Genomic DNA, 55,960 nt, shown 5'->3' with positions numbered 1-55,960 from the left:
ACGACACGCGGCTCGATGCGCCGATCAGGTGGTGGATCTGCTTGAGGTCGACCTCGGCCTCCTCGTCGACGGTGACGAGGAAGAAATTGTCCTTCTTGTCCTTGAGGAACAGGTTCTTGGTGTGCCCGCCGGCGATCTCACCGCGCAGCGCCTGCGAATCGGCGACGGTGAACAGCGGCGGATGGGTGCGCGTCCTGACCGCGATCCCCAGTCCGTCGAGGAAAGCCATCAGTTCGGCCTGGGTCTTGGGGTTGGCTGGAGCTGTCATGGAATCTCGCCCGGATTGCTGTGCGCTACGGTTTATGGGCAATGCCAGGAGCCGACACAAGACTGCTCGTGCCGTGAGGCAAGCCTCCCCATGGGTCAACACCCGGTTTTCCGCGCCCGCGAAAAAAGATGAAAAAAGAGCGCTGATACCCTGTTGCATTCACCGCGCTCTTCGGCCATATAGGCGCCGTTGCGGCGGCGAGCCGCGGCGAGCGGGTGTAGCTCAGGGGTAGAGCACAACCTTGCCAAGGTTGGGGTCGAGCGTTCGAATCGCTTCACCCGCTCCAATTACTCCACGAAAAAGGCCGCGGTTCTCCGCGGCCTTCGTCGTTTCTGGGGATGCGAAAACGCGAGCAGAAATTCGGCTTCTCGCGTCAGGGTCACCAGCGGGTTACGAGTTGGCCGAAGTGGCGGGCATGAAGTCGGCGCGCTCACTTTGGCATGAATTGAGACGCTACGCCGGATATAGCTTGTAAGTCGTTATCGCTGATGGGCTCAGTCCGAGATAGGTCCGAGCAAAAATGTACCTGGGTCACTTCTGCTGGCACGCCTTCCCGGATCGCGGGCACGGTCGCCAGGTTATAGAAGCGCAGCGATGCCCGGGCCAAACGATCATCGAAGCGCGCCTCCATTGCAGTTGGCAGGCTCACAGCTATCGTCTCCTGAACCTTAAGAATAAGGTCGTCGTGACCTGAGAGTGCAGCTTCGATTGCCGCAACGAGTTCGCGCAGAGATTGGCCACCGCCGCTCCCCTCAATGAAAAGTGAGGCCAACAACCCCACCGTTCCAGGAGGAGGCTGGCATTGCTCGACAGACAGATGACGCGTGCGCAGCCGGTCGCTCGAAGCCGTCGAGACGTACATTGCCGATAGAGAAGTCGAAGCGGTCGATGTCGGTGCTGCGCCACGCGGCGGTCGATGTGCGCACGTCGCGGCTTGCGGCGATCAGGAACAGTTCGCCCAGTAAGCCGTTGATCGAACGGGAGGCGGGCCTTGATGGGCGTCGGAAGAGTTCGACGAGGCGACGGACCACCTGCACGATATCGTGCAGCGAGGGGTTTGGGCCGACGATGCGAAGGATCGTCCCACAGATATGCAGGAAGTAAGCCTGCGTTTCCGCGTCTTGCGAGGTGCAGGTGATGACTGACAGCAACTCTTCACGCCGTTCGCCGTCCGCAAGGAGAATACGGTGCAGGCTGCCAAAGCGGACCTCAAGGAGCGCAAGCCGCACCGGCGCATGAAAAGCCCCTGACTGGATGGCATCAGCACGATCTTCTCGATCAGCGACCGCAATGCCGCAGCGGCTTGCGGCCGGTCGTCCGGATGGTTGAGCGCTTCGATCAGCCGGCCGACCTTCCGGGCGCAAACTGACGATATGCTTGGCAGAAGGTCCGGCTTGTCCCGGGGGGAGGACGCAAGCTGGTTGGTGAGCATGGCCTTGCGCGCGTCGAGCGCATCCACCTCGGCCCTCATGCTATCGTGAAATATGCCGGCCTTGATGGCCGCGATGATGCCGCGGATCTGCTTGCCGACCTTTGCCAGGTCCGCCTTCCAGCCCTCGGCGCTGGCGCGGTTGAGCCGGTTGGTCGAGCGCTTCTTCTCCAAGCTGAAGCACTTCCTCCGCGTTGCGACCCGCTACGACAAGCTGGCTGAGAACTTCCTGGACATGGTCCAACTCGCCGTCTTTGGCTGCGCGCTTATGAGTTCTACGACCTAGACTAGTCGGCGACAGGAAGTCGATCTACCAACAGCGAAGCCCAGTGACTATTCGCATCGTCTGCTTTGACGGCGCGTCATGAGAGTCAGGCAGCGCACGGGCAGTCGGGCCAGCTCCTCCGCACCGTGTTGGGTCGCGGCGTCGTAGAACAGACTATCCCCAGGCGTCATTCGATAAACATCGGTGCCGTGACGGTACGCCATCTCACCTTCCAGCAGGTAAAGGAAGACCAAGCCCTGGTGGCCGACTGTCGGAAAGACGTCGTTCTCGCGGGTGAGTGAGATCATGCAAGGTTCTACAAGAAGTCCATTCGAAGCGGCGGCATGGCCAAGGGACTTGTGGTGCTGTCCGGCAGACCCGCTAGCCTGAACACGATCAATGCCCGCCTTGCTGAAAACGGCGGTCCGTTCGACTTCGAAGGGACGCACCAGCCACGTTATGGGTATAGCCAGGCCGCGCGATATTGCTTGCAGCGTCGACAGCGAGGGCGAGATGTCCCCGTTTTCGATCTTCGAGAGCATTCCGATCGACAGGTTGGTGGCCACCGCAAGATCACCCACCTTCATGCCGTACCTGGTCCGAAAGGCGCGAACCTCCCGGCCGATTGCGCCATGCAATAATGGGTCTCTGGCTTTTTTCACGATCATCGGAATCTTGGGTCTATAGGCCGGACGCTTGTTTGAGGCCTTAAGCGTTCGCGGGGTTCGGGTGACCCATCCCGGATCACCCGACGCTCCATCAGTATCCGCCGCGCCTTGCCGGCATCACCATCGTCCTGGTCAGGACGTAGTGAACGATTGCTGCCACCAAGCAGGCGGGCACCGAGGCGCTCACCCAGACGAATGGACCATGCGCGGCCAGTGACTGCGGGTTGAACAGGGCGTAGTAGATGCTGCCGCCGGCGGCCAAGGCCACAAACGAAGCGGGATTGATGCCGCGCCAGAAGGCGTAGTCGGAATTGGCGCTGTCGTTGAACACGTCGCACTGCTTGATGCGGCCTCGCCGCAGGACCAGATAGTCCATCGCCGTCACGCCGGAGAGCGGTGCAAATCCGAGCGCGGTCCAGGCGAGAAACTTGAAGAAGTTGTCGTAGATCTGGCCCGGGAAGAAGGCGATGACGATCACCGGAACAAACAGGGCGCCGGTCAGCAACCCCCAAGGCATGGCTTCGAAGTAGCGGCCGCCGGCCTGTCGCATCGCCAGGCACATGCCGTAGAAGATGCTGACGATGGCGGTGATGTTGGCCAGTCCGACGAACAGCAGCGCGGTCACACCGACGAAGGCTCCGCCCAGCGGGATCATCCAGGCTGTCGGGTCATGCGACCCCAGGCTCAGGGCGGCAAACAAGCCGACCAGTTCGCCGAGCACGGCCGCGGCGAAGATGCCGATCAGATTGGGCCAAAGCGCAGCGCGGGGCGTGCGCGTGAAGCGAGAGATGTTTCCCAGTACCGGCCACCAGCCAAAGCCTGCCGCCAGATTGAATTCGACCGCAATCATGAAGTTGAGCCGGTGATCGTCAAATGGCGCAAGGGGAGCCGCGTTGGCGATGTCGCTCCAGCTCTTGTGGCTGAATATGAGGAACAGGATGCTGAAGCACAGGATGAGCTTGCCCGGCCCGACAAGCCGGTTGAGCCATTTGACGGCTGTTGGCCCCTTCCAGAGCAACAGCCAGGAGATTGCAATCGCCAGAATGGCGAAGAATGTCACGCCTAGATCGTTTTCGCCGATGTTCGTGCCAACGACCTGGTTCATGACGCCGCTGATCGCGCGACCGAACATGATCGACAGGACCGACGACCAGCCGACGCCGTAGATGGCGAGGAAGAAGCCGACAAGGATCAGGATGCCCACAGGCCCAAATACGCTGCGCATCAAGGTGAACTGCTCGATGCCGAACTTCCCGGTCGAGATGCAGACGCTGACGGCCATGATCGACACGCCGATCACGTTGCCGATGATGATCGCGTAGATCCCGTCCCGGGCGCCGACGACCAGGGCCGTGCTGCCGCCGAGCAGGAAAGCCCATGTGGCGATGGCGAGGCCGATATTGATCCATGAATTGTCGAGGAAGCCGAGCTCGCGTTCTTCCTTGAGCACGGGAAGCGTGCCGAAGGCGGCGCTCGCGCCCGTGAACTTTGGTGTGGCGGCCATCAGTTGCCTCCGACCCACATAGCAATCGCGCCAAGCAGGATAGCGGCAGTGACCGCGAACCATATCCCGAGCTCCCGGCCCGAAATATCCGTGCGGGCCGGGTCCATGTAGCTCGGGTCCGCGATGATGTTCAGTCGCCGGTTCAACTCCCGGCGCATTTCATTGTCTGGGCTTTCTGAAGCGATAGTCATTTCATCCTCCTCCAAAGATTAAATGAGCACCTGTCCCGGCTCTTGAACGTCCTTCAAAACCCCGGGTCTGGCATCGTCCTGTTGTCCTGGCAGTCCGGAATTGCGGCGGCTGCCCCTCCTGGCAAAAGGTTCGCCCGACGCATTGGTTCTGTTGAGGACCGGGAAGCTTGCAGGCGGGGTTCTCCTGTCTGATCGACCCCAGATTCCATCGGATTGTCGGATGTGCGGCGCGCGCTTTGTCTTCTTGCAGAGGGTCGCTGTCCATCATGCCATAACGTTGCGGCAGTTTGATTTCGCTGTCAAATTGTTTTCCTGACACGAATGTAAAAATATTAGCTTTGGCGCACATGTTTTGGTGGGTCGGGTGCGCATCCGGCCGCGCTGAGATGAGTGGAGAGCTCGTAAAATTATTATGCGTTTACAGCTAATTAACACGCACTTGCGCGCTTTTCCGGAAAGCCGTCAAAAATGTCTGGCGGGCAAGCCGTGTGTGGCTCAATCCCCGGGCGATCAGAAAAATCCTTGAAATAGCGTATTGACACGAATGTCAAAGCTACGTAGCGTCAAGATCGAAAGCGCAGCCTCGATGCAAGCGCCTCGCCGTCCGAAGCGGCAAAATCCCGTCTTGCTTCGGGCGCTGAACGCACGCAGCCGCTGCGAGCCTCTCCGGCAATGCTCAGGAAGTCATCAATGGAATCCGCTGCTCTCATTCATCTCGAAGATCGCGTGAAATCGGTCAAACGGGCCAAGACACGCTTCTATCGCAACCCGGGGGTCCGGGCGGAGTCGCTGCTGGAGGCGGCGCTGGAATGCTTCGCCGAGGAAGATTACGAGAGCGTCACGATCCCGCTCATCGCAAAGAAGCTGGGCGTTGCCCACTCGCTCATCTACTATTACTTCAAGAACAAAGACTCCCTGTACCAGTCTTCCGTTCTTCATGCGCTTGACCGGCTGATGACCAACTATGGAGAGGTCGTCGCCCGGCACGAGAGCCCGGCCGAGCTGCTGAGCGCCTATCTCGACCTCAATGTCGAGATGTCGGAGACGCTGCGTAGCCTCGTGCGTATCATGTTCGTCAATGCCGGCGGTGCTAAGGATTCCGGTCCCAAGTTCATCGACAGCTTCGTCGAGGATTTCTACGAGTCCGAGAAGAAAGTCCTCGCCGACTGCATCCGCACCGGCGTCGAGGTCGGCATATTTTCCTGCCCGGATCCCGACGAGATGGCTGCGTTCATTTCGCGCAACATCGACGGCATCTACTTCGGCAGCTTCATGCCGCACGGCGCTCCGATCCCTGCTGCGATGCGCTACCTCAAGCAGGTGGTTTGGGGGCTGCTGCATTATGCCGCCAACTCGTCCACCAGCAAGACGTCCACGACCAAGAGCGGGAGATAGCCATGTGCCAGGTATGCGGCTGCGGACCTGAGAACATTCGCATCGATGGCGATGCCGGGCTGGGGGGCGGCGATCATGGGCATCCCCATCACCATGGCGACGGGCACCACCATCACCATCATGGTGATGGTCATCGTCACGACCACGTTCACCACGCAGGCGAGGACGCGCTGCGCCACGGCGATCTGCATTTTGGCAAGGAGGCTGCCAAGACCCATGTTCCGGGAATGAGCCAGAAGCGCCTGGTGCAGATCGAGCAGGAGATCCTGGCGAAGAACGGCATGTTCGCTGATGGTGTGCGCGACGAACTCGGTTCGCAAGGCGTGCTTGCGCTCAATTTGATTGCAAGTCCGGGGGCGGGGAAGACCACCTTGCTGGTCGAAACGCTGCAGCGGCTGAAGGGAGCCTTCCCGACCTGGGTGATCGAGGGCGATCAGGAAACGGCGAACGACGCAGACCGCATTCGCGCAACGGACACCCAGGCCGTGCAGATCAATACGGGCAAGGGGTGTCACCTCGATGCCGACATGATCCAGCGCGCACTCGCTTCGCTGTCGCTGGAGCAGGGCGGCGTCCTGTTCATCGAGAATGTCGGCAACCTGGCCTGTCCCGCCGGCTTCGACCTTGGCGAGGCCCACAAGGTGGTGATCTTGTCGGTGACCGAAGGCGACGACAAGCCTGTCAAGTATCCCGAGGCGTTCGCCGCGGCGACCCTGCTGGTGATCTCGAAGTCGGACCTTGCGCCCTATTGCGATTTCGACATCGAGGCCTGTGTTGACCGCGCCCGCGAGATCAATCCGACAATCGAGAGCCTTGTCGTCTCGGCCCGCGACGGCACCGGGATGACCGAGTGGCTGGGCTGGATCGTTCGCGCCCGCCAGACGCAGTTGCAGGACCTCGCGCACAGCCTGCAGGCACGGATGGACATCATCCGCAACGCACTGCACGCCTGAGGTTGCGCCATGCACGAGCTCACGATTGCCTCGAGCCTGATCGAACTCGCCAGCGATCACGCGTCCAGGAACGGCCGCGGCCGGGTCACGGGAATGCATGTGCGCCTCGGCGTCATGTGCGGCATCGCCCGCTCGCTCTACTTCTGCTTCGGTCCGGCGACGCGCGGCACGCGGTGCGAGGGCGCCAAGCTGCACATCGAGGAAGTGCCGCTGACGATATTCTGCGAGCACTGCGCCGAGGCGCGGTCGCCGCGCTCGCTTTCCAATCTTCGTTGCCCCGATTGCGGGAGGCCTTCACGCAAGGTGCTGTCGGGGCGCGAGATGGAGCTCACCCACATCGAGCTCGAGGACGAAGCGCCGCACCCGGTGGCCCAGGCTCGGCAAACACTTCAGTAGTTTTCTGTTGGGAGGAACAGCATGCTTGATCGAAAAGCAGAGACAGCCAAGTGGCAGTTCACGCCGCATCAACATCGTGGCCCGGCCGAACAGTTCGGCGAGTATGACCATATCTATTCGCCGAAGCTGCACAATGGCTCGTTCAAGTCCAGAGGGCTCGCCACCTTCATGGGCGCGCCCTACTGCCCCCCGGACCGCCACAAGATCCGCGAGATGGGCGCCAAGATCTGCTTCTTGGCGGTGCCGTGGGACCAAGGCCAGATCGTGCGCGCCGGCGCCTCGCAGGGCGCCTCGGGCCTGCGTGAGGCGACGACCCAATATTTCCCCTACATGTTCGAATATGACGTCGACCTGCTGAGCTTCTTCCGGGTCGTCGACTGCGGCGACGTTCCGACGGTTCCGGGCAACAACGTCAAGTCGCAGGAGTACACCACCGACTACGTCACCGAGTGCCTCGAAGGCGGCGCCAAGGTGATCCTGTTCGGTGGTGACCATTCCCTGCCGATCCCCGGCGCCAAGGCGCTGTCGCGTTTCACCGGCAGCGGCAAGATGGGCTACCTGCATGTCGACAGCCATCTCGACGCCGGCCCCGACTGGGCGGGCAACCTGATCACCAACTGCTCGGGCGCGCCGCGGGCGCTCGACCTGCCCAACTGCAACGCCAGGAACATGGCGCACATGGGATCGCGCAACGGCCTCAATCCGAAGGATTGGTGGGATTTCTACGTCGACAACGACATCCGCGTTGTGACCATGCCCGAAATGATCGAGCGCGGGCTGGAGGTGTGCGCCAACGAGATCTTCGAACGGGTGAAAAAGGACGCCGACACGCTGTACTTCACATGGGACACGGACTCGATCGACATGAGCTGCATGCCCGGCTCGACCTCGCCGGAATGCTACGGCCTGAAGGGCCGCGAAGCGATCCAGTTCGCGCGCATCGCCGGCCGGCACGGCTGCGACATTCTCGATGTCGTCGAGCTCTGTCCGTACTTCGACTCGAGCCAGATCAGCGCCAAGATGACGGTCAACATGATCTACCACTATCTCGGTTCACGCGCCCAGACGCTGCGCCAGCAGGGCAAGCAACCGTAAGAATTCTCAGGGAGGAGACAAAGTCATGAACCCAGCAAAATCCTATGCCCATCTGTTCTCGCCGCTTGGCGGCGACGCCGGAGACAACTACCGGGCACCCGGCCTGATCACGTTCCTGCGTTCGGCTCACGTGCCGCTGAATGCCGAAGCGCTGAAGGCCTGCGGCGCGAAATACGCCTTCGTCGGCGTGCCGTTCGACGAGGGCAACATCGGCAAGCCCGGATCGGAGGACGGTCCGCGCGAGTTCCGCCTCGTCTCGCAGGAATATTTCTCCTACTGGTTCGAATACAATGTCGACCTGCATGGCAAGGCGGTCGACTGCGGCGACGTCTCGATGCCGAAGGTGAGCCCCGAGGTGGCGCACGAGCGCATTTATCGCGCCGTTCGCGAAGTGCTGAAATCAGGCCTCACGCCGATCATCTGCGGCGGCGACCGCTCGATCTCGATCGCCGCGGCGCGCGCGCTGTCCGACCATATCGGCGCGCAAAAAAAGATGGGCTACATGCATTTCGGCGCACAGCTCGACATGGCCGACAGCTGGGCCGGCGAGCGCAATCTCGCGCCGTGCGCCATGGCCCGGATCACGGAACTGCCCAATCTCGACATCAAGAACGTCGCGCATCTGGGCGCGCGCAATGCCATGAACCCGAAGGACCATATCGACCTCTCGAAGGAGAGGGGGCTGCAATACGACACAATGTTCGACCTGATCGACGGCGGCATCTTCCCGCTGGTCGAACGTTCCATCCACCGTGTCTGGAGCGGCACCGACGCGCAGTATCTCAGCTTCAATTTCAACGTCATGGATTCGTCGGCGGCGCCCGGCGTCACGTCCACCGAACCCGGCGGCATTGAATCGCGCGAAATGATGCGCATCGCCGACATGATCGCAAAACGCGGCAGCGTCAGCGTGATCGATCTTACCGAGCTCTGCCCGATCTTCGACATCAGCGGCACGGCGGCACGGCTCGCGGCGTGCGTGATCATGCGGCTGATGGCGTCACTGGCAGCGCAAGGCGGCGACGTGATCGACGCCAATCTGCGCCGCACCGACCTGGTAGCCGCCGAATAACGAATATCCACGTGGACAAGGTCGGGTCACACCGGCCCATGGAGTCGATGGTGAACACGATAATCACTCGAAAGATCACGCGGTTCGCAACAGCCGTCGCTGTGGCCTATGCCGCATCGACGATGCCGAGCTACGCGCATTTCCTGCACGGCGCCGGCGGCCTCGGGGCAGGGCTCTCGCACCCGCTCTCCGGTCTCGATCATATCCTGGCCATGGCCGGGGTGGGCATCTGGGCCGGGCAAAATGCCGACAAGGAGCCGGTGTTCCGCTGGCTGCCGCTAGGTTTCGTCATCGGCATGATCGCCGGTGCGGTCATCGGTATGACCGGGTTTCCGCTTCCCTTCGTCGAAATGGGTATCGCCGGATCGGTGGCTGTGCTGGGCGCGATCGTGGCGCTGGGCAACCGGGTGCCCTTTGGCGCGGCCTTTGCGATGACGGTCGCATTCGGCGGCCTCCACGGTTTTGCCCATGGCCAGGAACTTCCGATCGCCAGCAATGCCTTGCTCTACGGATTGGGATTTGTCGTTTCGACCGCCGTCCTGCACGCGATCGGCTTCTCGCTGGCAACCTTCGTGGCGCGCCTGTCCTGGCGCACAGCGCTCAGGGTAGGTGGCGGCGGCATCGCCGTAGCAGGTGTTGCGCTGGCTTCGAGCCTCGCCGGCTGAGCACGGATCCTGGCGGAGGGCCGCGCCGCCCTCCGCCACGCCTGCGCCCCCGAGGCGCCCAGAGCATCGAGGATCCAGGCAGGAGCCGGGCCACTTTTCCAGACACCTCATGCTCCTTCTCAAAGGGGGGAGCGAAAGACGTCACTGGTTGCCTCTGCCGCGCCAGCACGAAAGCTGTTTGCCAAGACATGACTGGAGGAAAAAATGACATTGAGCTGGCGTTTCTCAGCCCTTGCTGACCGTCATCGCGCTTTGGGCTCCAATCTCGAGGACTGGAGTGGGATGGGGACAGCCTGGACCTACGACGCGGACCCGTACGACCAGCATGTCGCGATCCGCACCAAGGCCGGGCTGATGGACGTGTCGGGGTTGCGCAAGACGCACCTGATCGGGCCGCATGCGATTGCGATCCTCGAATACATCACCACCCGCAGCGTCGCCAAGATCCAGCCGGGCCGTTCGGTCTATGCAGCCATCCTCAACGAGCGCGGCCACCTGACTGATGATTGCGTGCTCTACCGCAATGGCCCCAATTCCTGGATGCTGGTCTCCGGCACCGGCACCGCGCATGAGGAAATCGTCAAGCAGGCTGCGGGGCGCAACTGCGTCGTGCTGTTCGACGACGACCTGCACGACCTGTCGCTGCAAGGGCCGGTGGCGGTCGATTTCCTGGCTAGGCACGTGCCCGGAATTCGCGACGTCAACTATTTCCACCACATTCACACCACGCTTTTCGGCGCGCCCGTGACGATTTCCCGTACCGGCTACACCGGCGAGCGCGGCTACGAAATCTTCGTGCGCGGCCAGGATACGCGGCTGGTCTGGGATACGATCCTTTCCGAAGGAAAGGAAATGGGTATCATCCCATGCTGCTTCAGCACGCTCGACCTGCTGCGTGTCGAGAGCTGCCTGCTGTTCTATCCCTACGACAATTCCCAGATGTATCCGATCGCAGGGGAGCCGGTTGGCGACAGCCTGTGGGAACTCGGCCTCGATTTCACCGTGTCGCCCGGGAAAACCGGCTTCAGGGGCGCCGAGGAACACTACCGGCAGAAGGGACAGGAGCGGTTCAAGATCTTCGGCATGCTGATCGAAGGCGACCAGATGGCCTATCTCGGCGACGAGGTCTGGGCCGATGGCAAGCAGGTCGGTGTCATAACTTGTCCGTCCTACTCCAGGCTGACCAAACGTTCGATGGCCATCGCCCGTCTCGACGTGCCCTGTGCAAGGCAAGGGGTGAAGCTGGAGGTTCGCGGCAAGTCGCTTAGGACCAACGCCATTGCTCACACGTTGACCTTCGATGACCCGGAAAAGAAGAAGCGTACCGCAAAGGGCTAAAATCCGAAGCACCGCCTGTTCGGCAGCGGCGGCGCCCGAGCGGCAGGGGAGAAACCGCCAAGGTCGTAGTGGCGCCCCGAGTCCGGCGCTCATGGGTGACGATCATCGCTCGCACACTCCGACCAGGTCTGCCTCCGAGAGAAGGTGCTTGCGTGCTTCTCGCTCTACGTCCTTGCATGAGGCACTACCGTGCAGCGGCAGGCGATCTACCGACAGAGCGAGCAGCCGGAAATTGATAATGGTGGGGGCCGTGGCGATGGGGTGGACAAGGACCGCCATAGCCAGTCCTGCCGAAATCATTGATCGCCTGCTTGAAGCCTTCCTTGCCGGCCTGGCTGGCAGCACCTTCGGCCAGCCCCGCGCGATCGGCCGCCATGTCGTAGGCTGCCCAAAGATGCCAAAATCCGGCCGGGGCATCCGGATCATCGCAGAAAATGGCGAAACTGCGTGCCTCTTTCGGAGCATTCGTCCAGTCGAACGGCGGCGAAAGGTCCTCACCCTCGCAGGTGAAGCGCCGAGGGATCTTCGCGCTGTCTGCAAAACTGCTTGAACTTAGCCGCATTGCTTCCTCCATCGTACTTGCGGTCGCCGCAAAGGCCGGACAAGCCAGTGCTGCGTTCAGCCCGTCCCGGTTCGCGCCAGGTGCCGAGCAGCGGCGACGGGCTATCCCTGCCAATTAGGGCGCATCTGGCGCCGAAAAACGACGGCAACCAATTGTACGAAAATTGCTGTCGCAGGAGCATGGGCCGCGTTAGCGCAGGATATTCGCCAGGCTTTCTGCCTTGTTGCTGGCGCGGGCCAGATCCAGGCCGGACAGCAGGTCGACCAGGTGGCTGTTCATCAGGGCTGCAGCCTGGTTGGCCTCTCCCGCCTCAATGGCATCGACCAAGGCCTGGTGTGCGTGGCATTCGCAGGTCGTGTCTCTACGCTTCCAGTAAAGGGCGATGATGAGGGAGGAATGCGAAACCAGATCGCGAACCAGCTCGGTCAAGACAGAGTGATCGGCGATTTCGGCCACACCGACATGGAAACGCGCGGACAGCAGGATCGCTTCGCTGTCGCGGCCTTCATCGCGGGCTTCGTGCTCCTTTTCGAGATGGCGGCGCAGCAGCATCACGTCCCCTGGCCCAGCCGCCTCCGCCGCGAGTGCGGCGACCTTAGGCTCGATCAGCGCGCGCGCCTCGAATACCTCGCGCGCCTCCTTCGGCGAGGGCTGAGCGACGAAAGCCCCTCGATTGGGCTCGAGCCGCACCAGCCGGTCATGCGCAAGTGCCTGGAGTGCTGCCCGAATGACGGTACGGCTGACCGAATAGATCGAAGCCAGTTCGTCCTCCGGCAGCTTCGTGCCCGGAGCGAGGCGGTGACCGACGATGGCATCCCTGAGACCGTGGTAGATCGGCGACCAGCGCGCGGCCGGCCTGTCTGCATCGTTTTCCGGGCGAAGTATTGTCAGCATGTTCACCGCTTCCGCGAGCCTTTGGATCGGCGCTCGCCCTCGCAATCCTCCTGCCAACACGGAATCTCATGAAGCGTGCCGCGCGGTCAATCCCGTTACACGAAGCTTTAGGCCTTGCCAGCGCCCGGCGACAGGACCGCAAACAACCCTGCATAGGGCTTGACCAGGGGCGTGGCATAGCCACCGGCCTTGGACGTCTTCAACCCGAGCGCTGCCACCGCCTCGGCCAGGCGAACGGCACAGGCGACGCCGTCGAGCACCGGCACCCCATGCTCCCGCGACAGCTCGTCTGCCAGCGCGGTCATGCCGGCGCATCCGAGCACGATAGCTTCTGCCCGGTCTTCGGTTATGGCTCGACCGATCTCGGCCGAAATCTTGCGGCGCGCTTCTGAATTTGGAAGCTGCAGGTCGAGGACCGCGACATCGGAGGCCCTTACCCTGACACATCGCGCCGACAGGCCGTATTTGACCAGATTGTGCTCGATCGCCGGCACCGACCGCGCGAGCGTCGTGACCACACTGAACTTGCCGGCAACAAGCGTCGCCAGATGAAACGCTGCCTCGCCGATGCCGATCACGGGCGATACCGCTGCACTGCGCGCCGCCTCGAGCCCGGTGTCGTCGAAGCAGGCGATCACATAGGCATCCATGTCGCCGGCTCTCGCCATCTCCGCGATGATGCCGGGCACCGAAAACACCTCGTCGAAATAGCCCTCGATGCTTGGCGGGCCATCCTTCGGATTGACCGCGACAATTTCAGTCCCGGGCGAGGCGGCTGCCATGGCTGCCTTGCCGATCTTGTCGGTCATCGAGGCTGTGGTGTTGGGATTTATCACCAGGATACGCATGTTCATCCTGCCTAGACTTCGCCGCCGAGATAAAGCTGCTTCACCCGCTCGTCGCCCAGCATGTCCGCCGAGTTGCCGCTGAGCGCCACCCTGCCGGTGGCCAGCGCATAGGCCCGCTGCGAGATGCGCAGTGCCATGCGCGAGTTCTGTTCGACCAGCAGCACGCTGACCTTCTCGTCGCGATTGATCGCCATGATGGAGCGCGCGATGTCCTGCACCAGCTTGGGCGCTATGCCCAGCGACGGCTCGTCGAGCAGAAGCAGGCGCGGCCTTGCCATCAGCGCACGGCCAATCACCAGCATCTGCTGCTCGCCACCACTCATCGTGCCGGCCGCCTGGGAGTATCGCTCCCTTAGCCGTGGGAAGCGCGTCAGCACCATGTCGATGCTGCGCAGGATTTCCGCCTTGTCGCTGCGCGTGAAAGCGCCCATCAGAAGGTTGTCGCGGACGGTCATGAATGGGAACACGCGGCGGCCCTCCGGCACCATGGAGATGCCCATGCGGACGATCTCGTCGGGCGACGTTCCGTCTATGCGCTTGCCGCGGTATCGGATTTCTCCCTTGCGCAATTTCTTGAGCCCGGTGATGGCGCGCAGGATCGACGTCTTCCCCGCGCCGTTGGCGCCGATCAGCGCCACCGTCTCGCCCTCGTGGATCTCAAGCGATACGCCCTTCAGCGCATAGACGTGGTCGTAGTAGAGTTCGACGTCGTCGAATTTGAGCAGCGGCTCCATGGCTACTTTCCGATCGATTCGTCTTCGGCACCGAGATAGGCCTCGATCACCTTCGGGTTGCGCTGGATTTCGGCCGGCACCCCTTCGGCAATCTTCTGGCCGAAGTTGAGCACCACGATGCGGTCCGAGATGTTCATCACCGCCGTCATGTCGTGCTCGACCAGAAGGACGGTGATGCCGCGCTCGCGCACCTTGCGCACCAGCTCGACGGCGCGCCTCGTCTCATCACGGTTCATGCCGGCGAACGGCTCGTCGAGGAGGATCACCGCCGGGCCGGTGGCAAGACCGATGGCGATGCCGAGCGCCCTGAGATGGCCGTGCGGCAGGGTGCTGGCGATTTCGTGGCGCATGGATGCAAGCCCCAGGAAGGCAAGGATCTCGTCCGCCGAATTGCCGAATGCCTCCAGGTCCTGCCGGGCAGTCGCGGTGCCGAAATAGAAGCCGGCCAGGCTGGCGCGCGAGCGTAAGTGATGCGCCGTCACGACGTTGTCGCGAACGCTCATGTTCCTGAAGATCGTTGTCTCCTGGAAGGTTCGCACCACTCCCCTGCGGGCGACGATGTGCGGTGCGAGCCCGGATATGCGCTCGCCCTTGAAGCGCACTTCGCCGGCGGTCGGCCTGAGGAAGGAGGCGATCAGCTTGAACAGCGTCGACTTGCCGGCGCCGTTCGGCCCGATGACCGAGAGTATTTCCCTCTCGCGAACCGAGAAGCGCACGTCGCTGACGGCGACGAGCCCGCCAAAGCGCTTGGTCAGTCCGGCAACCTCGAGGATGTCGGCCATTGCTCAGTCGCCCCTCCTGGCGGATAGCGTCAGACTGAGCAGGCCGTTCGGCAGGACCAGCATCAGAACGATCAGCACCGTCGAGAAGATCAGGAGCTGGTATTCACCGGTCTGGAAAAGCATGTCCCAGCCGAAATAGAGCACGAACGTTCCCAGCATCGGGCCGAGAACATAGCCCAGCCCCCCGAGGAAGCAGTTGAGCATGAAGTTGACCGAGTCGGCGACGGTGAAGCTCGACGGATAGATCGACTGCGAGATGGCGGCGAACATCGCGCCACCGACTCCGCCCAGGAAGGAAGAGATCGCATAAGCGATGACACGCAGATAGGCGATGTTCACGCCGATCGAGGAGGCAAGCTCCTCGTTCTGCTGCAGCGACTGGCTTAGCTGGCCCACGCGGGAGTGAACCAGCCGATAGAGCCCCAGGAAGCAGAGCGCCATCAACAGCACGGCAACGATGTAGAAGGCGAGCCGCGGATTGGCGAGGCTCGCGAAATCGGGGACGAGGGTGAGACCGAAGATGCCGATGCCGGTCGGCAGCGGAATGCTCACGATCCCCTTGGCGCCATTGGTCACCGGAAGGGCCAGCGCCAGCAGGCGCACGACCTCCGTCAGCACCAGTGTGACCATGGCGAAATAGACACCGCGCAGCCTGAGGATGGGCAGCCCGATGAGCACGCTGGCCGCGGCGCAAAACAGGCCGGCCAAGGGCAAGGTCAGCCAGAACGAGACGCCGTAATCCACCACCAGGATGGCCGAGACATAGCCGCCCATCAGAGCATACGCGCCTTGGCCGATATTGATGCGGCCAATGTAGAAGGTAATCCACACGCCCGAGCTTGCGATGCTGAGGAGCGCAACCGAAGTCAGCGTGTAATAGAGATCGGTCCGACCGGTTGCGCTGATGAGGAGCGGTACGCCGACCAGCAGCGCCAGAAGGAAGAAGACGGCCGAGATGATCCTGGTGGTTGGCGTCGTTGTCATCCGTCATCCCCACGGTTTGCCCATCAACCCGTTCGGGCGGATGCTGAGGAAGACCATCAGCAGCGCGAAGATCACCAGATAGGTGACGTCGCCATATTCGCGCAGCACGCTAAGTCCGACCGACTCCATCATGCCAAGGATGAAACCGCCCGCGATCGCGCCGCCGACCACGCCGGCGCCACCGATCATCACCATGAGGAATGCCTTGATGGAGATCGGACCGCCGATGCCGGAATTGACGCCGGTGATGCTGACCAGCAGGCCGCCGACGATACCGGCAAGCATGGCGCCCAGCGCGAAGCCGATCATCGTGTAGCGGTCGACCTTCACGCCCATGAGCTGGGCGGCAATACGATCCTGGGCCAACGCCCGCATCGCGCGGCCGGGCTTGCTATACTGCATATAGAGCATGAAGGCGGCGATCATCAGGATGGCGACCAGGCCGACGACCACGCGGTCGTAGGGCATGATCAAACCCTCGGAAACGAAGACGCCGCTGACGATCTTGGGAACGCCGCGCTGTTTCTCGCCAAAGAGCAGGAGGATGACGGCGTCGAGGAAAAACGCCGTGGCCGCGGCCAGCAGCATCGTGCTTTCCTCACGCTTGCTGCGTCTTATGACCGTGCGGAAAAGGAATTTCTCCATCAGCGCGCCGATGACCGCGAGCGTCAGGCCTGAGCAGATGAGCGCGACCGAGAAGGGCAGCTTGAACTGACCGTAGATGGAATAGGTGACGAATCCGCCCAGGACGTACATCTGTCCATGGGCGAAATTGAGCACGTTCATCAGCGCGAAGATCAGCGTCAGGCCGAGCGCGACCAGGGCGTATTGGGCGCCGAGGTAGAATCCGTTGGCGATTATCTGTTCCATGGCGGCAGATCCGGTCGGCAGGAGGTCCGGGATCGCTCCCGAACCCCTGATGGAGTTCCGGGAAGGTCAGTCCACCTCGCCGACGAACAGCGTCTTGAAAGCGCCGTCCTGGAACTCGGTGACGACCATCGGAACCGAAACCTGCCGTTTCTGGCCGAACGAGGTCATGCCGACATATTTCAGCGTGCCGTCCTTTGCGTAGGGGTTGGGTGCCGAGAACGTGTCCATGGTCTTTTTGAACTCTTCGATGTCGTCTATCGCCTTGGGGTTCGCCTTGAGTGTCTCGATGATGTATTCGAGCGCATAGACCTTGGTGTTGGACTCGTCGTTGTACTCGCCGAACTTCTTGGTGTAGCGATCGATGAATTCCTCCATCGCGGGCGTGCGGATCTCAGGCGTCGAGGCGCCGCCGACCGAGATGAAGCCGTTGGCGAGTTCGCCCGCGCCTTCTTGAAGCACCGTCGCATCCTGCGCCGTTTCAGCCGACAGCAGGCCTTCGTAGCCGAGCTCGCGCGCCGCGCGGATGAGCAGCGGCGCATTGGCCGGGGCCACGCCGGAAAGTACCAGCAGATCCGGCTTCAACTGTACGATAGGCGTCAGCACCGGCGTGAAGTCGCGCGTGTCGTTCTGGTAAGTATCGGTCTCGGCCACCACCTCGAGGCCGAGTGCCTTCGCTGCGGCTACGCCGCTATCGCGCTGGCTGAGCGGATCAGATTCATTGGCGGCGACAAAGGCGATCTTCTTAACACCCTTGTTCTCCATCAGATATTTGTAGATTGCCGGGCCGGACTGATAGTTGGCCACCATGCCGAGAACCGCGTTGGAGGCCGGCGCGACATAAAGCGACTTGGGAAAGGCATAGGGGAAATAGATGATCCCCTTGGATTCAGCCACCGGCCGAACCGCTGCCGCGCCATCGTCGACGTTGGGGCCGACGACATAGTGGATGCCTTCCTGGGCCATCTTCTCCATGCCGGCAATCGCCCGTTTGGGGTCCTTCTGGTCGTCGAAGGTAACGATGGTGATATCATAGCTATCGTCGCCAATCTTGACGCCGCCGCTTTCGTTGAGCCAATCGGCGCGCGTCTGCATCGAGCGCACGTTCGAAGTGCCCCAGGCTGCGGCGGCGCCACTTGTCACGCCGACGAAGCCTATCTTCAGCTCCTTGTTTGCTGCCTGCGCCGAAAGCGTGCTTCCGGCTGCAATCGCCAGTACCGAAACGGCGCCGAGCGCCAACGATTTCAAAGTCGAACGCCTGGTGATCATGACATTCCCCATTGTTTCGTATCCGGGCGCATTGCTCCCTATTCCTTGCGGCTCGGATTACGTTAGGGAAGCTCTTAAATACATTATTGTCAACAGAATCGTATACAAAAATGAAAACCGTGCTGGCGGCATCGCCATGTGATGACGATAGTGTAGATGTCGGTTACACGAAGAATGGCGATGAAGGGAAGGGGTGAACTGGAAACATTAATCGATATAAAAATAATGTTTTACGAGATGGCGGGTTCAAATTAATTCAAAGATTAACTGGCTATATATTAATAACATTAAAATTAACGAAAGTTATTGTTTGACTTTACCGTTATGAAGCTTGGATTTGTCAAATCTATGAACAAGCTGCCTGATCGCAATGCTTTTGCGTGGGCGATCATTTCAGAAGCCGCCTGGTCGCCAAAAGATGCCGCGCTCGTGGCGTCCAATGCAACAACGGCCTTAACCAAATGCTCAATATTCCTGCCAATAATCAAAATCGTAGCTTTCAGCGCGAGGGGGGCCTTCGATGAAGGGCGTGGTTTTCAATCTCCTTGAAGAAGTTGTCCTGCGCGCGTTCGGACCGGAGGCGTGGGACGACCTGCTCGACGATTCGCGGGTTTCGGGTGCCTACACCTCGCTTGGGAATTACTCCGACGAGGAGATGGTGGCTTTGGTGGATGCCGCGGCGACCAAATTTGCAATGACCAGGGCGGAAGTTCTGCGCTGGTTCGGAGCGCGCGCGATGCCCGTCCTGAAGGAGCGCTATCCGACTTTGTTCTCCGGTCATTCTTCGGCGCGCAGCTTCGTCCTCAGCGTCAATAGCATCATCCATCCGGAGGTCCGCAAGCTCTATTCCGGCGCCAACTGCCCATTCTTCCATCTGCGCGAACGCGAAGAAGATGGAGTGGTGCTGATGGGGTACGAATCCTCGAGAAAGATGTGTGATCTCGCACATGGCTTCATCCATGGGGCGGCAAAGATCTTCTGCGAAGAAGTAGACATCAAGCACCATACCTGCATGAACGACGGCGCGGACAAATGCCTGCTCGAAATTCGATGGGTCCAGTGAGCGAAGCTGCCCAGGTCGTCGACCCGGTTGTCGAACTCAACTTACGAATTCTGAAGCTCGAAAACCGGCTGCAACGCGAGCGTGTGGCCCGCCTGGAAGCCGAAGCAATCGCCGAAAGGGGCCTGAGCGAGCGATATCATCAGCTCGTTCTCCTCGAGATGATTGCGACAAAGGCCAACCAAAGCGCATCGGTCGACGAGACCTTGCGCTTTGCGGTGGAAGCGATTTGTCAACACGTGGGCTGCCATTTCGGAGGCATCTATCTGCTTGCCGACGGTGACGTGCCGCGGCTGGTCCCGACGCGGCTCTGGCATGCCGACGATCCCGACGGGCTGGGCCAGTTTGTCGCAAGTCGAACCATGTTCCACGCCGGCGAGGGGCTCCCGGGTCGCGTACTGGAGACGGGGAAGGCGGTCTGGATTGCCGACTTTCCGCAAGATCCGGGATGTCCGCGTGCCTCCACGGCAAAGGCCTGCGATCTGCACGCGGCCTTCGCTTTTCCGGTGCTGGTCGGAAATGACATTGTTGCCGTGATGGAATTTTTCTTCGGCGACATATTGGAGCCGAACGAGTCGCTGCTCGGCGTCATGGGCCAGATCGGGACGCAACTCGGTCGGGTGATCGAGCGCAAGCGGGCCGAAGATCAGCTGATCTACGACGCCTCTCACGACCCTCTGACCGGCCTGCCAAATCGGCTTCTCTTCAGCGACCGATTGGATCGCGCCGTGGCTGCGCATCGGCGCCGGCCAGCGACAGGTTTCGCCGTTCTGTTCATCGATCTCGATCGCTTCAAGCTCGTCAACGACAGCCTTGGACATGCCGCCGGCGATGCGCTTTTGATCGAGATCGCCGGACGGTTTTCCAGCGTACTGGCCAAGGCGGCAGAGTGCGGGGAGGTTGACGTCTTGCCGACGCTCGCACGTCTTGGCGGTGACGAGTTCACCGTCCTGATGGAAGAGCTGAGCAGCACTGCAATCAGTATCGAGATAGCAAAGCGTTTGCAGGATGCACTTCGATATCCAATCACGCTCGACGGGCAGGATATCTACACGTCGGCGAGTATCGGAATTGCCACGAGCGAGACAGAATATGAGTGCCCCGCGGACGTCTTGCGCGACGCCGATCTCGCTATGTACAGAGCGAAATCCGATGGCCGAGCGCGCGTAGCGGTCTTTGACCAAAGCCTTCATGAAATCGCCATGCGACGTCTTTCCCTCGAGAGCGATTTGCGCGGCGCGTTGCGAAAGCGAGAGTTCGAGCTGCACTATCAACCAATCTTTGCGCTGGAGTCCCGGGGCATTGTTGGCTTCGAGGCGCTGGTGCGCTGGCGGCGCGGTGACGAGTTGGTTCCGCCTTCCGAGTTCATCGGTGTCGCGGAGGAAACAGGTCTCATCGTCTATCTGGGCAACTGGGTCATGCGTGAAGCGTTCGCCACTGCCAAGGCATGGCAGGACGAGCATCCGCGACCGAAACCACTGACGATGAGTGTCAATGTCTCGCCTCGCCAGTTCCACCAGACCGACTTTTTCGAACAGGTCGTGTCGGCGCTCGAGGACACAGGCGTGCGTCCCGATACAATTTGCCTGGAGATTACCGAAAGCGTCACGATCAAAGATCCCGAACGCACCTTCCAATTGCTTCAGCGCCTGCGCGAGGTCGGTGTTCGCGTCAGCATCGACGATTTTGGCACCGGCTATTCGTCGCTGAGCTACTTGCATCAGTTGCCCCTCGATGCCTTGAAGATCGATCGTTCGTTCGTCAACGCACTGCATCAACGGTCTGGCGGGCGCGAACTCATCCAGACCATCCTCGATCTGGCGAAGAACTTGCGCATCGAAGTGGTGGCCGAAGGCGCGGAGACGGAAGGCCACGTCGACCAACTGCGCCAGATGGGGTGCGGTTTTGCGCAAGGGTACTACTTCGCCCGTCCCCTCGATGGCGAGTCAACCAGCCAGCTGATTAGAAGTCTAATAGACTGACGCCTGCAAGCTGCGGGGCGTACGCACCGCTATCCCGAACGGGCGCCTCAATTTGTTCGGCGAACCTATCATGCCGGCGACCGTGGGCGGCAGGATGCCGAACCCGCGTGCGTAGCCCACTGCCGAACCGCCTCGCTGCACCCGGCACGAAAAAAACCGTTCGCCCGCACTGAGTTCGCGCGAGCGTTCGCCAAGTACGCAACAAGGCCAATCTACCCATATTATTTTTGCTGCAGAGTCCAGATTGAGATTACTGGAAGGTTATTCACATTTAATTGTTGTCAATGCCTGAGTAAAACCGGATAAGGATTCGCAAAAATCAGCACGCACCTTCGCGATTTGCCGATCGCAAAGGATGCTAGAACTGCAATAACAATAAAAACAAAATACTAGGGGAATATCATATGCCCGATCGGGCGCAGGCCGTCCTCGATGTTCGAGGGCTTGAGACCGTCTTTTGCACAAGAGGCGGAGACATCCATGCCGTCAACAAGGTCAGCTTTCATCTGAAGCCCGGCGAGCTGCTGGGCGTCGTCGGAGAAAGCGGTTCAGGCAAGTCGGTCACGATGATGTCGCTGATCGGCCTCCTGCCGTCGCCCCCGGCCGAGGTGCGCTCGGGCGAGGTCCTGCTCGGCGGCAAGGACATCCTGAAACTCTCGCCCGTCGAGCTGCGGCGCGTGCGGGGCGCGCGGGTGGGTTTCGTCTTCCAGGACCCGATGACCAGCCTCAACCCGGTCCTCACCGTGGGCGACCAGATCATGGAGCCCCTGCGCCGCCACATGGGAATGAGCAAGGCCGACGCGAGGCGGCGCGCGGCCGAGCTCCTGGTGCTCGTTGGCATCCCCGATGCCGAGAGGCGGCTGAAGAACTATCCGCACCAGTTCTCGGGCGGGATGCGCCAGCGGGTGATGATCGCAATGGCGCTTGCCTGCGACCCGGAGGTGCTGATCGCCGACGAGCCGACCACGGCCCTCGACGTCACGATCCAGGCGCAGATCCTCGAGCTGGTGGCGGAACTGCGCCGGAAGCTCGGCATGGCCATCGTCTGGATCACCCATGATCTCGGCGTCATCGCCGGGATCGCCGACCGGGTGATGGTCATGTATGGCGGCCAGGTGGTGGAACAGGCGCCGGTCAAGGAACTTTTCCGCAATCCGCGCCATCCCTACACGCGGGCGCTGCTCAAGGCCGTTCCCACGCTATCGGGCGCGCGCGCCGCGCGCCTCCAGGTGATCGACGGGCAGCCGCCGATGCTTGGCGCAGCCCCCTCGGCCTGTCCCTTCCGCAGCCGCTGCTCCCATGCCTTCGCCCGCTGCGCGACGGAAAATCCGGCTCGCCGCCCACTCGACGACAAGCCGCTCGATCACGGCCACGACGTCGCCTGCCACTGGAATCCGGAAACCGCCGATGCTTGATGCGACCGGCCCCGCGGCGAAGCCCCTGGTTCAGGTTCGCGACCTGAAGATGTACTTCCCGATCCATACCGGCGTCTTCCGCCGCCACACCGGCGACGTGAAGGCGGTGGACGGCGTTTCCTTCGACATCATGGAAGGCGAGACGCTCGGCCTCGTCGGGGAAACGGGCTGTGGCAAATCCACCGTGGGGCGGGCGCTGCTGCGGCTTTGCGAGATCACCAGCGGTCAGGTGACCATCGGCGGAGTGGACGTGGCCACGCTTTCGCCTTCGGAGCTGCGCAAGGCCCGGCCCATGATGCAGATGGTCTTCCAGGACCCGCAGGCGAGCCTCAACCCGCGCATGACCGTCGCCGCCATCATCGGCGAGCCGCTGGACGAGCACACGGCGCTCAGCCGCGACGACAAACTTGCCCGCATCTACGAGCTCATGGATGCGGTGGGCCTGAACCGCCGCTTCGCCAACCGCTATCCGCACGAGTTCTCGGGCGGACAGCGGCAAAGGATCGGCATTGCCAGGGCGCTTGCGCTCAATCCGAAGTTCGTCGTCTGCGACGAGCCGATCGCAGCCCTCGACGTCTCGATCCAGGCGCAGGTGGTGAACCTGCTCGAAGACCTGCAGGACAAGTTCGGGCTCACCTACCTGTTCATCAGTCACGATCTGTCGATGGTGCGCCACATCGCCGACCGGGTGGCGGTGATGTATCTCGGCCAGATCGCCGAGCTTTCGCCGCGCGAGGCGCTCTATTCCGAGCCGCTGCACCCCTATGCCAAGGCACTTCTCTCCGCCGTGCCCGAGCCCGACCCGAGCCGCGAGAGCGCCCGCCAGCGCATCATCCTGAAGGGCGACGTCCCTTCGCCCGCCAATCCGCCGAAGGGCTGCACTTTCTGCACCCGCTGTCCCGAAGCGCAGGAGCGCTGCCATGGCGTCGCGCCCCGGCTCTCAGAGGTGGCACCCGGGCGCTTCGTCGCCTGCCACCGCGTAACGAAATCCGCCGGATCAACCGGCGCGACCAAGGCCAACGAGCACAACCTACAGGGAGGAAACCAATGAACATCAGAACGGCCCTACTCGGGACAACAGCGGCGGCAACGGCCCTAATCGGCCTCGCGCCCGCCGCCCTTGCCCAGCGCGCCACCGACGGCAACGTGAACATTCTCTACTTCCAGGCCGTGTCGGTCATGAACCCCTACATGTCCTCGGGCACCAAGGATGTGCACGGGGCCAGCCTCGTCATCGAGCCGCTCGCCGGCTTCAACGAAAAGGGCGACCTGATCCCGCGCCTGGTGAGCGAGATCCCCTCGATCGAGAACGGCGGCATCTCGAAGGACCTCACCACCATCACCTGGAAGCTGACCCCGGGGCTGGTGTGGTCCGACGGAACGCCCGTCACCGCCGCCGATGCGGTCTTCACCTATGAATATTGCACCAACGCCGACATGGGCTGCTCGCAGGCCGCGCGCTTCACCGGGATCAAGACCGTCGAAGCCGTCGACCCGCAGACGATCAAGATCACCTTCACCGCGCCGAAGCCCAATCCCTTCAATGCCTTCGTCGGCGCGGCCTCGCCCGTCCTGCAGAAGGCGCAGTTCGCGGCCTGCACGGGTGCCGCGGCCCAGGCCTGTACCGAGCAGAACACCAGGCCCATCGGCACCGGCCCCTTCACCGTCACCGACTTCAAGGTCAACGACGTCGTGCAGCTGGCCGCCAACCCGAACTACCGCGACCCGGCGAAGCCCGCCTTCGCCACCGTGACGCTCAAGGGCGGCGGCGATGCCAGGGCGTCGGCCCGCGCGGTGCTGGAGACGGGCGAATTCGACTATGCCTGGAACACCCAGATCAACCCCGAGTTCCAGGCCCAGATGGCAGCCGGCGGCAAGGGCGAGCTGATCTCGGCCTTCAGCAACAATGTCGAGCGAATCGAACTGAACCTGACCGATCCCTCGCCCGACCTGCCCGAGGGCGAGCGCTCGACGATCAAGAACCCGCATCCGATCCTGTCGGACGTCCGCGTGCGCAAGGCGCTGTCCATGGCCATCGACCGCAAGCTGCTGGTCGAGGTCGGATATGGCGCGGCGGGCCGGCCGACCTGCAACGTGATCCCCGCGCCGGCGATCTATGCCAGCCCGAACACGGATTGCCTCGTGCAGGACGTCGAGGGCGCCAAGGCGCTGCTCGACCAGGCCGGCTGGACCGACAGCAACGGCGACGGCATCCGCGACAAGGACGGCAAGAAGCTCTCGCTGCTGTTCCAGACCTCGGTCAATGCCGTGCGCCAGGACTTCCAGGCGCTGGTCAAGGGCTGGTGGAGCCAGATCGGGGTCGAGGCGGAGCTGAAGGCCATCGAGCCCAGCGTCTTCTTCGGCGGCGATCCGGGCACGCCCGACACCTACCAGAGGTTCTACGCCGAGGCCCAGCTGGACACTCTCGACTACGACGGCACCGATCCCGAATCCTATCTGGCGCAATATGTCTGCGGCAACATCCCGGGACCGGGCAACGGCTGGCGGGGCACCAACATCAACCGCCTGTGCGACCCGCGCTACGAGGAGCTGCTGACGCAGCTGTCGAAGACCAGCGACATGAACGAGCGCGCCAAGATCGTCATTTCCATGAACAACATGCTGACCAAGGACGGCTATGTGAGCATTCCGCTGGTCGATCGCGCCCGCCTTTCGGCCAAGGCCAAGACGCTGGGCGGTGTGGTCCTCAACGCCTGGGACAGCGAGCTGTGGAACGTGTCCGACTGGTACCGCATCAAGTGATGTGACGGGCGGGGCGGGGCCGGACGGTCCCGCCCCGCCGACGCAACCAGACCGCCGCACCCCCCTGGACTGCCGACGACCATGCTGACTTTTGTGATCCGCAGGCTGTTGCTTGCCATCCCGACGCTTCTGCTGATCAGCCTCGTGATCTTCCTCCTGGTCGATCTGGCGCCCGGCAGTCCGATGTCGGAGATTCCCCGGACCGTGCCGCCAGAGGTGCGGGAAAGGATGATGCAAGCCATGGGCGCGAACGAGCCCGTCGTCGTTCGCTACCTGCTGTGGCTCAGGCAGTTCTTCCTGATCGAGCCCGCCTATGTCATCGACGGCTGGCTGGGGTCTAACCTCGCGGGCGATGCCCAGCGCGTCCTTTCCTGGCAGAGCCGCACGCCGGTGTTCGACATCATCGGCCAGCGCCTGCCCCAGACCATGATGGTGATCGGCACCGCCTATGTCTTAGGCATCCTCATCGCGCTTCCCATCGGCATCTATTCGGCCTACCGGCAATATTCCTGGTTCGACCAGCTCGGCACCTTCGTCGCCATGGTGGGCTCTTCGGTTCCTACCTTCTTCACCGGCGTGCTTCTGATCATCGTCTTCTCGGTCAATCTCGGCTGGTTCCCCTCGATCTACGACACGACGCTGCAGGTGACCGACTGGGCCTCCTTCAAGAAGCAGGTCATGCAGATGGCCCTGCCGGTCACCGTGCTGGCGCTGCACAACGCCACCGAGATCAGCCGCTACATGCGCTCCTCCATGCTCGAGAACCTCGGGCAGGACTACGTCCGCACCGCGCGCGCCAAGGGCATGGGCGAGCGGGTGGTGGTGCTGAAGCATGTTCTCAGGAACAGCCTCATTCCGGTGGTGACGGTGATCGCCCTCGGCATCCCGACGATCTTCGGCGGCGCCATCATCGCCGAACAGGTGTTCAAGGTGAACGGGCTCGGCACCGCGCTGATCGGCGCGATCAATGCCAGCGACCTGCCCACGGTCCAGACGCTTACCTTCATCTTCGCCGTGCTGATCGTGTTCTTCAATCTGGTTGCCGACATCCTCTACGGCATCCTTGACCCGAGGATCCGCTATGACTGACGCCGCAGCCACCCTCGTCGAAAAGCCGCGCAGCCACTGGCGCGACGTCTGGTTGCAGTTCAAGACCCACGGCGGCGCGCTCGGCGGGATGTTCGTCTTCCTCGCGCTGATTGCCTTCGTCACCGTCGGGCCGTTCGTCTGGGCGGTCGATCCGACCTACGTCAACCCCGACGCGGCCAAGATGATCATGACCAGGAACAAGCCACCCTCGTTCGAATGGCCGCTCGGTACCGACCAGCTCGGACGCGACATGCTGGCGCGGGTGATGGCGGGCGGCCAGGTCTCGATCGCCGTGGGCCTCGTCGCCATGTCGATCGCGGTCTTTCTCGGCACCACAGTCGGGGTTCTGGCGGGCCTGTTCAAGCGGCTCGACGGGCCGTTGATGCGGCTCACCGACCTCGTCCTCGCCCTGCCGCTGCTGCCGCTGCTGCTGGTCATGGTCTTCCTCTTCCGCGATGCGCTGGCGAGGGCGCTCGGGCCCGAGACCGGGACCTTCGTGCTCATCGTCAGCGCCATCGGCGCGACCTCCTGGATGCAGGCGGCGCGCATCGTCCGCGGCGAGGTGCTGGCCCTGAAGGAGCGGGAATTCGTGCTCGCCGCGCGCTCCATCGGCACGCCGCCGCACCGCATGATCCTGCGGCACATCCTGCCCAACGTGATCTCGCCGGTGATGGTCGCGGCGACGCTGGGCATCGCCAGCGCCATCATCACCGAATCGGCGCTCAGCTTCCTCGGCCTCGGCTTCCCGCCCGATTTTCCGACCTGGGGGCGGCTGCTGTTCGAGGGGGTGGAGTACATGCAGCTCTATCCCCAGCGCGTGCTCTGGCCGGGCCTCGCCATCTCGCTGACCGTCCTCAGCGTCAACTACATCGGCGACGGCCTGCGCGATGCGCTCGATCCGCGGATCAGGGGACGGTAGGGAGGGGCCCTGTTGCGCGGGTAAGTCGCTGCGACGCTGCGGTCCCTGAAGAGGAGATCGTGCCGGCGACCCGCGCCTGGCCGATCGGAATCGGGCGTTTCATCAGGCCGACCGGATCTCGCCTGCCAGGGAGTTCCGCAAGGCAGTGACTGCTGACTGCAGGTCTTCTGGAACGGGTGGATTGTGTGTGTGCTGGAAGCCGACAAAGCTGGCCAGGTGAGCAAGAGCACGAAGGTGATCGCCCGCGTACTTCAAGGCGAGCGCTTCGTGGTACACGGCCCTCCAGATCAGGTCGGACTCGACAACGGCCGTGGACGGGGACAAGTCGATCTTTGTCCGGCAAAGGCTGGTCGCTGCGCGAAAATGGCGAGCGGCATCACGATATTCGCTACGATGAATCAATTTCAGCATGCCGAGATAGTACGTGGACGCTGCAATGCAGAGCGGCCAGCGAGCGGCAAAATCATCGAGCGTCGCGATCCCGCCCAGGGAAGGGTTGGCATCCGCCAGATTGGGCGCAAAAGCTTCCTCGGCAAGCCTGTAGTTTCCGGTATCTATGGCACTTCGGAAGAGACGATAGCGCAGGCCGATCTCCAGCGAGGACCCGGGACGGGCTTTGCTAAGGGCTTCTTTCAAATGGCGGTGTAGGAGTGTCGCCGATTGGCTTTCCGACCGCGCATGGAACCCAAGCGGTACTCTCGATGCATAGACCAACATGCTCGCGGCGCTTTTGTCGATCTCGACATATTGAAACCCTGCCTTCTTCAGAGCCTCCACCAATGCTTGGTCATTGAAGATGATGGTGTGCGCGCCGGGTGAGAGCAGAGCCAGCAACGAGCTGGGATCGGTTCGACTATGGATGCGATCCGCATCGGGTGTCGTCAGGATCAGGACGCCGTCTTCGACCAGGAAGGACTTGAGGATAGCGATGAACTCATGTGGGTCGTGCACATGTTCGATGACCTCAGAGCAGTGCACGACGTCATAAAGATCTTCGGACGTCGTATTCGTGGCTGCGAAGTCGTTGACGATGTCGAGCGCCAGTTGCTCTCGGCCAAGGTCTCCATAGTGCGAGGGCTCGAAGCCCTTCACCTGCCAGCCCATTATGGATCGAATGGCATCCAAGCCAAATCCGAAGCCGCAGCCAATATCGAGGAGCCTGCCCGGTCGACCACCGTCGGGTATCACCCTCAGGATGTTCTTGGCAACAAGATCTATTGCCCCGTTGAACTCGATGTAGTCTCGGATACTGAGTTCTCTGGATGTATGCTGGGCGTAGTCGATATTGGGATAGGGGTGGTACACCAGAGATCTGCAGGCTACGCAGAGATAAAGGAAAAGCTCTGATTCCGTGTCTTTTTCCGTCTGCGTATTTTTTGCTGTGAGCACGTACGCCTTGTCGCCGGAGTTTTCGCAAACCGGGCAGACAAAAGCAGACGGAATGGTCCGACCATCGCTGAATTCGACGGAACTGGTTCTCAAGTTCAGTATCCTCACGGCACTATGTCAGCGGAACGCGGCTGCAGTTAGACCAGCAGTTGTCGAGACCATAGCTTTGTTGCGGTGCTTGATCGTTGCCCGCCGCAATCATAAAAGAACTCAGATCGGGGCGGCACATGGCAATCGTTACGGTAGCGGCGATAATCCCACTATACAACGGTGGTCGTTTCATCCGCGAGGCGCTGGAAAGTGTCTTTGGTCAGTCCGAACCGCCGGACGAGATCATTGTCGTCGACGACGGCTCCACCGACGATGGCGTAGCAATTGTTGAAGAACTATCCAGAGTTCATCCAGTGGTATTGCTGAGAAAGGCAAATGGAGGGCAATCATCTGCCCGCAATCTTGCTGCCGAGAACTGCCGGAGCAGTCATATCGCGCTTCTGGACCAAGACGACATCTGGTATCCCGAGCACCTTGCGCTTCTCAAGCGGCCATTCGATCAGGCGTCGCCTACTGATAGACTCGCGGTTGTGTATGGGAACCTGGATCATGTCGATGCAAATGGTCTGATGGTTGCGCACAATTGCCTAGACGTTTACTCTTCCAAGCATCCCAAGACGACGCTGGAGCAGTGCATTGGACAGGACATGTTTATCTTGCCAGGAGCCTCGCTAGTCGATCGTAACGCCTTTTTTGAAGCGGGGCGTTTTGACGAAAGGCTGTCGGGGTATGAAGATGATGACCTCTTTCTAAGGATCTTCCGTAAGGGCTATCTCAGTACTTATATTGAACAACCGGTCACAAAATGGCGGATCCATAGTGGATCAACTTCATACAGCATGAGAATGGCTGTCTCTCGGATGATTTATTATCGCAAGCTCAAGGAGATGTTTCCGAACGAACCCCGCCTAAACAAGCACTGGGTCAGGGATTTCATCGCGCCCAGGTTCTTCCGTTCGGCCGTCCATGACTTCATCAGCGGATCCCGACTCGGAGAAGTTCAGCGCATGGAGCTCACTTGGGCTGACATTCAAGAGATTGCTTCGGAACTCCCTCGCCGCCATCGCAAGCGAATTCGCCGGGTCGCTCCAATCGTGAATCTGACTTATCGTGGGCGGTTCACGAACATCGCTCGGCTCATGGTTCGATTTGCGGCATCAACGCGCAAGTGAAAGGGGTTGCACGGCGCGCTTTTGGCAGGTCGCCCAGGCCTCTTCACGCACCTAGCTCCATCCCGCGCCGGCCCTGGTCGCTCAGGGGGCCTCGATCATGCGCCGGGCGCTGTGCTCGTCGGTGATCAGCACCGTCGGGCTGACCAGCTTCATCGCCCCGAGCAGGGCGTCGATCTTGTCGGCACCGCCGGAGGTGAGGATGCGCAGCGGCGCGCGGCGGATGCGGTCGACGTCGACCGACATGACCAGGTCGTTGATCGGGTGGTCGACCAGGTTGCCGTTGCGGTCGAAGAAATGGAACAGGAGGTCGCCCACCGCCCCCTTCGTGGCGAGCTTTTGGCGCTCGGCCTCGGTGAGGAAGCCGCCGCGGTAGAAGGTCGACGCGGAGGCGATGTCGCCGACGCTGACCAGGACCGCGTCGAGCGAATCGGCCAGCGCGAAGATCTCGGACAGGCCGCAGCGCTCGATCAATGCGCGCTTGGTGTCGATGCTGTCGACTACGGCCGGCGCCGGGATCAGATAGCCATCGCCCTGGAAGGCCTGGGCGAAACGCCAGGCGAACTCGGCCGGGTTGGTGCGGCGCGCGACGCCGACGCCGCCGAGCAGCGAAATGACGCGGAAGTCGCTGAGCGGCCGGGCGCTGATGTAGGGCAGGGTGCCGAACAGGGTGCGGCCCCAGCCGACGCCGACGGACATGTCCGACCGCATGGCCTCGGAAAGGTAGCTCCCGGTGGCCGCGCCAATCGCCGGGATCGGGTCGGCGCCCTCGGCCGACAGCGGCGCCACGATGGCGCGCTGGACCCCGAACTTGCGCTCGATCGCCCGCTCTTGCCTGACGATGCCGGACAGCTCGCCCTCGATGGCGATCTTGACCTCGTTGCGCGCGCGCGCCTCGGCCAGCATGCGGACCACCGTGACGCGCCCGACCCCGAGCACCTCGGCGATGTCGTTCTGGGTCATCTGCTCGATGAAATACATCCAGGCGGCGCGCAGGCGGAGCCGGTCGGCGCGGCTGTCGGCGGGGGAGCTGTCGGCGTCCGTCGGAGCCTCCGCGGCGCGCGACCTGGCGCCCGAACCTCTTGTACCCTTGCTCACGCCGCTCCCCCTGCTTCGGTTTCCATCACTTTTCAAGGAACGCCCCACAGGTCAAGCACCTGTGCGCGGCGCGTGAATTGAAGTTGTGGCCGAACAATGCTGCAATGCCCCGGTGAAAGCCTCGCCAGACGGGCTGGAAGGAACGCGCGCATGCTGAGAAGCCTCTCCGAAGACGTCGTCGTCAACATCAAGGATCGCCTGCGCGACGTGCGCCATTTCGTGCGGGCGAGCCGGCACGACAACCCCGGCGGGCCGCGGCGGCCGCCGGGCACCGAACCGTTCGCCCCGCCCGCCGAGATCGAGCGGCTCATCGGGCGGGCGGCGAGCGTGGTCGACGACACGCTGACCATGGCCGAGACGGTGTCGCTGTCGCTGCTGCCCATCGTCAGGCCCGACGACGGCGCGAGGCTGCATGGCTTCGACGTCTATTTCGCCGCCGGCGGCGGCACGGAGGGGGAGCGGCTGTTCCGCCGCGACCTCTACGCCGCGCTGAAATCCTGGCTGCGCCAAAAGAGCGGCCCGATGCCGCTGCTGCACGAGGCGAGTTTTTCGCAGGCGCATCTGGCCGTTCGCCGCAAGCACCCGGAACTGCTCGCGGCGATGCGCGCGGCCGGCCCCGAAGATCGCCGCGACGCCGTGGCCGGGGTCGCCGCGGTGACGCTCGTGGAACTGCGCGCCAGCCAGCCGCTGCAGGGCGACATGCGTGTGGCGGAGGTCGAGCCGATGCTGCAGCTTCTGGCGCCTGCGGCGCTTGCGGCCGGCATCGCGACGCTGTCGCCGTCGGGACTGAGCGATGCCGAACTGCTGGAGGCGGCGAGCATGGTGGTCGAGGCGCGCGGCGACCGGATTTCGCGTGCGCTGGAGAGCGCCGATCCGGCAACGGAGCTCGCCGCGATCTTCCGAGTGCTGCTTGCCCACCTGCCCTAGCGGCGATGGTTCGAGCAAGCGGAAGCTTCGCGTCGGCGCGGGACGTGCAAAAAAGACGCCGCAAAGGCGTGACAAATGGGCGAAATAGCGGTATGTGGCCGCCCGAACCGGACGAATGCTCGTCCAGTCCCGTCAACAATGACGGTGTAGTCGCCCCTGCCGAAAGGCCCGAAAGGGAATGAAGGCATAGCCGAGCGGTCAGATGGACTGCAAGGCGAGCGTCGGGCGCTCTGGCTGTCGGAAGAACAAGAAGTGGATTTTTGAGATGGATCTTATCCGTCAGCTCGAGGCCGAACAGGCCGCCAAGATCGAAGCCAAGCGCACCCTGCCGGAATTCCAGCCGGGCGACACCGTGCGCGTCCAGGTGCGCGTCACCGAAGGTTCGCGTACCCGCGTGCAGGCCTATGAGGGCGTCGTCATCGCCCGCTCCGGCTCGGGCTTCCAGGAAAACTTCACCGTCCGCAAGATCTCCTATGGCGAAGGCGTGGAGCGCGTGTTCCCGGTCTACTCGCCGATGATCGAGGGCGTCGAGATCGTCCGCCGCGGCAAGGTGCGTCGCGCCAAGCTGTACTACCTGCGCGACCGTCGCGGTAAGTCGGCGCGTATCTCCGAGAACACCGGCGTGCGCGCCCGCAAGCTGAACGACGCCGAGCGCGAAGCGGCGAACGCCGAGAAGGCCCGCATCGAGGCCGAGAAGATAGCCGCCGCCGAGGCGCTGGCCGCCGAGAAGGCCGCCCAGGAAGCCGCCGAGAAGAAGGCCGCTGCCGAGGCCGCCAAGGCTGCCGAAGCCGCCGCCGAGTAATCGCCGGCGCGACCGAGTTCCAAAAGGGCGGCTTCGAGCCGCCCTTTTTCGTTTCGGGGGGACGGAATTCCTGTTCTTTCATGCGCGACGCATCCGGCCTGCTTGCAAGCAAGCTTGAGACAGCTAAAGTCTCGCGCAATAGATCGGCGCAGCCGTCTAGTCATTTTGGGGACCTGACCATGAATAGTCTAAAGCTTGCGCTCGCCGGCGCCTTCGCCGTCGTGATTTCGCCCTTCGTTGCCCAGGCCCAGAGCCTGCCCGACCTCGGCGGCAAGTCGGTCGTTGTGGTGACCGAGAACGCCTATCCGCCGCTGCAGTTCGTCGATCCCAAGACCGGCAAGCAGATCGGCTGGGAGTATGACGCGATGGACGAGATCGCCAAGCGGCTCAACTTCAAGGTCGAGTACCAGAACACCAGCTGGGACGCGATGATCCAGGCGGTGTCGGACGGCCAGTACCAGATCGGCATGACCGGCATCACCATCAAGGAAGACCGCAAGGAGAAGGTCGACTTCTCCGATCCCTACATGCTCTCGCAGCAGTTCATGCTGGTGCGCGCCGACGAGAGCCGCTTCACCGACGCCAAGAGCTTCGCCGCCCTCAAGGACGGCCTGATCGCGGCGCAGCCGGGCACCTCGCCGTTCTACACCGCCGTTTACGAAATCCTCGACGGCAACGAGCAGAACCCGCGCATCAAGCTGTTCGAGACCTTCGGCGCCACGGTGCAGGCACTGAAGGCCGGCGACGTCGACCTGGTGCTGACCGACAGCGTGGCGGCACAGGGTTATGTCGACGCTTCCGAGGGCAAGCTCAAGGTGGTGGGCGAGCCGCTGGGCAGCGAGGACTTCGGCTTCATCTTCAAGAAGGGCTCGGACCTCGTCGCGCCGGTCAACCAGGCGATCGCGGCCCTCAAGGCCGACGGCACCTTCGACAAGCTGAACAAGAAGTGGTTCCTCGACTACAAGATGGGGCAGTGAGGGATTGCGCGTCACAGCCCGGATCGGTGTTCGTGCTCGACGTTGCGCCCCTCTTGCCGGCTCTTCGGCAGGCTCAGGACCAGAACGGGCAACGTAGGGCGCCGCCCGCAGCTCAGATGGTCGCTCCGTAGATGCCGCCCTCACCTCGTTCCGGCACGCAGGCGGATTTCCCCTGGTGGCTGGTTGCCGCCGGCATCATCGCCGTGGCCGCCGCGCTGACGATCGGGTCCGACGACCTCTATCGCCAGATCATCGCGACCCTCGCCAAGGGGCTGCTGGTGACGTTGTTCGTCACCGTCGTCGCCTTCGCGCTCGCCTCGGCGCTCGGGCTGTTCGTCGCGCTGCTCGGGCTGTCGAACTCCACGGTGCTGCGCCAGATCGGGCGCTTCTATGTCGAGATCGTCCGCGGCCTGCCGATCCTGGTGCTCCTGTTCTGGATCGCCTTCGTCGGCGCGCCGGCCTTCGTGGCGGCGTGGAACTGGCTGTCGGCGCCGCTGCAGGCCGCGGGCCTCGTCGAACCGATGCAGGTGCGCGACTTCTCGCTTCTGTGGCGGGCGATCATCGCGCTGACCGTCGCCTATTCGTCCTTCATCGCAGAAATCTTCCGGGCCGGCATCCAGGCCGTCGACACCGGCCAGATCGAGGCGGCGAAGGCGCTGGGATTGACGCGTTACCAGCGCTTCCGGCTGATCGTCTGGCCGCAGGCGTTCAAGACCATCCTGCCGCCCTACGGCAACGACTTCATCGCCATGGTCAAGGACTCGTCGCTGGTGTCGGTGCTCGGCGTCGCGGACATAACGCAGATGGCCAAGGTCTACGCCTCGGGTTCGTTCCGCTTCTTCGAAACCTACTCGATCGTGGCCTATGTCTACCTCATACTGACGGTGGGACTGTCGCTTGCCTTGCGGTCGCTGGAGCGGCGGCTGAAGCGGGGACAGGCGCGATAGGCGAGGATAGCCGATGAGCGAGGAAGGCGAGGCGCTGGCCCGGGTCTATGCGGCAAGGACCGACGGCGAACTCGCCGACGCCTATGCCGCCTGGGCCAACGGCTACGACACCGAGACGGCGGCGCTGGGCTACTGCCTGCCCTTCGTCATAGCGGCATGGGTGGCACGGCACGTGCCCAAGGGAGCCGGCCCGCTGCTCGACGCCGGCTGCGGCACCGGGCTGTCGGGGCCCTACCTTGCCGCGCTGGGCTATTCCGCGATCGAGGGTCTGGACCTTTCCGAGGAGATGCTGGCGCTGGCGCGGGCGCGCGGCGGCTACGCGGCGCTGACCCGGGCGGCGCTGGGCGGGCCGCTGCCCTGGGGCGACGGACATTTCGCGGCGTTCTTCTCGACCGGCGTGTTCACGGCCGGCCATGCGCCGGCGACGAGCCTGGAAGAGCTGGTGCGGATCACCCGGCCCGGCGGCTTCGGCATCTTCACCGTGCGCGACGCGGTGCTGGCGCAGGGCGGGTTCCTGGAAAAATTCGCCGAACTCGAGGCCGCCGGCCGATGGCGGCCGGTGGAGGTGAGCCCGCCGTTCCGAGCCTTCGCCGTGGCGGAGCCTCAGGTGCTGGTCAAGGCCTTCGTCTTCGCGATCCGCTGAGCGGACCTCGGGAACCTCGGCCGGCGCGGTGCGTTGGGGCCGAACCAGCAGAGGTCCCATGGAACAGCTCGCCCAGGAATTCGGCCACCCAACCTACACCGCCTTTCCGGTGATCGCGGCGCGGCTGCTGCTCGCCGCCGGCTTCGGCGCGGCGATCGGCTTCGAGCGCGAATGGCGGAACCGCCCCGCGGGGCTGAGGACGCATATCCTGGTCTGCGTCGCCGCCGCGACCTTCGCGCTGCTGACCATCGAGATCGTGCACGCGCCGATGTTCTCGACCGGCACGACAAACGAGGCGGTGAGGATGGATCCGATCCGTATCGTCGAGGCGGTGACGGCGGGCGTGGCGTTCCTGGCAGCAGGTGTCGTCATCTTCACGCGCGGCGCCGTCCACGGCCTGACCACGGGTGCCGGCATGTGGCTCGCCGGCGCCATAGGCGTCGCCTCGGGGCTCGGGCTCTGGCAGATCGCGCTGTTCGCGACCATCCTGGCGCTGGTCGTGCTCAGCCTGCTGCAGCTGCTCGAGCAGAGGCTCGACCTCAACAAGGGCGCCGATTTCGCGGCGCCGGAGGACGACGGGCAGAAAGCCAGGCGGGCGGCCAAGCCGAAGCCCGACGATCCCGTCAAGGCCGAGCCCGCGCATTGAGGTGGCGTGGGCGCTGCAGTCGCAATTGCCGGAAGCCCAAAAGATTGATATGAGCGGGCCATGGAAGAGCTCTTTGGAGATCCGGCCTACAAGGGTTTCGTGCTGCAGGACCACAAGCGCCTGCCGTCGCGTTTCTTTGCCCGGATTTCAGGCGCGCTGACGAGCCGACTTATCTAGTCGCCTCCATACGCCAAGCCGACGGGCCTTTGGCGCGCCCTTTCCCAGTTTCATATCGACGGATCTACGCACATGAGCGCACCGCGCACCCTCTACGACAAGATCTTTGACGACCACGTCGTCGACCGCCAGGACGACGGCACCTGCCTGCTCTACATCGACCGTCACCTCGTGCACGAGGTGACCAGCCCGCAGGCCTTCGAGGGCCTGCGCATGGCCGGCCGCAAGGTTCGTCACCCCGAGAAGACGCTCGCCGTCGTCGACCACAACGTGCCGACCTCGCCGGACCGCAAGGACGGCATCAAGAACGAGGAGAGCCGCATCCAGGTCGAGGCGCTGGCCAAGAACTCGGCCGACTTCGGCGTGGAATATTACTCCGAGAACGACAAGCGCCAGGGAATCGTCCACATCGTCGGCCCCGAGCAGGGCTTCACCTTGCCGGGCATGACCATCGTCTGCGGCGACAGCCATACCTCGACGCATGGCGCATTCGGCGCGCTGGCGCACGGGATCGGCACCTCGGAAGTGGAGCACGTGCTCGCTACCCAGACGCTGATCCAGAAGAAGGCCAAGAACATGCTGGTGCGTGTCGACGGCGTTCTGCCCGAGGGCGTGACCGCCAAGGACATCGTGCTGGCCATCATCGGCGAGATCGGCACCGCCGGCGGCACCGGCTACGTCATCGAATATGCCGGCGAGGCGATCCGCGCGCTGTCGATGGAAGGCCGCATGACGATCTGCAACATGTCGATCGAAGGCGGTGCCCGGGCCGGCCTGATCGCTCCCGACGAGACGACCTTCGCCTATGTCCAGGACAAGCCGCGCGCGCCCAAGGGCAAGGCGTGGGACGCGGCGCTGGACTACTGGAAGACGCTGCACTCGGACGAGGGCGCGCATTTCGACAAGGTCGTCATCCTCGACGCCGCCAAGCTGCCGCCCATCGTAACCTGGGGCTCGTCGCCCGAGGACGTGGCGTCCGTCACCGGCATCGTGCCGAACCCGGAGGAGATCCAGGACGAGACCAAGCGCAACTCCAAGAAGCGCGCGCTCGACTATATGGGGCTCTCCGCCGGTACCAGGATCACCGACATCGCCATCGACCGCGTCTTCATCGGCTCGTGCACCAACGGCCGCATCGAGGACCTGCGCGCCGTCGCCAAGGTCGTCGAGGGCCGGAAGGTGGCCTCGACCGTCAACGCCATGATCGTGCCGGGCTCGGGCCTGGTGAAGGAGCAGGCGGAGGCCGAGGGCCTGGACAAGATCTTCGTCGCCGCGGGCTTCGACTGGCGCGAGCCGGGCTGCTCGATGTGCCTGGCCATGAACGACGACCGGCTGAAGCCGGGCGAGCGCTGCGCCTCGACCTCGAACCGCAACTTCGAGGGCCGCCAGGGCTTCAAGGGCCGCACCCACCTGGTGTCGCCGGCCATGGCCGCGGCCGCCGCGATCGCCGGCCATTTCGTCGACATCCGCGACTGGAAATAGCCGTCGCCGACGCGCATGCGGACGAGGCGGCGGGCGCGAGCTCGCCGCCTTGTCCATTTGTTGAGGATATCGGCAGAACCCGTCTTCCGCCCAGTCACGTTAACGTCTTTTTCTCGCGCGTATGATTTGCTTGCGAGCATGGGAGGCGACCACAAGCGATGAGCGGTGCAGAGTTCATTCTCGCGATCAACCTGTTCGTCGCCGGCCTACTCGCCAGCGCGTTCATAGCGATCGCGATCTATGACGCGAGGCGCATTTCGGCGCGCTGGTTCGCGCTCTGCTACGGCCTCGGCATCGTCTATATCGGGACGGAATTCACCATTCCGCTGTTCCAGGACACGCGGGTGATCGTCGCGGTCAATTTCGCGATGTTCCTGGCCATCACCCTTTTGATGAATGTCGGCCTGGCACGCCGCTACGAGGTGTCGCCGCCGTGGCGATCGATGCTCGCGTTCTTCGTGCTGGCGACCGCTGCTGTCTACGTCACGCAAGGGCTCGACCGCGACTCGCTGCTGCGCATGATGACGTTCCAGACGCCCTATGCCATCGCCCAGGCCGTCGGCGCGGCGATCGTGCTCCAGGCGCGGACCAAGCTCAGCCGCTTCGACTACGCGCTCGCCGGCGTGCTCCTGGCAAGCTCGGTGCAGTTCTTCTCCAAGCCATACCTGGCGCTTGCGGTGGGTGGCTCGGGTTCCGACCCGCACTTCTACCTGCAGAGCACCTACGCGATGATCTCGCAGGCGCTGGGCACGGTGTTCGCCCTGTCCATCGCGCTGCTGATCATGGTCATCCTGATGCGCGACATCCTCGCCGACGTGTTGCAGAAGTCGGAGACGGATGCGCTGTCGCGGCTGCTCAACCGCGGCGGCTTCGAGCGGCATGCCGCGGCCGCCCTGCGCGATGCGTCGCGCCAGGGCCTGCCGGTGACGCTGGTGATATCCGATCTAGACCACTTCAAGTCGATCAACGACAACTACGGGCATGCCTCGGGCGACCGCGTCATCGAGGCATTCTCGCGCTTCCTGCACGAATCGAAGGCTGGCCACCACATAGCCGGCCGCATTGGCGGCGAGGAGTTCGCCATCATCCTGCCGGGCACGCACATGGCGGCGGCGCGCCTGTTCGCGGAAGGCGCCCGCAGCGCGTTCTCGGCCCTGCCGATCGACGGCCTGCCGGTGAACCGGCGGTTCACGGCGAGCTTCGGCGTGGCCGAGCTCGTTGCCGGCGAGGGCATCGACCAGTTGATGCGGCGGGCGGACGCCGCCCTCTACGAAGCCAAGAAGGACGGCCGCGACTGCGTCCGCATCGCCGGCATCAGCGTGCTCGAAGTTTCCTTCGAGGCGAGTGTGTCGAACGTCGTGCCGTTCGGGGGCAAGCCGCCGTCGGCCTGAACGGGTTCAGCGGCAGCGAAGGCCGGGCTGGGGAATCTCGCCCTCGGAAAAGCCGTACATGTAGCTGCGGCCCTTGAGCAGCATGGGCGGCCGGTAGCAGCGGCGGACCGAATCCTTGCCCTGCCGGTCGAGATAGACGACTTTCGGCCCGGCGCCGGCCGCGAGCTTGCGGGCCGATCGGCCCTCGCCGACGACGATGCGCTTGTATCCCGCACCGCTTTCGACGACGAGGTTGCCGAAGGAATCGGCGTAGATGCGGTCGCCGTCCCAGCCGCCCGCCGAGGCCGGTGCGGCAAGTGCAACGGCGGCTGCCATCGCCAGCGGCAGGATCCCAGTCAAGGCCAATGCAGTGCGCATCGCAGAATCTCCCTGGCTGGCGGCGCCGCTTCTCGAATCAAATCTTAACGCTTTCTTAACCTTTGTTAAGGGATTCCGGCCAGCCAGCCCGTTTCGATTAACAAACAGGGTTAATTTCGCTCGCGTATCAGGCGGGATGGCACCCCACGCCCGGGTAGGGCCGGTGGAGGCGGACGGGCAGGCAGCGGCGACGACCGGCTGCCGGCCCGTTCAGGCGTTGCTTACCCGGGCGGGTAGTGTGCCCGGGCTTCAATCGATTGAAGGCGCGATGCGACTAAATATGTGCGCCAGAACGGTTTTCCGACTTTGACGCGGTGCAAAAACCGCATTAGAAAGCGCCCATTCCGACGTCGCAAAACGGTGCGACGACGCCGTATTCAAACATAGCCACGCTCGGATGCAGACCGGGGGAGCCATGAGCAAATCACAAGCAACCCAATCGCGAGCGCGGCCGCTGTCGCCGCACCTGACCATCTATCGCCCGCCGATCACGATGACGACGTCGATCATCCATCGCATCACCGGCGCGGCGCTCTATTTCGGTACGCTGCTGGTGGCCTGGTGGCTGATTGCTGCGGCGACGTCGCAGGAATATTTCGACTTCGTCAACGGGATCTACGGCAGCTGGTTCGGCCGGATCGTGCTGCTGGGCTACACCTGGGCGCTGATGCAGCACCTGCTGGGCGGCATCCGCCACCTGATCTGGGACACCGGCGCGGGGCTGGAGAAGCACACCGCCTCCAAGCTTGCCTGGGCCACCGTGGTCGGCGCGGTGCTGCTCACGCTGCTGGTCTGGGTCGTCGGCTACATGGTGCGGGGAGCCTGAGATGAGCGGCAACAACAACGACATGCGCACCCCGCTCGGCAAGGTGCGCGGCCTGGGCTCCGCCCGCGAGGGCACCGAGCATTTCTGGCGCCAGCGGGTGACGGCGGTGGCCAACGTGCCGCTGATGCTGTTCTTCGTCGGCCTCCTGGTCGTGCTCAACGGCGCCGACTACGCCGCCGTGCGGGCGACGCTCGCCAACCCGCTCGTGGCGCTGGTCATGGCGCTGGTGCTGATCTCGGGCCTCTACCACATGCGGCTCGGCATGCAGGTCATCATCGAGGACTACGTGCATGGCGAGGGCACCAAGGTCGCGCTCATCATGCTCAACACTTTCTTTACCATAGCGGTCGGCGTGGCTTCGCTCTTCGCCCTGCTCAAGATGGCATTCGGAGGCTGATACGGTGGCCAAGGACGGCAAGAGCGGAGCAGCTTCCGCCTATACCTATGTCGATCACAAGTTCGACGTCGTCGTGGTCGGCGCCGGCGGCGCGGGCCTGCGCGCCACGCTCGGCATGGCCGAGCAGGGGCTGAGGACGGCCTGCATCACCAAGGTGTTCCCGACCCGCTCGCACACGGTGGCGGCACAGGGCGGCATCGCCGCGTCGCTGCAGAACATGGGCCCGGACTCGTGGCAGTGGCACCTCTACGACACCGTCAAGGGCTCGGACTGGCTCGGCGACGTCGACGCGATGGAGTATCTGGCGCGCGAGGCGCCGGCGGCCGTCTACGAGCTCGAGCACTACGGCGTGCCGTTCTCGCGCACCGAGGAGGGCAAGATCTATCAGCGCCCCTTCGGCGGCCACATGATGAACTATGGCGACGGCCCGCCCGTGCAGCGCACCTGCGCTGCCGCCGACCGCACCGGCCACGCCATCCTGCACACGCTGTACGGCCAGTCGCTGAAGAACAACGCCCAGTTCTTCATCGAGTATTTCGCGCTCGACCTGATCATGGAGCCGGACGGCACCTGCACCGGCGTCGTGGCCTGGAACCTCGACGACGGCACCATCCACCGCTTCTCGGCGAAGATGGTGGTGCTGGCCACCGGCGGCTACGGCCGCGCCTATTTCTCCGCCACCTCGGCGCACACCTGCACCGGCGACGGCGGCGGCATGGCGGTGCGTGCCGGCCTGCCGCTGCAGGACATGGAGTTCGTGCAGTTCCACCCGACCGGCATCTACGGCTCGGGCTGCCTGATCACCGAGGGCGCCCGCGGCGAGGGCGGCTACCTGGTCAACTCCGAGGGCGAGCGCTTCATGGAGCGTTATGCGCCGTCGGCCAAGGACCTGGCGTCGCGCGACGTGGTTTCCCGCTGCATGACGCTGGAGATCCGCGACGGCCGCGGCGTCGGCAAGAACAAGGACCACATCTTCCTGCATCTCGACCACCTCGATCCGGCGGTGCTGCAAGAGCGGCTGCCCGGCATCTCGGAATCGGCGAAGATCTTCGCCGGCGTCGACGTGACCCGCGAGCCGATCCCGGTGCTGCCGACCGTGCATTACAACATGGGCGGCATCCCGACCAACTTCTGGGGCGAGGTGCTGAACCCGACCAAGAGCGCGCCCGACCGGGTGTCGCCCGGCCTGATGGCCGTGGGCGAAGCCGGTTGTGCCTCGGTGCACGGCGCCAATCGCCTCGGCTCGAACTCGCTGATCGATCTCGTGGTGTTCGGCCGCGCCGCCGCCATCCGCGCCGGCCAGGTGGTCGACCGCAACGCGCCGATCCCCGCGCCGAACGCGGCTTCGGTCGAGAAGATAATGGACCGCTTCGACCGCCTGCGTCACGCCAATGGCGGCACGCCGACGGCCAGCTTGCGCGAAAAGATGCAGCGCGCCATGCAGGAAGACGCCGCCGTGTTCCGCACGCAGGAGTCGCTCGAGCAGGGCTGCAAGCGCATCTCCCAGATCTGGGGCGAGCTCAAGGACGTCAAGGTCTTCGACCGCTCGATGATCTGGAACTCGGACCTGGTGGAGACGCTGGAGCTCGAGAACCTGATGGCCAACGCGATCGCCACCGTCCATGGCGCCGAAGCCCGCAAGGAAAGCCGCGGGGCGCATGCCCGCGAGGACTTCTCGGCCCGCGACGACCAGAACTGGCGCGTGCACACGCTGGCCAACGTCGCCGAGGACGGCAAGGTGACGCTCAGCTACCGGCCGGTTCACACCGAGCCGCTGCTCAAGGAAGAGGACGGCGGCATCAGCCTCGCCAAGATCGCGCCGAAGGCGCGCGTGTACTGAGCCATGGCGCTGCCGGCGGCAGGATACTCGCCAACGCCACTTGCGGCCAAACTCGGCCTCAAGGACGGGCAGAGCGTGGTGTTCGTCGACCTGCCGGACGAGCTTGGCGAACTAGCTTCGTCGCGCGATTTTGCGGCGAGGAAGCTGACCGGCTGGACCGGGATCGATGCGGCGGGCGACGGGCATGACGTGGTTCATGCCTTCACCCGGCGCCGTGCCGACCTCGACGGCAATGCCGAGACATTCAAGAAGATGATCGCGCCCGACGGCGCGGTCTGGATCTCCTGGCCCAAGAAGGCGTCGAAGATCGCGACCGACATCACCGAGGATGTCATTCGCGACGTGGCGCTGCCCAAGGGGCTAGTGGACGTAAAGGTCTGCGCCGTGGATGCCGTGTGGAGCGGGCTCAAGCTCGTCATCCGCAAGGAACTCCGCGCCAAGATGTGAGGAACCGATCGTGGTCGAACTGACACTCCCCAAGAACTCGCAGATTCGCGAAGGCAAGACCTGGCCGAAGCCGGCGGGCGCGACCAATTTGCGCGAATACCGCATCTATCGCTGGTCGCCCGACGACGGCGAGAACCCGAGCATCGACACCTATTTCGTCGATGTCGACGACTGCGGCCCGATGGTGCTCGACCACCTGCTCTACATCAAGAACAAGATCGACCCGACGTTGACCTTGCGCCGCTCCTGCCGCGAAGGCATCTGCGGCTCCTGCGCGATGAACATCGACGGCTCGAACACGCTGGCCTGCACCAAGGGGTGCGACGACATCTCGGGCGCGGTCAAGATCTACCCGCTGCCGCACATGCCGGTGGTGAAAGACCTTGTGCCCGACCTCACCAACTTCTACGCCCAGCACCGCTCGATCGAGCCGTGGCTGAAGACGGTGTCGCCGGAGCCGGCGAAGGAATGGCTGCAGAGCCATGAGGACCGCCAGAAGCTCGACGGCCTCTACGAATGCATCCTGTGCGCCTGCTGCTCGACCTCGTGCCCGAGCTACTGGTGGAACGGCGACCGCTATCTCGGCCCGGCCGTGCTGCTGCAGGCCTATCGCTGGCTGATCGACAGCCGCGACGAGGCCACGGGCGAGCGCCTGGACAACCTCGAGGATCCGTTCCGGCTCTACCGCTGCCACACGATCATGAACTGCGCCCAGACCTGCCCCAAGGGCTTGAACCCGGCCAAGGCGATCGCCGAGATCAAGAAGATGATGGTCGAGCGCCGCGTCTAATCCGGGTCTCCATGCGCGTTCTCCTTGTATCCGAGGATCCTGCACATTTAGACACCCCCATCCTTCCCCATCTGGAGGCGCTGGGGGTCTCCTTTCGTTTCGTTTACCTTGGGGCGCTGCGCAAAGCCGGAAATACCGGCCTGGCCGGCAAGTTGCGCCGCTACCTGCCTGGCTCGAACATCGTCGACGCGATCAAGGCAGCCGTTGCGGAATTTTCGCCCGATATCGTGCATATCGGCCTCGGCCGCACCGTAGCACTTCCCGTGATGCTTGCCCTGCGCGGTACGCCGAGGGTGCCCGTCGTGTTCGCGCACGGCGCCATCGATGGGCTGAACATCCTCAGCCCCTTCGACTGGGCGACCTATTTCAACCGGCGCGTCACCCGGCTGCTGCTGCCCTCGCGCGCCCATGTCAACAATTGGATGGGCCGTCAGATATTCCGGCGCCTCATCGATCCGGGCCGCTGCCACGTCCATCCGCATCCGATCGAGGTCCTGCCATCGCCCAGCGAAGATGAGCGCAGCGCGTTGCGTGCCGGTTTCGGCCTGGGCGCCGACGAGATCGTCATCGGAACGGTTTGCTCAATACGTCCGATCAAGAACTTGGCTTTCGTTGCCGACGTCGTGCGGCGCCTGGGGGCTCCCTTCGTGTTTGCCGTCGTGGGCAGCGGGTCGGCGGCCGAGACTGCCCTGATCAAGCAGGCCGGCGGCGACCGCCTGAGGCTTCTCGGCAGGATTCCCGATGCCCGGCGGATGATGTCGGCCTTCGACATCTACGTCACCCCGACCCGGCTGCCTGGCGAGTCGTTCGGCCTTGCGCCCGCGGAGGCCATGGCCGCGGGCGTGCCGGTGGTGACGATGAATTTCGGCGGGACGGCCGAGATCGTCGAACACGGCCTTTCCGGGTTGGCGCTGCCGTTCAACCAGCACGCCTGGATCCAAGCGCTGAAGCTGCTTGCCGACGACGAGGATCGCCGTCGGGCGATGGGGATGGCCGCGCGCGAACGGATCGCGGCACGTTTCTCGGCCGAGGCGATTGCCGGCAACTGCTACGACCTATACGTCAATCTGATCGGCCAGAAAGCTTCGTAAGTGACTGTGCGCGACCGTGCCGGATCGGCGCGGCCGGGGCAAGAAGATGACGGTTGAACATCTGCGTAAGGCGAAAGCGACTGACATGACAGACACGGATCTTCCCCACCTCACAGCGGCCGAAGCACGCGTGCTCGGCTGCCTGATCGAGAAGAAGGAACTGACGCCCGACGTCTATCCGATGACATCGAATGCGCTGGTGGCCGCCGCCAACCAGAAGACGTCGCGCGAGCCGGTCATGGCGCTGGAGATGGTCGACATCACCCGGGCGCTCGGTACGCTGCAGGCGAAGGGGCTGGCGAAGCAGCAGTTCGCCTCGCGCGTCGAACGCTACGAGCACCAGATGGCGCAGAAGTTCTCGCTGACGCGCAACCAGGGCGTTCTGATCGGCCTGCTTCTGCTGCGCGGGCCGCAGACCGTCTACGAATTGCTCGCCCGCGCCGAGCGCATGGCGAACTTCGCCGATGCCGACGCCGTGCGCCACGAACTCGACATGCTGATCGGCCGCCGGCCGGCGCTGGTCAAGGAGATCGGCCGCTCACCCGGCCAGCGCGAGGATCGCTTCGCGCATCTCCTGGCAGGCGATGTCGATGCTGCGGTCGTCACGACAAACCGGGCGCCGAGTGCCGCCTCGCCCGTCGTTTCGGAGCTCGAGGAACGTGTCCGGGTTCTGGAAGGGGAAGTGGCGGCGCTGAAGGCGCGGCTCGACGCTGCCGGCGCATAGGCGCGCGGCGGAAAGATTGAAAACGGCCCGGTTGCGGAAGCAGCCGGGCCGTTTTGCGTTCTTGCGAATCGAGGGTTCGCCTCGCCCTTCGACAAGGGCTCAGCGCCAATAAGTGGCGGGGCAATCGCTTGTGATTCACCCCCACCCCTAACCCCTCCCCACAAGGGGGAGGGGTATCGGAGAGGTGGGCGCCGAGCACGTTGATTTCAAGGAAGCCGCTAAGCCGCTGGAGTCCCCCTCCCCCTTGTGGGGAGGGGTTAGGGGTGGGGGTACAAGACCTGCCAAGCCCTTCAACTATTGGTTCGTCCTGCCTTTGCGGGAGAAGCCCTACCTGCGCGCGGCCTCGACGATCTCGCGGGCCATGGCCTCGGCGACGTCGTCGGCGGTGCGGTCCTCGCGCTCGGCGCGCTCGAAGATCCTGGTCAGCGTCTTGGCGATCTTCTCGACGCGCGGCATCACCGCCTCGACGCTGTAGCCGCCGTCGGCCATCTCGGCCGCCACGTTGATGACGCCGCCGGCGTTGATGACGTAGTCGGGGGCATAGAGGATGCCGCGTTCGACCAGCAGCTTGCCGTCCTCGGCCGTCGCCAGCTGGTTGTTGGCGGCGCCGGCGACGATCCCGGCCTTGAGCAGCGGGATGGTTTCAGCCGAGAGCATGCCGCCGAGCGCGCAGGGGGCGAAGATGTCGACGTCGGCGGCGACGATTGCGTTGCCCTCGACGATCGTTGCGCCGAGCATCTCGGCGGCGCGGGCGGTGCGGGCCGGCTCGAGATCGGAGACGGTCAGGACGGCGCCTTCGGCATGCAGCTTGCGGCAGAGCGACCAGCCGACCGAGCCGAGGCCCTGGACGGCGACGCGGACGCCCTTGAGGTCGTCGCTGCCCTTGCGATGGCGCAGCGCCGCCTTGAGGCCGAAAAAGGTACCCTGGGCGGTGAACGGCGAGGGATTGCCGCTGCCGCCCCTGGTGGTGCCGGCGACATTGGGTGCGCGTTCGGCGAGGAAGTCGGCGTCGGCAAGCGTCATGCCGACGTCCTCTGCTGTGATGTACTGGCCAACGAGCGTTTCGAGCATCTCGGCATAGGCCTCGAGCATGGCCGGCGTCTTGTCGGTCTTCGCGTCGGCGATGATGACGGCCTTGCCGCCGCCGAGCGACAGGCCGGCGATGGCCGACTTGAAGGTCATGCCGCGCGACAGGCGCAGCGCATCGGTGAGCCCGGCCTCGAAGCTGGCATGGGGCCAGATGCGGGTGCCGCCCAGCGCCGGTCCGAGGACGGTGGAATGGATGGCCACGATGGCGGTCAGCCCGCGCACGGTATCGCGGCCGAGCCAGACCTGCTCGTGGGCGTCGAAGGCCGGGAGGCGTGCTGCTTCGGCAGTGATGTCGGTGATTTCGAGGGTCGTCGCGCCGGCGACTTCGTGGCGCGGTCTCAGGACGTTCAGCATGAGGGTTCCTCCCGGTGAGCTGGTCCCTGGAGGCTAAACTTTTTGGACGATCTTTGGTTTCGAAGTGGGGGCGCGGCACGACCGCGCATTGCGCCCGGCTGCTTTGCCGCGCAACAAACGCAAAGACGGCTCCCAGGGGGAGGGTGGCCGGACGCGGGTCTGCCCCCCGGCGCGTCCGGCCTGCCGGCTGGCGGATTGCCTCTGCCCTGGCATCCGCTGCAGCCGGACTGCGGCGACCGGCGGCGAAGCCCGCCGCCGCCGTCTTAGAGGTCTGCCTGCCGCTCAGGCCTCGGGTTCGTTCTCCTCCTTCGGCCGGCGTTTCCCGGCCGGTTCCGGCAGCTTGCCGCCGAGCGCCATGGGGGCGAGGAAGGCACGCGCGTTGAAGCCCGCCGCGGCGAGCGCCGCCACCGTCTTCCAGAACTGCAGGCGGGACATGTCCTTGCTCCTCGTGCTGGACCTACCACATCGATTCGCGAGGGCACGCTAGACGGATCGGAAAACCCGTTCTTGGACTCTGCGGTCCCGATTCCAGGCCTTGGCGGTACCAGCTTGACCTATCTGATGACGCGAAATATAAAGTGCGACTGCCCGCTTTGGTTGTGTATGGTCAAGTAGCCGATGACGAATTTCGACGGGCAGTCCTTCTCATTCCGCGTGCTCACCGACGAGCTTCCGCCGCAGGACCGGCTCGCGGTGCTGCGCGAGGTCTATGGCCGCGCGATCCTCAAGGCCGAGCTCGCACCGGTGGACGATGCGCCGGTGCACATGGACATGCGGGTTCGCCTGCTGCCCGGCGTAGGCATCGCCACAGGCACCGCCTCGCCGATCAGGGTGGCGGTGCGCAAGGAGGCGATCGACAATGACGACGTGATCCTGCTGGCCGCGCTTTCGGGCGGCAGCCACATGCAGATCGGCAGCTTCGAGGAGAGCATCCGCCCGGGCTGCGCGATGTTCGTGCCGGGCGGGCGCGAGGGCGCCAACGTGACCCGGCCCGGCTTCGGCTACATCAACCTGCGCTTCGAGCGGAAGGCGCTGCAGCCGCTGCTCGGCGACGTGACGAGGATGCTGATGCGCCCCATTCCGATCAACCACGGGCCCATGCAGCTTCTGATCAGCTACGCGACTGCCCTGCAGACGCTGGACGAGCCGCTGCCGGGCAACATGGCGCGCATGGTTTCGAGCCATCTGCTCGACCTGACGGCGCTGACTCTCGGGGCGGAGCGCGACGCCGAGCAGGTGGCGCTGGGGCGCGGCCTGCGCGCGGCGCGGCTGGCGGCGATCAAGGCGGACATTGCCGCCCGGACGGAGCTGCGCGGGCTTTCGGCCGAGGCAATCGCAGCCCAGCACAAGCTGTCGCCGCGTTATGTGCGCAAGCTGTTCGAAAGCGAGGGGCTGTCATTCACCGAATTCGCCCTCGGTCAGAAGCTGAAGCGGGCGCACCGCATGCTGGCTGATCCGCTGCGGACGCAGCGCAGCATCACCGACATCGCCTACGAGGCCGGGTTCAACGACCTGTCCTACTTCAACCGGGCGTTCCGCAGGCGCTTCGACGCGACGCCGTCGGAGATCAGGGCGGCCGTGCTCGCCGCCTGAGACGAGGGCGCCGGCCGGACCGGCGCCCCGGAAGGCTCAGGCGAGCCTGGCGTCGAGCGACACCTTGATGGCGCCGAGGGCCTTGGAGACCGGGCAGTTCTCCTTGGCCTTGGTGGCGAGTTCCTGGAACTTGGCGTTGTCGATGCCGGGCACGCTGCCGACGAGGGTGAGCGCGCTCTCGGTGATGCCGGTGCCGGGGATCAGCGTCACGACCGCCTGCGCGTCGAGCTTGTCGGCCGGCGTGCCGTTCTCGGCGAGGAAGTGCGACAGCTGCATGGCAAAGCAGCCGGCGTGGGCGGCGGCGATCAGCTCTTCGGGATTGGTGCCGGACTTGCCGGTCTCATCCTCGAAGCGTGCCTTGAACGAGTAGGGCTGGCCCTTGAGCGCACCGCTCTGGGTGTCGAGGGTTCCAGACCCTTCCTTCAGATTGCCTTTCCAGACGGCGTTGGCGCTGTGCTTCATGATGTTCTCCCTGATTGCTGGCTGGGCCAGGTGCGGCGACCGGGGAGACTATAGCGCCGGCCGGCGCGGCTGCCAGCATCCGAGCCGTCACGAAAACAACGGGCCACGAAAAAAGTGTCTTGCGAAAATGTCGGCTTGTATTCGCGAAGGGCGTTCTTGGGGCGCACGAGGTCCGGGGAATGGCGACGCGGCCCTAGATCGCCTCGCCCTTGAGCAGGCGCGGCGTCTCGCCGGTCGTGCCGGAAGCCTGGCGGATGAAATACTCCTTGAGGCGCGGCACCCGGTCGACGAGGCCGAGGCCGAAGTCGCGCAGCGCGCGCACGGGGGCGATGTCGTTGGAGAACAGGCGATTGAGGACGTCGGTGGTGACCCCCATGCGCACCGTGTCGAAGCGGCGCCAGACCTCGTAGCGCTCGAGCACGTCCATCGCGCCGATGTCCTGGCCGAGCCGATCGGCCTCGACGATGGTTTCGGCGAGTGCCGCGGCATCCTTGAAGCCGAGGTTGAGGCCCTGGCCGGCGATCGGATGGATGCCATGGGCGGCATCGCCGGCGAGCGCGAAGCGCGGCGCCACGAAGGCGCGCGCCAGCGTCAGCCCCAGCGGCCAGGCGCGCGGCTTGTCCTCGACGCGGATCTCGCCGAGCTTGAGGCCGAAGCGCTGCTCGAGTTCGATCTCGAAGACGAAGGGATCGCCCTTGACCAGCTTGTCGGCGTCCTCGGTGCGCTCGTTCCAGACGATGGAGGAGCGGTTGACGCCTTCCCTGGTGGGCTTGAGCGGCAGCGTGGCGAAGGGGCCGGCGGGCAGGAAATGCTCCTCGGCGCGGCCGTTGTGGGGCCGTTCGTGGGCAACCGTGCAGACGATGCCGGACTGGCCGTATTCCCAGCGCACGGTCTTGATGCCGGCCATGTCGCGCAGCCTGGAATTGACGCCGTCGGCGGCGACCAGCAGGCGTGTGTCCATGCTGATGCCGTCGGCGAGATGCACCCTGGCGGCGGCGGTGCCGGTCTCGAAGGCCTGGACGGCGACGCCCTCGATGATGTCGATGCCGAGTTCGGCGGCGCGGCGGCGCAGGGCGCCGTTGAGCACCCTGTTCTCGACCATGTGGGCGAATGGCTCGCCCGGGGCGATCTCGCCGTCGAAGGTGAGGAAGACGGGGCGCACCGGATCGGCAGCCTTGGAATCGGTGATGACCATGTCGGTGATGGCCTGCGCCTCGGGCTCGATCTCCTCCCAGCAGCCGAGATGGTCGAGCATGCGGCAGGCAGCGGCGGCGATCGCCGAGGCGCGGCCGTCCTTGCGCCAGACCTCCGGCGGTGCGGCGTCGACGATGGCGATGTGGAGGCTCGGGCGCGCCTCTTTCATCGACACGGCGGTGGCGAGGCCGACATAGCCGGCGCCCGCGACGAGCACGTCGAGCTGCGTCGATTTGTTGTCGTCACCGTCGCGCGTGGCCATGGCGGATCCTTCCTGCGTCAGGCTTCCCGCCTTGACTCGGCGGGGGCTTCCTGCTGGAAACCGGGTGTATTTCGTCCCGAAAAGGGGAACGCATGCCGGCCGCCATACAAGAGCTTCTCAGCATTCTCAATCTCGAGGAGCTGGAACACAACCTGTATCGTGGTCGCAGCCCGCAGGTGAAGTGGCAGCGCGTCTTCGGCGGCCAGACCATAGCCCAGGCGCTGGTGGCCGCACAGCGCACCGTCGAGCCCGACCGGCACGTGCATTCGCTGCACGGCTACTTCATGCGCCCCGGCGACATCACCGTGCCGATCGTCTACGAGGTCGACCGCATCCGCGACGGCTCGAGCTTCACCACCCGCCGCGTGGTGGCGATCCAGCACGGGCACGCGATCTTCTCGCTGGAAGCCTCGTTCCACCTCGACGAGCCGGGCCTCGAATACCAGATGCCGATGCCGCTCGACGTGCCGGCGCCTGAGACGCTGAAATCGCAGCGCGAGCTGCTGCAGGAGGCGACCCACGTGCCCGACATGATCCGCATGTTCTGGGCCAAGGAGCGGCCGCTGGAGCTCAGGCCGGTCTATGCCGAGCACTATTCGAGCCGGGACAAGCTGCCGCCCCTGCAGAAAGTGTGGATCAGGCTGACCGGGCCGGTGCCGAACGACCGGGCAGTGCGCACGGCGGTGCTTGCCTATCTCTCCGACATGACGCTGCTGGATACGGCAACCTTTGCCCACGGGCGCGGCATATTCGATCCCGACATCCAGGCGGCGAGCCTCGACCACGCCATGTGGTTCCATCGCGAGCATTCGCTCGACGGCTGGCTGCTCTACACCCAGGACAGCCCGTCGACGAGCGGGGCGCGCGGCTTCACGCGCGGGGCGATCTATGCCCAGGACGGCACGCTGATCGCTTCGGTGGCACAGGAAGGGCTGATTCGCCTGCGCACTAAGCCTACAAACTAGGCATTTTAGGAATTTTGCACATTGTGTGAGCAGATGCCTTGCTGCGTCTGCGAACGCGCGCCTGCGGCCAAGAGAAGTTTACATTCAATTTCAGTGGCTTAGCCAATGCCAATGCAAACTGGCACGGAGCTTGAATCCTGTTTGTCACTCACCGGTGGCTTTCGGGTCCGCTGGGGATGACTGAAATCGCGGGGGACCCGCATCAGCAAGGGGTGAAACCTGATGAAAATCGTGATGGCTATCATCAAGCCGTTCAAGCTCGACGAGGTGCGCGAAGCGCTGACCAGCGTCGGAATCCAGGGCCTGACCGTCACCGAGGTCAAGGGCTACGGGCGCCAGAAGGGCCACACCGAAATCTATCGCGGCGCCGAATATGCCGTGAGCTTCCTTCCCAAGATCAAGATCGAGGTCGCCGTCTCGACCGACCTCGTCGACAAGGCGGTCGAGGCGATCACCGGTGCCGCCAAGACCGGGCAGATCGGCGACGGCAAGATCTTCGTCTTCGGCATCGACCAGGCCGTGCGCATCCGCACCGGCGAAACCGACACCGACGCGCTCTGAGCGGCCAGCAATCTCATGGAGACCTCGATGACAATTCCTTCCTCACTGAAGTCGGCGGCGCGCTCGGCGCTGCTCGGCACGCTGGCGCTCGCCGCCCTCGGCACGGTCGCGGCGCTGGCCCAGGAAGCCGCTCCCGCCGCCGCAGCGGCCCCGGCGGCTCCGGCCTTCACCGTCGACAAGGGCGACACCACCTGGATGATGGTTTCGACCGTGCTCGTGCTGCTGATGACGGTGCCCGGCCTGGCGCTGTTCTACGGCGGCCTGGTGCGCGCCAAGAACATGCTGTCGGTGCTGATGCAGGTGTTCACCATCACCGCCGTGGTGATGATCATCTGGGTCACCTACGGCTACAGCCTCGCCTTCACGCCCGGCAACGCCTTCATCGGCGGCTTGTCGAAGGCCTTCCTGGCCGGGGTGGACGTGACCACCGTGTCCGAGACCTTCACCAAGGGTGTCGCCATTCCGGAACTGGTCTTCGTCGTCTTCCAGATGACGTTCGCGGCGATCACGCCGGCGCTGATCGTCGGCGCCTTCGCCGAGCGCATCAAGTTCTCGGCGGTCATCCTGTTCACCATCCTGTGGGTGACGTTCGTCTACTTTCCGATCGCGCACATGGTGTGGTTCTGGGGCGGCCCGAGCGCCTATTCCGATCCGTCCGGCCTGATCTTCGGCTTCGGCGCCATCGACTTCGCCGGCGGCACGGTCGTGCACATCAATGCCGGCATGGCGGGCCTGGTCGGCGCGATCATGATCGGCAAGCGGGTCGGCTACATGCGGGACCTGATGGCGCCGCATTCGATGACGCTGACGATGGTCGGCGCGTCGCTGCTGTGGGTCGGCTGGTTCGGCTTCAACGCCGGCTCCAACCTCGAGGCCAACGCCTACGCCGCGCTCGCCATGATCAACACCTTCGTGGCGACCGCCGCAGCGGCGGTGACCTGGATCGTGCTGGAGACGCTGCTGCGCGGCAAGGCCTCGATGCTCGGCGCCGTGTCGGGTGCGGTTGCCGGCCTCGTCGCCGTCACCCCGGCCGCCGGCTTCGCCGGTCCGATGGGCGCCATCGTGCTCGGCGTCGTCGTCACCGCGATCTGCTACTTCTTCGTGTCGGTGGTGAAGAACAAGGTCGGTTACGACGACAGCCTCGACGTCTTCGGCATCCACTGCGTCGGCGGCATCTTCGGTGCGCTCGCCACCGGCATCCTGGTCAATCCGGCACTCGGCGGCGCGGGTATCGTCGACTACTCGACGGCCGACTTCGCCGCCGGTTACGCCGGCGTGGCCACCCAGCTCCTGGCCCAGGCCAAGGGCGTGCTGGTGACCCTGGCGTGGTCGGGCATCGGCAGCGCCATCCTCTACAAGGTCGTCGACATGGTGGTCGGCCTGCGCATCACCCCGGACGCAGAGCGCGAAGGCCTCGACCTCACCTCGCACGGCGAGGCGGCCTACCACGCCTGACGCCGGTGGCGGCCGGAACAGGCCGCCGCATCCTCCCCATCCCGTCGTGCCCTCCGAGTGGTGGTCACGCCTTGAGGCCCGGAACGATCCGGGCCTCCTTTTTTACCGGAACGTCGGGGCCCGGAGCGATCCGGGCCTCGTCATCGCGGCAATCTCTGGTTCCGCGCCGGCGGCCGGAAATTCCGCGAAGTTTCCGAGGTCCCTTGCTTTCGAAGAAGAACAATAAAATATGCATGCGGGCTAATTCGGGGGTGCGTGTGGGGATGAATATCGACCGCAAGCTGCGGCTGACCGCGGCTTTTGTTGGCGCGGGGACACGGAAAGACCTTGCCGCGGCGTTCCGGCGCATCAACCCCGCGACTGCCTTCGACGTCGACCGGGCCGACAAATGGCTGCAGGGGCGCTCGACGCCGCGACAGTTCAGCGTCTACGACGACTGGATCAGGCTGCTCGACCTGCCGAAGACGGCGGACTGGATCGGAGACAGCGACCTCGAGACGTTCATCGACGAAATCTGCCGGCATCACGGCCGCGATCGCCAGCAGCTCGAGCGGCGGGCGCAGGCCTTCGGCAAGGCGCAGGCCAACGGACATGACGACAGGGGCGGCTCGCCTGCCGGCGCCTATGTCTGCTACTCGCACAGTTGGTCGCCCTATTTCCGCGGTCAATTCATCCGCGGCTCGATGCTGATCGAGCCGGAGCAGGGGCAGCGGCTGACGGCGACCTATACGGAAAACCTGCCGACGATGCGCCTGCAGATAAAGGGGCAGGTCACCATGACCAGGCGCAGCCTCTACATCCATGTCGGCGGACCGGCCGACGACACGCATTTCTTCTGCGCGCTGTTTCCGTTTTCGCCGCCCGGCAGCGTGCTCGGCGGCTACCTGACGGGCACGACCGTGCTGGGGCCGGATTCTCAGCCTTCGGTGACGCGCATTGTGCTGGTGCGGCTCAAGGAGCCGTCCGCACTCGACGATGCCGGCCTGGGCTATCTCGAACCGGGAACGAGCATTCCGCAGGATCTCGATCGCTTCGAGGTCAGGCTTGAGCAGCCGGACCTCGCCGCAGCGCACCTGCGGCAGTTCCTGACCCGCGACGGCAAGGGCGGGGCAGACCAGATCGCCAAGGAAGACTTCCAGAAACTGGTCGACGTCTTCGATCGCGCCTGGCTGGGGCGCTGAATTGGGCGCCGTGCCCGGCCGTCGAGGCCGCACGGCGTGAACGATGGCTTAACCTTAATGCGGCCTTAACCTTCGCCCCGATAGTCTGGTTGCCGAATCTGCCCGCGACGCGTCCGCGCGTGGGCCAAAGGCATCTTTGGACGGGGACAAGCATGCGTTCTGGGGTTTCCTCACCGTTCGCGCTGACCGAGACGGGGCACGGCATCCAGGCATTCGCGCGACGGCAGGCAGGCCGCGCGGCCGGGCTGGGCCTTTTCGCCTTCGTCGCCTTCGGTCTTGCCGCGCTCGGCACCTGGAACGTCGCAGACCCCAGCTTCAGCCATGCCACCGACAATCCGGTGACCAACGCGATGGGCTATGCCGGCGCCGTCTTCGCCGATATCGCCATGCAGTTCTTCGGCCTTGCGGCGGTGGCGGCGTTGGTGCCCGCGGTGATCTGGGGCGTGCTTTTCGCGACCGCGCGCGGCGTCGACCACATGCCCCGGCGCGGGCTCGCCTGGTTCGGCTCCGCGGTGCTTGCCGCCGCGATCTCGGGATGCGTCGGGGCGCCGCCCACCTGGCCGCTGCCGACCGGCCTCGGCGGCGTGTTCGGCGACATGGTGCTCAAGGTGCCCGGCCTCTTCCTCGGCGGTTATCCGACGGGACTGGTCGCAACGGTGATCGGCGTGCTGCTGCTCGCCCCGACGCTGTGGCTGTTTGCCTACGGCGCGGGCCTGCTCAAGCGCGAGAACGGATTTGCCGCGGTCCACGCCAAGCCCAAGCCGGACATGCGCGAACAGGATTTCGCCAGTTTCGACGAGGAGGACGAGGACGACAGCGAAGGCGTGCTGGCGCTCGGCGCCATCACCCATTGGTGGCTGTCGGCCAGGGCCTGGATCCGCCGCCGCGCCGCCAAGCGCCGCGAGGAAGAGGGTTTCGACCAGCCCGTGAGGCGCGAGAGCGCCTGGCGCCAGGCCGCCCAGCGCGTCGAGAAGGCGGAGCGGGCCGAAGCACGCGTCACCAGCGCCGGCCGCGCCCGCGTCGAGCCGGAGTTCTTCGCCCAGATGGTTTCGCATGACCGGTCGGCGTCGATCGATCCCGACGACCAGGACGTGTTCGGCGACGACGACGATTTCGATCCGGTGACCGGCGAGATCCGCAGCGGCGGCGCGCAGGTGCAGAGCTTCCGCTCGCCTCCCGGACAGGCATCCGCCCGCGTGGCGGGGCCGGCGCCGCGGCCGGTTCCCGGCGCCCGGGTGCAGCGCGAGGCGCAGACCTCGCTGATCG

59 protein-coding genes and 1 tRNA gene (2 of these 60 only partly in view) are annotated in these 55,960 nt (G+C 64.2%); 39 read left to right on the top strand and 21 right to left on the bottom strand.

The window, feature by feature from the left end; translation table 11 throughout:
* Positions 1–268, bottom strand: the 5' portion of a protein-coding gene (locus PV773_RS15205) for a prolyl-tRNA synthetase associated domain-containing protein (protein ID WP_347967158.1). It extends 245 nt beyond the left edge of the window; the window shows 268 of its 513 coding nt (coding positions 1–268); it begins with the start codon at positions 266–268; the stop codon falls past the left edge of the window.
* A gap of 211 nt (positions 269–479) precedes the next feature.
* On the opposite strand from PV773_RS15205, the gene PV773_RS15200 reads away from it, so the two are divergent.
* A tRNA-Gly gene (locus tag PV773_RS15200) sits at positions 480–554 on the top strand.
* A 144-nt stretch (positions 555–698) separates the two neighbouring features.
* On the opposite strand, the gene PV773_RS15195 is transcribed toward PV773_RS15200, so the two are convergent.
* On the bottom strand, positions 699–1,040 hold the full coding sequence (locus PV773_RS15195; protein WP_347967157.1) for a hypothetical protein: 342 nt from the start codon (positions 1,038–1,040) through the stop codon (positions 699–701).
* Positions 1,021–1,632 carry a PD-(D/E)XK motif protein gene (locus tag PV773_RS15190; RefSeq protein WP_347967156.1) on the bottom strand — a complete coding sequence of 204 codons (612 nt, stop codon included), beginning with the start codon at positions 1,630–1,632 and terminating at the stop codon, positions 1,021–1,023. Before PV773_RS15190 ends, PV773_RS15195 begins: the two co-directional genes overlap by 20 nt.
* A 141-nt stretch (positions 1,633–1,773) precedes the next feature.
* Between PV773_RS15190 and PV773_RS15185 the strand changes: the two genes are divergently transcribed.
* Positions 1,774–1,983 carry a hypothetical protein gene (locus PV773_RS15185; RefSeq protein WP_347967223.1) on the top strand — a complete coding sequence of 70 codons (210 nt, stop codon included), beginning with the start codon at positions 1,774–1,776 and terminating at the stop codon, positions 1,981–1,983.
* A gap of 47 nt (positions 1,984–2,030) precedes the next feature.
* Here PV773_RS15185 and PV773_RS15180 read toward each other — a convergent pair whose 3' ends face one another.
* From PV773_RS15180 to PV773_RS15170, 3 genes are all read right to left on the bottom strand, one after another.
* On the bottom strand, positions 2,031–2,630 hold the full coding sequence (locus PV773_RS15180; RefSeq protein ID WP_347967155.1) for an XRE family transcriptional regulator: 600 nt from the start codon (positions 2,628–2,630) through the stop codon (positions 2,031–2,033).
* 91 nt (positions 2,631–2,721) lie between these two features.
* Entirely contained in the window at positions 2,722–4,134 is a 1,413-nt protein-coding gene (locus tag PV773_RS15175; RefSeq protein ID WP_347967154.1) for a cytosine permease, read from the bottom strand.
* Positions 4,134–4,325, bottom strand: a complete 192-nt coding sequence (locus PV773_RS15170) for a hypothetical protein (protein WP_347967153.1) — start codon at positions 4,323–4,325, stop codon at positions 4,134–4,136. Before PV773_RS15170 ends, PV773_RS15175 begins: the two co-directional genes overlap by 1 nt.
* 690 nt (positions 4,326–5,015) lie before the next feature.
* Here PV773_RS15170 and PV773_RS15165 point away from each other — a divergent pair.
* The 7 genes from PV773_RS15165 (at position 5,016) to PV773_RS15135 (ending at position 11,239) form a co-directional block, all read left to right on the top strand.
* Positions 5,016–5,720, top strand: a complete 705-nt coding sequence (locus tag PV773_RS15165; protein ID WP_347967152.1) for a TetR/AcrR family transcriptional regulator — start codon at positions 5,016–5,018, stop codon at positions 5,718–5,720.
* Positions 5,651–6,673: a hydrogenase nickel incorporation protein HypB gene (hypB, locus tag PV773_RS15160; protein WP_347967151.1), complete on the top strand. Its 1,023-nt coding sequence runs from the start codon at positions 5,651–5,653 to the stop codon at positions 6,671–6,673. Before PV773_RS15165 ends, hypB begins: the two co-directional genes overlap by 70 nt.
* A gap of 9 nt (positions 6,674–6,682) precedes the next feature.
* Complete coding sequence (hypA, locus tag PV773_RS15155; protein WP_347967150.1) at positions 6,683–7,069, top strand: hydrogenase maturation nickel metallochaperone HypA; 387 nt, start codon at positions 6,683–6,685, stop codon at positions 7,067–7,069.
* Positions 7,070–7,090: 21 nt separating this feature from the next.
* A complete protein-coding gene (locus PV773_RS15150; protein ID WP_347967149.1) occupies positions 7,091–8,164 on the top strand; it encodes an agmatinase family protein in 1,074 nt (357 codons plus the stop codon).
* Positions 8,165–8,189: 25 nt separating this feature from the next.
* Entirely contained in the window at positions 8,190–9,236 is a 1,047-nt protein-coding gene (locus tag PV773_RS15145) for an arginase family protein (RefSeq protein WP_347967148.1), read from the top strand.
* Between the two features lie 47 nt (positions 9,237–9,283).
* Entirely contained in the window at positions 9,284–9,901 is a 618-nt protein-coding gene (locus PV773_RS15140; RefSeq protein ID WP_347967147.1) for a HupE/UreJ family protein, read from the top strand.
* 204 nt (positions 9,902–10,105) lie between these two features.
* Positions 10,106–11,239 (top strand): aminomethyltransferase family protein, encoded by a 1,134-nt coding sequence (locus PV773_RS15135; RefSeq protein WP_347967146.1) that lies wholly within the window; start codon positions 10,106–10,108, stop codon positions 11,237–11,239.
* 184 nt (positions 11,240–11,423) lie between these two features.
* Here PV773_RS15135 and PV773_RS15130 read toward each other — a convergent pair whose 3' ends face one another.
* From PV773_RS15130 to PV773_RS15095, 8 genes are all read right to left on the bottom strand, one after another.
* Entirely contained in the window at positions 11,424–11,801 is a 378-nt protein-coding gene (locus PV773_RS15130) for a YbhB/YbcL family Raf kinase inhibitor-like protein (protein WP_347967145.1), read from the bottom strand.
* Between the two features lie 189 nt (positions 11,802–11,990).
* On the bottom strand, positions 11,991–12,695 hold the full coding sequence (locus PV773_RS15125) for a GntR family transcriptional regulator (RefSeq protein ID WP_347967221.1): 705 nt from the start codon (positions 12,693–12,695) through the stop codon (positions 11,991–11,993).
* Positions 12,696–12,802: 107 nt separating this feature from the next.
* Positions 12,803–13,543 (bottom strand): aspartate/glutamate racemase family protein, encoded by a 741-nt coding sequence (locus PV773_RS15120; protein WP_347967220.1) that lies wholly within the window; start codon positions 13,541–13,543, stop codon positions 12,803–12,805.
* Between the two features lie 11 nt (positions 13,544–13,554).
* Entirely contained in the window at positions 13,555–14,277 is a 723-nt protein-coding gene (locus tag PV773_RS15115) for an ABC transporter ATP-binding protein (protein WP_347967144.1), read from the bottom strand.
* 2 nt (positions 14,278–14,279) lie between these two features.
* Positions 14,280–15,059 (bottom strand): ABC transporter ATP-binding protein, encoded by a 780-nt coding sequence (locus PV773_RS15110; RefSeq protein ID WP_347967143.1) that lies wholly within the window; start codon positions 15,057–15,059, stop codon positions 14,280–14,282.
* A gap of 3 nt (positions 15,060–15,062) precedes the next feature.
* Positions 15,063–16,043 carry a branched-chain amino acid ABC transporter permease gene (locus PV773_RS15105; protein WP_347967142.1) on the bottom strand — a complete coding sequence of 327 codons (981 nt, stop codon included), beginning with the start codon at positions 16,041–16,043 and terminating at the stop codon, positions 15,063–15,065.
* A 3-nt stretch (positions 16,044–16,046) separates the two neighbouring features.
* Positions 16,047–16,913 (bottom strand): branched-chain amino acid ABC transporter permease, encoded by an 867-nt coding sequence (locus PV773_RS15100; RefSeq protein WP_347967141.1) that lies wholly within the window; start codon positions 16,911–16,913, stop codon positions 16,047–16,049.
* Between the two features lie 66 nt (positions 16,914–16,979).
* Positions 16,980–18,179 carry an ABC transporter substrate-binding protein gene (locus PV773_RS15095; protein WP_347967140.1) on the bottom strand — a complete coding sequence of 400 codons (1,200 nt, stop codon included), beginning with the start codon at positions 18,177–18,179 and terminating at the stop codon, positions 16,980–16,982.
* 306 nt (positions 18,180–18,485) lie between these two features.
* Between PV773_RS15095 and PV773_RS15090 the strand changes: the two genes are divergently transcribed.
* The 8 genes from PV773_RS15090 (at position 18,486) to PV773_RS15055 (ending at position 27,407) form a co-directional block, all read left to right on the top strand.
* Positions 18,486–18,728: a hypothetical protein gene (locus PV773_RS15090; protein ID WP_347967139.1), complete on the top strand. Its 243-nt coding sequence runs from the start codon at positions 18,486–18,488 to the stop codon at positions 18,726–18,728.
* Complete coding sequence (locus PV773_RS15085) at positions 18,700–19,242, top strand: heme NO-binding domain-containing protein (protein WP_347967138.1); 543 nt, start codon at positions 18,700–18,702, stop codon at positions 19,240–19,242. Before PV773_RS15090 ends, PV773_RS15085 begins: the two co-directional genes overlap by 29 nt.
* Complete coding sequence (locus PV773_RS15080) at positions 19,239–21,221, top strand: EAL domain-containing protein (RefSeq protein ID WP_347967137.1); 1,983 nt, start codon at positions 19,239–19,241, stop codon at positions 21,219–21,221. Before PV773_RS15085 ends, PV773_RS15080 begins: the two co-directional genes overlap by 4 nt.
* Positions 21,222–21,625: 404 nt before the next feature.
* Entirely contained in the window at positions 21,626–22,636 is a 1,011-nt protein-coding gene (locus PV773_RS15075) for an ABC transporter ATP-binding protein (RefSeq protein WP_347967136.1), read from the top strand.
* Positions 22,629–23,687, top strand: a complete 1,059-nt coding sequence (locus tag PV773_RS15070; protein WP_347967135.1) for a dipeptide ABC transporter ATP-binding protein — start codon at positions 22,629–22,631, stop codon at positions 23,685–23,687. The genes PV773_RS15075 and PV773_RS15070 overlap by 8 nt, the downstream gene beginning before the upstream one ends.
* On the top strand, positions 23,684–25,399 hold the full coding sequence (locus PV773_RS15065; RefSeq protein WP_347967134.1) for a peptide ABC transporter substrate-binding protein: 1,716 nt from the start codon (positions 23,684–23,686) through the stop codon (positions 25,397–25,399). The genes PV773_RS15070 and PV773_RS15065 overlap by 4 nt, the downstream gene beginning before the upstream one ends.
* Positions 25,400–25,480: 81 nt before the next feature.
* Entirely contained in the window at positions 25,481–26,488 is a 1,008-nt protein-coding gene (locus PV773_RS15060) for an ABC transporter permease (RefSeq protein ID WP_347967133.1), read from the top strand.
* Positions 26,481–27,407 carry an ABC transporter permease gene (locus tag PV773_RS15055; protein WP_347967132.1) on the top strand — a complete coding sequence of 309 codons (927 nt, stop codon included), beginning with the start codon at positions 26,481–26,483 and terminating at the stop codon, positions 27,405–27,407. Before PV773_RS15060 ends, PV773_RS15055 begins: the two co-directional genes overlap by 8 nt.
* 102 nt (positions 27,408–27,509) lie before the next feature.
* On the opposite strand, the gene PV773_RS15050 is transcribed toward PV773_RS15055, so the two are convergent.
* Positions 27,510–28,889, bottom strand: coding sequence for a class I SAM-dependent methyltransferase (locus PV773_RS15050; RefSeq protein ID WP_347967131.1), 1,380 nt, complete (start codon positions 28,887–28,889; stop codon positions 27,510–27,512).
* A gap of 134 nt (positions 28,890–29,023) precedes the next feature.
* On the opposite strand from PV773_RS15050, the gene PV773_RS15045 reads away from it, so the two are divergent.
* Positions 29,024–30,019, top strand: coding sequence for a glycosyltransferase (locus PV773_RS15045; protein WP_347967130.1), 996 nt, complete (start codon positions 29,024–29,026; stop codon positions 30,017–30,019).
* 81 nt (positions 30,020–30,100) lie between these two features.
* On the opposite strand, the gene PV773_RS15040 is transcribed toward PV773_RS15045, so the two are convergent.
* On the bottom strand, positions 30,101–31,114 hold the full coding sequence (locus PV773_RS15040) for a sugar-binding transcriptional regulator (protein ID WP_347967129.1): 1,014 nt from the start codon (positions 31,112–31,114) through the stop codon (positions 30,101–30,103).
* A 150-nt stretch (positions 31,115–31,264) separates the two neighbouring features.
* On the opposite strand from PV773_RS15040, the gene PV773_RS15035 reads away from it, so the two are divergent.
* From PV773_RS15035 to PV773_RS15000, 8 genes are all read left to right on the top strand, one after another.
* Positions 31,265–32,041 (top strand): hypothetical protein, encoded by a 777-nt coding sequence (locus PV773_RS15035; protein WP_347967128.1) that lies wholly within the window; start codon positions 31,265–31,267, stop codon positions 32,039–32,041.
* 265 nt (positions 32,042–32,306) lie between these two features.
* Positions 32,307–32,843 carry a 50S ribosomal protein L19 gene (gene rplS / locus PV773_RS15030; RefSeq protein ID WP_347967127.1) on the top strand — a complete coding sequence of 179 codons (537 nt, stop codon included), beginning with the start codon at positions 32,307–32,309 and terminating at the stop codon, positions 32,841–32,843.
* Between the two features lie 179 nt (positions 32,844–33,022).
* Complete coding sequence (locus PV773_RS15025; RefSeq protein WP_340040953.1) at positions 33,023–33,820, top strand: basic amino acid ABC transporter substrate-binding protein; 798 nt, start codon at positions 33,023–33,025, stop codon at positions 33,818–33,820.
* Between the two features lie 131 nt (positions 33,821–33,951).
* The gene (locus PV773_RS15020) at positions 33,952–34,767 is read left to right on the top strand and encodes an amino acid ABC transporter permease (RefSeq protein ID WP_347967126.1); all 816 of its coding nucleotides are present in this window, start codon (positions 33,952–33,954) and stop codon (positions 34,765–34,767) included.
* A gap of 13 nt (positions 34,768–34,780) precedes the next feature.
* A complete protein-coding gene (locus PV773_RS15015; RefSeq protein ID WP_347967125.1) occupies positions 34,781–35,410 on the top strand; it encodes a class I SAM-dependent methyltransferase in 630 nt (209 codons plus the stop codon).
* Between the two features lie 58 nt (positions 35,411–35,468).
* On the top strand, positions 35,469–36,056 hold the full coding sequence (locus PV773_RS15010; RefSeq protein WP_347967124.1) for an MgtC/SapB family protein: 588 nt from the start codon (positions 35,469–35,471) through the stop codon (positions 36,054–36,056).
* 249 nt (positions 36,057–36,305) lie between these two features.
* The gene (leuC, locus tag PV773_RS15005) at positions 36,306–37,715 is read left to right on the top strand and encodes a 3-isopropylmalate dehydratase large subunit (RefSeq protein WP_347967123.1); all 1,410 of its coding nucleotides are present in this window, start codon (positions 36,306–36,308) and stop codon (positions 37,713–37,715) included.
* Positions 37,716–37,873: 158 nt separating this feature from the next.
* On the top strand, positions 37,874–39,106 hold the full coding sequence (locus PV773_RS15000) for a GGDEF domain-containing protein (protein WP_347967122.1): 1,233 nt from the start codon (positions 37,874–37,876) through the stop codon (positions 39,104–39,106).
* A 6-nt stretch (positions 39,107–39,112) separates the two neighbouring features.
* Here the strand turns inward: PV773_RS15000 and PV773_RS14995 are convergent, their stop codons facing one another.
* Positions 39,113–39,463, bottom strand: coding sequence for a hypothetical protein (locus PV773_RS14995; protein WP_347967121.1), 351 nt, complete (start codon positions 39,461–39,463; stop codon positions 39,113–39,115).
* Positions 39,464–39,878: 415 nt separating this feature from the next.
* Here PV773_RS14995 and sdhC point away from each other — a divergent pair, with 415 nt between their 5' ends.
* From sdhC to PV773_RS14960, 7 genes are all read left to right on the top strand, one after another.
* A complete protein-coding gene (gene sdhC, locus PV773_RS14990) occupies positions 39,879–40,289 on the top strand; it encodes a succinate dehydrogenase, cytochrome b556 subunit (RefSeq protein ID WP_347967120.1) in 411 nt (136 codons plus the stop codon).
* Between the two features lies 1 nt (position 40,290).
* The gene (gene sdhD / locus PV773_RS14985; protein WP_347967119.1) at positions 40,291–40,686 is read left to right on the top strand and encodes a succinate dehydrogenase, hydrophobic membrane anchor protein; all 396 of its coding nucleotides are present in this window, start codon (positions 40,291–40,293) and stop codon (positions 40,684–40,686) included.
* Between the two features lie 4 nt (positions 40,687–40,690).
* Positions 40,691–42,526 (top strand): succinate dehydrogenase flavoprotein subunit, encoded by a 1,836-nt coding sequence (sdhA, locus tag PV773_RS14980; protein WP_347967118.1) that lies wholly within the window; start codon positions 40,691–40,693, stop codon positions 42,524–42,526.
* Positions 42,527–42,529: 3 nt separating this feature from the next.
* Positions 42,530–42,973, top strand: a complete 444-nt coding sequence (locus tag PV773_RS14975; protein WP_347967117.1) for a DUF3052 domain-containing protein — start codon at positions 42,530–42,532, stop codon at positions 42,971–42,973.
* Positions 42,974–42,983: 10 nt separating this feature from the next.
* Positions 42,984–43,763: a succinate dehydrogenase iron-sulfur subunit gene (locus PV773_RS14970; protein WP_347967116.1), complete on the top strand. Its 780-nt coding sequence runs from the start codon at positions 42,984–42,986 to the stop codon at positions 43,761–43,763.
* Positions 43,764–43,915: 152 nt separating this feature from the next.
* On the top strand, positions 43,916–44,854 hold the full coding sequence (locus PV773_RS14965; protein WP_347967115.1) for a glycosyltransferase family 4 protein: 939 nt from the start codon (positions 43,916–43,918) through the stop codon (positions 44,852–44,854).
* Positions 44,855–44,939: 85 nt separating this feature from the next.
* Entirely contained in the window at positions 44,940–45,578 is a 639-nt protein-coding gene (locus PV773_RS14960; RefSeq protein ID WP_347967114.1) for a DUF480 domain-containing protein, read from the top strand.
* 327 nt (positions 45,579–45,905) lie between these two features.
* Here the strand turns inward: PV773_RS14960 and PV773_RS14955 are convergent, their stop codons facing one another.
* On the bottom strand, positions 45,906–47,021 hold the full coding sequence (locus tag PV773_RS14955) for a Glu/Leu/Phe/Val dehydrogenase dimerization domain-containing protein (protein ID WP_347967113.1): 1,116 nt from the start codon (positions 47,019–47,021) through the stop codon (positions 45,906–45,908).
* 282 nt (positions 47,022–47,303) lie between these two features.
* On the bottom strand, positions 47,304–47,456 hold the full coding sequence (locus tag PV773_RS14950) for a hypothetical protein (protein ID WP_347967112.1): 153 nt from the start codon (positions 47,454–47,456) through the stop codon (positions 47,304–47,306).
* 183 nt (positions 47,457–47,639) lie between these two features.
* On the opposite strand from PV773_RS14950, the gene PV773_RS14945 reads away from it, so the two are divergent.
* Positions 47,640–48,614, top strand: a complete 975-nt coding sequence (locus PV773_RS14945) for an AraC family transcriptional regulator (protein WP_347967111.1) — start codon at positions 47,640–47,642, stop codon at positions 48,612–48,614.
* 36 nt (positions 48,615–48,650) lie between these two features.
* Here the strand turns inward: PV773_RS14945 and PV773_RS14940 are convergent, their stop codons facing one another.
* Together PV773_RS14940 and PV773_RS14935 are read right to left on the bottom strand one after the other, a co-directional pair.
* On the bottom strand, positions 48,651–49,076 hold the full coding sequence (locus PV773_RS14940; protein WP_347967110.1) for an OsmC family protein: 426 nt from the start codon (positions 49,074–49,076) through the stop codon (positions 48,651–48,653).
* A 193-nt stretch (positions 49,077–49,269) separates the two neighbouring features.
* On the bottom strand, positions 49,270–50,532 hold the full coding sequence (locus PV773_RS14935) for a ubiquinone biosynthesis hydroxylase (protein WP_347967109.1): 1,263 nt from the start codon (positions 50,530–50,532) through the stop codon (positions 49,270–49,272).
* Between the two features lie 92 nt (positions 50,533–50,624).
* Between PV773_RS14935 and PV773_RS14930 the strand changes: the two genes are divergently transcribed.
* The 5 genes from PV773_RS14930 to PV773_RS14910 form a co-directional block, all read left to right on the top strand.
* Positions 50,625–51,497 (top strand): acyl-CoA thioesterase II, encoded by an 873-nt coding sequence (locus PV773_RS14930; protein ID WP_347967108.1) that lies wholly within the window; start codon positions 50,625–50,627, stop codon positions 51,495–51,497.
* Positions 51,498–51,719: 222 nt separating this feature from the next.
* Positions 51,720–52,058, top strand: a complete 339-nt coding sequence (locus PV773_RS14925) for a P-II family nitrogen regulator (protein WP_340040991.1) — start codon at positions 51,720–51,722, stop codon at positions 52,056–52,058.
* A gap of 27 nt (positions 52,059–52,085) precedes the next feature.
* Positions 52,086–53,513 (top strand): ammonium transporter, encoded by a 1,428-nt coding sequence (locus PV773_RS14920; RefSeq protein WP_347967107.1) that lies wholly within the window; start codon positions 52,086–52,088, stop codon positions 53,511–53,513.
* Positions 53,514–53,776: 263 nt separating this feature from the next.
* Positions 53,777–54,694, top strand: coding sequence for a hypothetical protein (locus PV773_RS14915; RefSeq protein WP_347967106.1), 918 nt, complete (start codon positions 53,777–53,779; stop codon positions 54,692–54,694).
* A 152-nt stretch (positions 54,695–54,846) separates the two neighbouring features.
* On the top strand, positions 54,847–55,960 hold the start of the coding sequence (locus PV773_RS14910; RefSeq protein ID WP_347967105.1) for a DNA translocase FtsK. 1,532 nt of this gene lie beyond the right edge of the window; the window shows 1,114 of its 2,646 coding nt (coding positions 1–1,114); the start codon lies at positions 54,847–54,849; its stop codon lies off the right edge, out of view.

Source organism: Mesorhizobium sp. CC13, assembly GCF_039907765.1.
Taxonomy (GTDB): domain Bacteria; phylum Pseudomonadota; class Alphaproteobacteria; order Rhizobiales; family Rhizobiaceae; genus Aminobacter.
This window is presented reverse-complemented; position numbering and strand designations above follow the sequence as displayed.

Coding starts and splice junctions, on each gene's coding strand:
- PV773_RS14930 (WP_347967108.1), top strand. CDS start 50,625: ATGCCGGCCGCCATACAAGAGCTTCTCAGCATTCTCAATCTCGAGGAG.
- PV773_RS15170 (WP_347967153.1), bottom strand. CDS start 4,325: ATGACTATCGCTTCAGAAAGCCCAGACAATGAAATGCGCCGGGAGTTG.
- PV773_RS14925 (WP_340040991.1), top strand. CDS start 51,720: ATGAAAATCGTGATGGCTATCATCAAGCCGTTCAAGCTCGACGAGGTG.
- PV773_RS15180 (WP_347967155.1), bottom strand. CDS start 2,630: ATGATCGTGAAAAAAGCCAGAGACCCATTATTGCATGGCGCAATCGGC.
- PV773_RS14915 (WP_347967106.1), top strand. CDS start 53,777: ATGAATATCGACCGCAAGCTGCGGCTGACCGCGGCTTTTGTTGGCGCG.
- PV773_RS15175 (WP_347967154.1), bottom strand. CDS start 4,134: ATGGCCGCCACACCAAAGTTCACGGGCGCGAGCGCCGCCTTCGGCACG.
- PV773_RS15130 (WP_347967145.1), bottom strand. CDS start 11,801: ATGCGGCTAAGTTCAAGCAGTTTTGCAGACAGCGCGAAGATCCCTCGG.
- sdhC (WP_347967120.1), top strand. CDS start 39,879: ATGAGCAAATCACAAGCAACCCAATCGCGAGCGCGGCCGCTGTCGCCG.
- PV773_RS14975 (WP_347967117.1), top strand. CDS start 42,530: ATGGCGCTGCCGGCGGCAGGATACTCGCCAACGCCACTTGCGGCCAAA.
- PV773_RS14940 (WP_347967110.1), bottom strand. CDS start 49,076: ATGAAGCACAGCGCCAACGCCGTCTGGAAAGGCAATCTGAAGGAAGGG.
- PV773_RS15115 (WP_347967144.1), bottom strand. CDS start 14,277: ATGGAGCCGCTGCTCAAATTCGACGACGTCGAACTCTACTACGACCAC.
- hypA (WP_347967150.1), top strand. CDS start 6,683: ATGCACGAGCTCACGATTGCCTCGAGCCTGATCGAACTCGCCAGCGAT.
- PV773_RS15075 (WP_347967136.1), top strand. CDS start 21,626: ATGCCCGATCGGGCGCAGGCCGTCCTCGATGTTCGAGGGCTTGAGACC.
- PV773_RS14995 (WP_347967121.1), bottom strand. CDS start 39,463: ATGCGCACTGCATTGGCCTTGACTGGGATCCTGCCGCTGGCGATGGCA.
- PV773_RS15145 (WP_347967148.1), top strand. CDS start 8,190: ATGAACCCAGCAAAATCCTATGCCCATCTGTTCTCGCCGCTTGGCGGC.
- PV773_RS15110 (WP_347967143.1), bottom strand. CDS start 15,059: ATGGCCGACATCCTCGAGGTTGCCGGACTGACCAAGCGCTTTGGCGGG.
- PV773_RS15100 (WP_347967141.1), bottom strand. CDS start 16,913: ATGGAACAGATAATCGCCAACGGATTCTACCTCGGCGCCCAATACGCC.
- PV773_RS15095 (WP_347967140.1), bottom strand. CDS start 18,179: ATGATCACCAGGCGTTCGACTTTGAAATCGTTGGCGCTCGGCGCCGTT.
- PV773_RS15105 (WP_347967142.1), bottom strand. CDS start 16,043: ATGACAACGACGCCAACCACCAGGATCATCTCGGCCGTCTTCTTCCTT.
- leuC (WP_347967123.1), top strand. CDS start 36,306: ATGAGCGCACCGCGCACCCTCTACGACAAGATCTTTGACGACCACGTC.
- PV773_RS15045 (WP_347967130.1), top strand. CDS start 29,024: ATGGCAATCGTTACGGTAGCGGCGATAATCCCACTATACAACGGTGGT.
- PV773_RS14960 (WP_347967114.1), top strand. CDS start 44,940: ATGACAGACACGGATCTTCCCCACCTCACAGCGGCCGAAGCACGCGTG.
- PV773_RS15025 (WP_340040953.1), top strand. CDS start 33,023: ATGAATAGTCTAAAGCTTGCGCTCGCCGGCGCCTTCGCCGTCGTGATT.
- PV773_RS15055 (WP_347967132.1), top strand. CDS start 26,481: ATGACTGACGCCGCAGCCACCCTCGTCGAAAAGCCGCGCAGCCACTGG.
- sdhD (WP_347967119.1), top strand. CDS start 40,291: ATGAGCGGCAACAACAACGACATGCGCACCCCGCTCGGCAAGGTGCGC.
- PV773_RS15015 (WP_347967125.1), top strand. CDS start 34,781: ATGAGCGAGGAAGGCGAGGCGCTGGCCCGGGTCTATGCGGCAAGGACC.
- PV773_RS15085 (WP_347967138.1), top strand. CDS start 18,700: ATGAAGGGCGTGGTTTTCAATCTCCTTGAAGAAGTTGTCCTGCGCGCG.
- PV773_RS15065 (WP_347967134.1), top strand. CDS start 23,684: ATGAACATCAGAACGGCCCTACTCGGGACAACAGCGGCGGCAACGGCC.
- PV773_RS15000 (WP_347967122.1), top strand. CDS start 37,874: ATGAGCGGTGCAGAGTTCATTCTCGCGATCAACCTGTTCGTCGCCGGC.
- PV773_RS15120 (WP_347967220.1), bottom strand. CDS start 13,543: ATGCGTATCCTGGTGATAAATCCCAACACCACAGCCTCGATGACCGAC.
- PV773_RS14950 (WP_347967112.1), bottom strand. CDS start 47,456: ATGTCCCGCCTGCAGTTCTGGAAGACGGTGGCGGCGCTCGCCGCGGCG.
- PV773_RS15070 (WP_347967135.1), top strand. CDS start 22,629: ATGCTTGATGCGACCGGCCCCGCGGCGAAGCCCCTGGTTCAGGTTCGC.
- PV773_RS14945 (WP_347967111.1), top strand. CDS start 47,640: ATGACGAATTTCGACGGGCAGTCCTTCTCATTCCGCGTGCTCACCGAC.
- PV773_RS15125 (WP_347967221.1), bottom strand. CDS start 12,695: ATGCTGACAATACTTCGCCCGGAAAACGATGCAGACAGGCCGGCCGCG.
- PV773_RS15060 (WP_347967133.1), top strand. CDS start 25,481: ATGCTGACTTTTGTGATCCGCAGGCTGTTGCTTGCCATCCCGACGCTT.
- PV773_RS15020 (WP_347967126.1), top strand. CDS start 33,952: ATGCCGCCCTCACCTCGTTCCGGCACGCAGGCGGATTTCCCCTGGTGG.
- PV773_RS15135 (WP_347967146.1), top strand. CDS start 10,106: ATGACATTGAGCTGGCGTTTCTCAGCCCTTGCTGACCGTCATCGCGCT.
- PV773_RS14935 (WP_347967109.1), bottom strand. CDS start 50,532: ATGGCCACGCGCGACGGTGACGACAACAAATCGACGCAGCTCGACGTG.
- PV773_RS14955 (WP_347967113.1), bottom strand. CDS start 47,021: ATGCTGAACGTCCTGAGACCGCGCCACGAAGTCGCCGGCGCGACGACC.
- PV773_RS15010 (WP_347967124.1), top strand. CDS start 35,469: ATGGAACAGCTCGCCCAGGAATTCGGCCACCCAACCTACACCGCCTTT.
- PV773_RS15185 (WP_347967223.1), top strand. CDS start 1,774: ATGATGCCGCGGATCTGCTTGCCGACCTTTGCCAGGTCCGCCTTCCAG.
- rplS (WP_347967127.1), top strand. CDS start 32,307: ATGGATCTTATCCGTCAGCTCGAGGCCGAACAGGCCGCCAAGATCGAA.
- PV773_RS15035 (WP_347967128.1), top strand. CDS start 31,265: ATGCTGAGAAGCCTCTCCGAAGACGTCGTCGTCAACATCAAGGATCGC.
- PV773_RS14920 (WP_347967107.1), top strand. CDS start 52,086: ATGACAATTCCTTCCTCACTGAAGTCGGCGGCGCGCTCGGCGCTGCTC.
- PV773_RS15140 (WP_347967147.1), top strand. CDS start 9,284: ATGGTGAACACGATAATCACTCGAAAGATCACGCGGTTCGCAACAGCC.
- PV773_RS15165 (WP_347967152.1), top strand. CDS start 5,016: ATGGAATCCGCTGCTCTCATTCATCTCGAAGATCGCGTGAAATCGGTC.
- PV773_RS15150 (WP_347967149.1), top strand. CDS start 7,091: ATGCTTGATCGAAAAGCAGAGACAGCCAAGTGGCAGTTCACGCCGCAT.